Consider the following 57,476-nt stretch of genomic DNA (forward strand, 5'->3'; position numbering starts at 1 on the left):
CCACCACTCCCGCCGACGACAGCGCCGAGACGTCGTCGTCGCTCAGATGGGTGCAGTGGTCGGCGGAGGCCGCGCCCACCTCGGCGGCGATCCGCGCCCCCGGGCCCGCGCCCAGCTGGTTGGCGTGGATCCTCGGCAGCAGCCCCGCCTTCATCCCGGCGAGGAGGATCTCCCTGCTCTGGTCGGCGTCGAAGGCGCCGCGCTCGCAGAACACGTCGACCCACCGGGCGTGCGGCGCGCAGGCCTCCAGCATCTCCCCGGTGACCGTGCGGACGTACTCGTCGGCCGAGGAGGCGTCGGGGGGCACCACGTGCGCGCCCAGGTAGGTGGTCTCCTCGGTGAACCCCCGCGCGATCTCCAGAGACCTGCGCTCGTCCTCGACGGTGAGGCCGTAACCACTCTTGATCTCCACCGTGGTCGTCCCCTGGGCGAGCATCTCCGAGACCAGGGCGGCGGTGAGCGTCACGAGTTCGACGTCGGAGGCGGCGCGGGTGGCCGACACCGTGGTGCGGATGCCACCGGCCGTGTAGGGCAGGCCCGCCATCCGGGCGGCGAACTCGGCCGTGCGGTCGCCCGCGAAGACGAGATGGGCGTGGCTGTCGACGAACCCGGGGATCACGCAGCGTCCGTCGACGTCCACCCGCTCGTCGGCGCAGGGAGCCGCACCGGCGGGCCCCGCCCACACCACCTCGCCGTCCTGCACCACCAGCGCCGCGTCCTCGATCTCCTCCCGCGCCGGATCACCCGTGTAGAGCAGTCCGATGCGATCGAAAAGGGTGCTCCTCACCTGCCGGCCCTCGCTCGTCATACCGACCTCCCCGCTCGTGCCTCGATGATCGCCTCGGTGAGCATGCCGCCCACGTCACCGAGTACGTGCCTGCCCTCGGTGATCACGCGGCGGCCCCCCGACACCACGGAGTGCACGTCGGCGGCCGTGGCGGCGAACACGACGGTCTCGGCCAGGTGCGCCGGGGAGGCGCCCGCCGTACGGACCGAGTCCAGGCGCACCGACACCAGGTCGGCCCACGCGCCGGGGACGAGCATGCCCGCGCAGGCGAAGCCGAGCGAGTCGTGTCCCGCCGCCGTGGCGGCGTGCAGGAGCTCGGCGGCCGACCAGTGACCGCGCCGCTCGGTGGCCAGCCGCTCGTCCAGTTCGACCGCGCGGGCCTCCTCGAACAGGTCGACGACCGCGTGACTGTCCGAGCCGAGCGTGACGGGCGCCCCCGCGTCGAACAGCGCCCTGGCCGGTCCGATGCCGTCGGCGAGGTCGCGCTCGGTCGTGGGGCACATGCACACGCGCGTACCGGAGCCGCCGAGCAGCGCGATGTCCACGTCCGACAGGTGCGTGGCGTGCACGGCGGTCGAGCGGGGGCCGAGCGCGCCGTGCGCCTCCAGCAGCTGGACCGGGCTCGCGCAGTACGCCTCCACGCAGGCGGCGTTCTCCGCCCGCTGCTCGGAGACATGGGCGTGCAGCGGGACCGCGTGGTGGCGGGAGAACTCGGCGACCACCGGGATCTGCTCGGGCCTGACCGCACGGACCGAGTGCACGGCCACACCGATCTCCACGTCCGGATCGTCCCGGTAGTGGGTCGTGAGCGCCTCCGCCCGTGCCGCCCACCCGTCGGCGTCGCCGTCACCGAACCGCAGCTGGACACCACTCAGCGGGGTGCCGACGCCGCCGGTCAGGTAACAGGCGTCCAGCAGCGCGATGCGCAGCCCCGCCTCGCGCGCCGCCTGGACGAGCGCGTGGCCCATGGCGTTCGGGTCGTCGTAGCGCCTGCCGCCCGGACTGTGGTGCAGGTAGTGAAACTCCCCGACGCAGGTGATGCCGGCCAGCGCCATCTCGGCGAACGCGGCCCTGGCGAGTCTGAGATAGGAGTCGGGGTCGAGGGTCCCCGCCACCTCGTACATCTGCTCGCGCCAGGTCCAGAAACTGCCCTTCTCCCGTTGCGTCGCCCCGCGCAGGGCGCGGTGGAAGGCGTGGGAGTGCGCGTTGGCCAGGCCCGGGATGGTCAGCCCGGCCAGCCGGACGGCTCCGCCGGGCGGGGTCGCCACACCGGTGACGATCTCGGAGATCACCGTGTCGTGGACTTTGACGAGCACTCCCGCGACGGCCTCGCCCGGCGGCAGCCAGGCCAGCTCGCACCAGTAGTTCAGCTCGCGCACAGGTCCTCCAAAACCGCGGCGAGGACGGCGACCCCCGCGTGGCAGTCGGCCGTCTCCGCGTGTTCGTCCGGAGAGTGAGAGATGCCCGTCGGATTGCGGACGAACACCATCGCGCTGGGCACACCCGCGGACGCGAGAATGCCCGCGTCGTGTCCGGCCCCGGTCGGCAGGACGGGTGCGCCCCCGGCGGCGGCGGCGACCCGCTCGCGCAGGACCGCGTCGAAGTCGACGACCGGGGTCCACGACTCGACGGTGACCTCGGCACCGGAGAACTCGGTCAGCTCGGCGACCAGCGCCCTGACCGCGTCCTCGTCGCCGCCCCTGGCATCCAGCCAGGCGCTGACCAGTCCGGGGACGGCGTTGGCGTTGTTGGGCGACACGCGCGTCCTGCCGAAGGTGGCGACCACGCCGCCGCGCTCGGCGGCCTGGCGGGCGTGGAGCACGGTACGGGCGAAGGGCAGCATCGGGTCGTCGCGGTCGGCCAGCCTGGTGGTGCCGGCGTGGTTGGCCTGGCCGTGGAAGTCGAACCGCCAGCGGCCGTGCGGCCAGATGGCCGAGGCGACGCCGACCGGCGCGTCCCGGTGGACCAGGTCCTTGCCCTGCTCGACATGGAGCTCGACGAAGACCCCGACATGCCGCAGGGTCTCCTCGTCCCGGCCCAGGGCGCCCGGATCGCGTCCCGCCCCGCGCAGTACCTCGGCCAGCGAGTCGCCCTCGTCGTCGGTCAGCGCGCGCGCCCTGTCCGGGTCCAGGATTCCGGTCAGCAGCCGGGAGCCGACGCACGGGACGCCGAACCTGGCGCCCTCCTCGTCGCTGAAGCAGGCGATCCCCAGGGGGCGCGCGGGCCTGAGGTCCCTGGCCCGCAGCAGGTCGAGGGCGGCGAAGGCCGACACGACTCCCAGGGGGCCGTCGAAGGCGCCGCCCTGCCGTACCGAGTCGAGGTGGCTGCCGGTGACCACGCCCGGCCGCACCGACGGGTCACCCCACCAGGCCCACAGGTTGCCGTTGCGGTCCTCCCTCAGGTCGAGGCCGCGCCTGGCCGCCTCCTGTCCGAACCAGCGCCGAAGCTCCAGATCCGCCGGCGACCACGCGTCTCGCAGGTAGCCCCGGGTCCGGCCATCACGTCCGAGGTGCTCGATGGCACCCCACATCTCGTCGAACACCCTCCCATTATGTGAATGATCCCATTCATTGGCGAGTCCGCCGCACCTTCGCCCGATTCCCCCTGCCCCGCGGAGCCGCTCCGCCTCGCCGGGCGGGAAACCGTACGGCCCACGACCGCGCCCTCAGTTCGGCGGGCCCGCGGCGGGACGGACGGTGATCTCGGTGACGTGGGCGTCGGGTGACGCGGTCAGGGCCGCCTGCACCACCCTGGCCACCGAGTCCACGTTCAGGTACTTCTCCGGCCGGTAGGAGCTGCCCTCCCGGACCCGCACCTCACGCTGCATCTCGGTGTCGACCCGTCCGGGGTAGATCGTCGTCACGCGGAGTTCCGGCTCTTCCAGGCGGAGCGCGTCGGCGAAGGCGCGCAGCGCGAACTTGCTCGCCGCGTAGGAGCCCCAGCCGGCACTGGCCCGCTGCCCGGAGCCGGAGTTGATCAGCACCACGTGACCGCGCCCCGCGCGCAGGGCGGGCAGCAGCAGCCGGGTCAGCTCGACCACCGCGATCACGTTGACCTCCATGGTGTGCCGCCACACCTCGGCCGGGGTCTCCTCCACCCGCCCCAGGTGCAGCACGCCCGCACTGTGCACCAGCACGTCGAGCCGGTCGATGGCGGCGACGTCGGCCTCCGTGACGGTGGTGAGCTCCACCGGCCAGGGCCGCGCGCCGGGCAGGGCGGAGGCCGTCTCGGCCAGCGCCTCGGAGTCGCGGCCGCCGAGCAGCAGGTCGTGGGTGGGGGCCAGGGCGCGGGCGATCGCGGCGCCGACCCCTCGTGAGGCACCGGTGACCAGTGCGGTCGGACGTACAGACATGTCGGTCACCCTATCCGGATCAGCAGAACCGTTCGGTGAAGACCCCCGCCTGGTCGGTCATCCGTTCGTACTCCTCCAGCCGGGCCTGCGTGCGCAGCGGCGCCGCGTCCGCCATGGCCTCCACCAGCACCATGGCCAGGGCCAGTGGCGCCGTGTGCGAGTCGAAGACCAGCCGTTCCCCGACGGGGGCGGCCAGGACCACGTCGGCCTCGAAGGGCACGTCCCGCCGGTCGGTGATCACCGCCGTACGCAGGCCCAGGTCCCGGGCGCCGCGCAGCGCCTGCACCGCCTCGGCCGGGTAGCGGGGCAGGATCACCGCGACCAGCCAGCTCGCCCCCGCGCGGCGCGCGGCGTACAGGCCGTCGGCCAGTTCGGAACCGCCGTGGGTCAGCAGCCGGACGTCCGGGTGGATCCGGCGCGCGAAGTAGGCGAACGTGGTGGCCAGCCCGCTCGACACCCGCAGGCCCACCACCGGCAGAGGCTCGCATCCCGCCAGCTTGGCACCCAGCTCCGAGATGTCGGAGGGGTCGGCCAGCGCGTCGCGTACGCTCCGCAGGTTGTCGATCTCCACGTCTATGGCCGCCTGCAGGTCGTTGGCCCGCGACGGCCTCCGGCCGCCCACGACGAGGGGCCGCAGCGCCTGTCTGAGCTCGGGATACCCCGCGAAACCGAGCACCATCGCGAACCTCGTCACCGACGGCTGGCTGACCCCCGCCCGCTCGGCCAGTTCCACGCTGGACAGGAAGATGGCCTCGGACAGGTGGTCGCCCAGGTAACGCGCGATCCGCCGCTGCACCGGCGACAGCCGCCGCCCCTCCAGAAGCTGATCGAGTCCGTCCCCCACGCCCCCTCCAACCGCTCGACACTCCACGAGCATTCCCCACCCCGCCCCGCTGTAGTTCATACACCCGGACGGGGCGGGAGTGAGCGGTGCCGGCAGGATTCACCCCCCGGGGCCGGGACACGGTACCCGGATCGGTGCGCGCACCTCCCGATCAGGGCCGGCGCGCCCCGGCCGGAGCCCGAGCGCCCGGCCGGGACCCGCGCCTCCGGTCAGGATTCGCGCATCGGGATGCGGACGTCCCGCTCCTCGGCCACGGCGACGGCCTCGTCGTAGCCCGCGTCGACGTGACGGATGACCCCCGTGCCCGGGTCGTTGGTGAGTACCCGGTTGAGCTTCTCGGCACCGAGCCTGGTGCCGTCGGCGACGGTGACCTGGCCGGCGTGGATGGAGCGGCCGATGCCGACGCCGCCGCCGTGGTGGATGGAGACCCACGCGGCACCGGAGGCGACGTTGAGCATGGCGTTCAGCAGCGGCCAGTCGGCGATCGCGTCGGAGCCGTCGGCCATGCCCTCGGTCTCCCGGTACGGGCTCGCCACGCTGCCGCAGTCGAGGTGGTCGCGGCCGATCACCAGCGGAGCCTCGATCTCCCCCGAGGCCACCATGTCGTTGAACCGCTCTCCGGCCAGGTGGCGCTCCCCGTATCCGAGCCAGCAGATACGGGCCGGCAGGCCCTGGAAGTGGACCTTCTCCCCGGCCATCCGGATCCACCTGGCGAGCGGCTCGTTGTCGGGGAAGAGCTCCAGGATCGCGCGGTCGGTCTTGGCTATGTCGGCGGGGGAACCGGAGAGCGCGGCCCACCGGAACGGGCCCTTGCCCTCGCAGAACAGCGGCCGGATGTAGGCGGGCACGAAGCCGGGGAAGTCGAACGCGCGACCGTAACCCGCCAGCCGGGCCTCGCCCCGGATCGAGTTGCCGTAGTCGAAGACCTCGGCTCCGGCGTCCTGGAAGCCGACCATGGCCTCCACGTGCCTGGCCATGGCCTCGCGGGCCCTGCGGGTGAAGCCCGCCGGGTCCTTCTCCCGTTCGTCGGCCATGTCCTCGAAGGCCACGCCGATCGGCAGGTACATCAGCGGGTCGTGGGCGGAGGTCTGGTCGGTGACGACGTCGATCTCGGCGCCTCTGCGGAGCAGTTCGGGCACGATCTCGGCCGCGTTGCCCTCGACCCCGATGCTCAACGGCCTGCGCTGGTCACGGGCCTCGTACGCCAGGCGCAGCGCCTCGTCGAGGTCGGCGGCGCGGACGTCCAGGTAGCGGTGCTCGATCCGCCGGTCGATCGACCTGGGGTCGCAGTCGACGCAGATCACCACGCCGCCGTTCATGGTCACGGCCAGCGGCTGCGCGCCGCCCATGCCGCCGAGCCCGGCGGTCAGCGTGATCGTTCCCGCGAGGCTCCCGCCGAACCGCTTGGCGGCCACGGCGCCGAAGGTCTCGTAGGTGCCCTGCAGGATGCCCTGGGTGCCGATGTAGATCCAGGAGCCCGCCGTCATCTGCCCGTACATGGTCAATCCGGCGGCCTCCAGGCGCCGGAACTCCTCCCAGTCGGCCCAGTCGGGCACCAGGTTGGAGTTGGCGATGAGCACCCGCGGGGCCCACTCGTGGGTGCGGAACACGCCGACGGGGCGGCCGGACTGCACCAGCAGTGTCTCGTCGCCCTCCAGGGTGGTCAGGGTGCGGGTGATCGCGTCGAAGGAACGCCAGTCACGGGCGGCCTTGCCCGAGCCGCCGTAGACGACGAGCTGTTCCGGATGCTCGGCCACCTCGGGATCCAGATTGTTCTGGATCATGCGAAGCGCCGCCTCCTGCGGCCATCCCTTGGCGGTGAGCGTGGTACCGCGCGGCGCGCGCACAACCCGGCTGCCGGTCATGCCCGGACCTCCCCATCAAGAATGAATGAATACATTCATATTTGTCACCTGGAGGCTACAGGTCAACCCGGGAAGGCGGATCACGGCAAGGGGTGCCGCGAGCGGCACGCCCGCGACACCCCCCGGTGGTGGCCGTAACGATCGTCGCGCCCCGATCTTCGTCCCGCACGGACGGGATCGGGAGATCGAATGCGGCGCGCGCCCGATGGGGCACCCCGGTGCGAAGGAGAGGCTTCGCACAGGCGGGGATGCCCGGTTCGCCGGACAGCGAACCAGGCCATCGGCCCGGTGTCCGAATTATTCCTTTGTGAACGATATGAATTTACACAACCACGCCAGTACCACCGCGCGGCCTTCACCATGCGGACAGCCGCCGGGCGGCGGGACTAGCCGGGCAGCAGGAGCTGGGTGGCGGCCAGCTCACGGTAGAGGGCGTCGTCGGCGAGCAGCTCGCCGTGGGTGCCCACGGCCCGCACCCGGCCCGCCTCCATCACCACGATCCGGTCGGCCCCGGTCACCGTGGAGAGGCGGTGTGCGATCACCAGCACCGTCGTCTCCGCCGCCACCTCCGCGATCACCTCGCGGAGCCGCAGCTCGTTGACCGCGTCGAGCTGGGAGGTGGCCTCGTCGAGCAGCAGGAGCCGGGGCCTGCGCAGCAGGGCGCGGGCGATGGCGACCCGCTGGCGCTCACCGCCGGAGAGCAGGATCCCCCGATGGCCGACCCTGGTGTCCAGCCCCTCGGGGAGCCTGGAGACCAGGTCCTCCAGGCGGGTGCGGGCGAGCACCCGCCTGATGTCGTCCTCCCGCACGCCCGGCGCGGCGAAGACGAGGTTCTCCCTGAGCGTGCCGTCCAGCACCGGCGCGTCCTGCTCGACGTAGCCGAGACAGGCGCGCAGCTCGGCCAGCGGCCAGTTCTCGATGTCGCGGCCGTCGACCCTGATCGTCCCCGACTGCTGCTCGTAGAACCGCTCAAGCAGGGCGAAGACCGTGGACTTGCCCGCACCGGACGGCCCCACCAGGGCGGTCAGCCCGCCCGCAGGCACCTCGAAGGAGACCTCGTCGTGAATGACCGGCCTGTCGTCGCCGTAGCGGAAGGACACCCTCTCGAAGGAGACCCCGACCGGGGCGCTGCCGGCCTCGTGGACCGTGCCGCCCGTCTTCTCCACGGGAAGCGCCTCGATCTCACGGATCCGCCACACCGCGGCCAGCCCGTTCTGCAACTGCGTGGCGCCCTGGACCAGCTGGCCGATAGGGGCGACCAGGTAGAACAGGTAGAGCAGAAAGGCGATCAGCGAGGAGACCTCCAGCGCGCCCGAGGAGACGCGCGCGCCGCCCACCCCGAGCACAGCCACGAAGGCCAGCTGCGCGGCGACCCACGCCGAGATACCGGCGATCGAGGTCAGCCAGGCGACCGCGATCCCCCGGTCACGCGCCTCGCGGGCCGCCTCGCTCACCGCGGCGATCTCCCGTTCCTCGGCACCGCTGGCCTTGACCGTGCGGAACGCCTGGAGCACCCGGTCCAGGACCGCGCCCATCTCGCCGACCGCGACCTGGGCCTGCGCCGAGGCGCGCTGGATCCGGGGCAGGATCAGGCCGACGATCCCGCCGACCAGGACCAGCACCCCCAGCGTGATGAGCAGCAGCACCCAGTCCATGATCGCCATCATGACCACGGCGCCGACGAGCATGAACAGCGAGCTGACCATCTCGACCACGCTGTTGGCGAACACCGCGCGCAGCAGCGTGGTGTCGGAGGTCACCCGGGACATCAGGTCACCGGGCTTGAGCCGGTCGACCTCGGAGGCGCGCAGCCGCAGCATCCGGTCGACCAGGCCGCGGCGGGCGGAGAAGACGATGCTCTCCCCCATCCGCTCCAGCACGTAGCTGCCCAGCGCGCCGAGGCCGGCGCCCACGAGCACGGCGGCGGTCAGCCCCAGCACGGGGCCGAGCAGGGAGCGCTGCTCGCCGAAGGCGTCGACGACCGTCTTGGCCAGGAGCGGCATCGCCAATCCGGCCAGCGAGCCGACGAGGCTGAGCACCCCACCCAGCAGCAGGGTTTTTCGGTAGGGCCTTATATAGGCGACCAACAACCGCCAGGACGCGGTCTCGGACAATGCGACCCCCTTTGAAGCGACGCGATCGATCTACGGTCGCTTCTCTTGTCTACCTGGCATGCGTCCACCCCGAGCGTCTTCGCCGTATTTCGCAACGAAAGTCGATTACGCCACTAATTTAGTCAACTAAAGTTGACATCAGGGAGTTGGTAAGGCCCCGCCGGTTCGGCGCCGTTTCACGGCGGGCCGGCGGGGCCTTACGGAATGTCAGGAATCCGGGGAGGGGGTGAGGACCAGGCAGGCGTTGCTGCCCCCGAAGCCGAAGGAGTTGGACAGAACGGGGGCGGCGGCCACGGACCGGGGCTCGCCACAGACGATGTCGATGAGGTCGGCCTCGGGGCCGCCCGCGAAGTTGGCGGTCGGGGGGATCAGGCCCTCTCGGGCCGACAGCAGGGCGATGACCGCCTCCAGCGCGCCCGCGCCGCCGACGAGGTGGCCGGTCACACCCTTGGTCGAGGTCACCGGGGGCGTACGGCCGCCGAAGCACGCGTGCAGGGCGACGGCCTCGGCGCTGTCGTTGTGCGGGGTGGAGGTCCCGTGGGCGTTGACGTGCCCGATGTCGCCGGCGTCGAGTCCGGCGTCGAGCAGGGCGGCGCGCATGCACTCGGCCGCCACCGAGCCGTCCCTGAGCGGTGCCACGATGTGGTTGGCGTCGCAGTTGGCCGCGTAGCCGCTGACCTCGCCGTAGACACGGGCCCCCCGCGCCTCGGCGAGGTCGGCGCGCTCCAGGACGAGAAAGGCCGCGCCCTCCCCCATGACGAAGCCGTCACGGTCGGCGTCGAACGGGCGGGACGCCTCCGAGGGAGCGTGCGTCCGCTCCGACAGGGCGCCGACCCGGGCGAAGGCCTCCATCGCGAGCGGGGAGAGCAGCGCGTCCAGGCCCCCGGCGACGGCGGAACCGACCACGCCCGAGCGGATCGCGCGCAGTGCCTCACCGATCGCGGTGGCCCCGCTGGCGCAGGCCGTGTTGAAGGTGAGGCATGGCCCCCTGAAGCCGTACCTGATGGCGACGCGCGAGGCGGTCGAGCTGGACATCAGTGTCGGGACCGCGTGGACGGGCACCTTCTCCCTGCCGAGGGTATGCCCCACGATCAGGTTCTCCAGGGTGGCGAACCCGCCGCCGCCGGTGCCCACGTACACCCCGCAGCCCTCGGCGGGCAGGCCGTCCGCGTCGGCGACGGCGTCGATCGCCGCGGCGAGGCCGATCTGGGAGGTCCGGTCGAGGGTCCGGAGCTCGCGCCCGCCGAAGTAGTCATCCGGCTCGAACGGTGCCAGCGGGCACCCGATCGAGACCGGCACCCGGGCGTCGGCCAGTTCGGGGATGGCGGTCGCGAGCGACTTGCCCGCGAGCACCGTGGCGAAGACGTCCCGCGCCGTGTTGCCAGCCGGGCTCTTGACCCCCAGACCAGTGACGACGACGCGCGTCACCGGGCCGCCAGCGCGGCGTGCAGTACGCCCGCCATGTCGGCGACGGTCTGCGCCCCGGCGAAGTCGCTGGGGTCGAGCTGGATGCCCAGCTTCTCCTCGATGATGACGGAGATCTCCACCCATTCCAGGCTGTCGATCTGGTGGTCGGCGATGGTGGCCCCCGGCTTCACCTGATCGCTCGGTACGCTCAGCACCTCGGCGATCGCCGACCGGACCACGGATGTCGCTGAATCGAGGCTTGTCATTCGCCCACCTTTAAAAGGATTGGTCCACTCGCGCCCCTGCAATGCCTTCGGACTATAGCGAAACAGACATATGTTCTGTCTATGTACGACCAGGCGGAATTCTTGAAATTTCTACTCATTAAGTGATGAGCGGCGCGGTGAAAACCACCCCTCCCGGAGCCGGGCCGAGAACCGGCCGCCGCGTACCGGCGCCCCGCCGATCCGGAGCCGGCTCGGCGAGGAGCCCATCGGCGGGACACCGGCGAGCGGGGTCAGCGGCGGCGGACGCCGTACTCCCTGCGCATCTCCGCGACGGTGTCCAGGATCTCGTCCTGGGTCTTCAGCAGCTTCGCCTCGGCCTCCTCGGTTCTGGCCTCGGCCACCAGCCGGCGGTCGCCCGTCCGGCCGGCCAGCCTCCGCTTGGCCCTGGCCTTCATCTCGCGCAGATTGAGCTTCTCCAGCAGACCCATGATCAGCATCCCTTCGGCAGAGAGGGCCGTCATCTGCCCGGCGGGCGGCCGGATATGCACGGGTTCCAAAGCCCACCGCGACCGTGCCGCCGCTTTCCCGCGCCACCTCAGTCGGGGGCGGGGACGTCGTCGTGGTCGATGTCGCCCTCCTCCGCACGGCGCAGCCCGATGTCCTCCACCCAGGCGCCGGCGAACCGGCGGATCTCCCGGAGCCGCTCGCCCGCCACGCCGTGGGCCTCGAAGTCCTCGTCGGCGATCAGTGCGACGAACTCCAGCCTCATCACCAGTTCGGCGAGTGAGAACCCCTCGTCGTGCAGGCGGGCGAGGTGTTCGAGTTCGCGGAAGCCGTACGGCTCGGAGACCGAGGCGACGTCGATGACGTCGCGGGCGAGACCGCGCTCGTGCAGTGCCCACACTCGCGGGCCGACCTCGGCTTCCGGCCCGCCCGGCGGGAGCGACGGCGAGGGCGTCGGCGAGGACATCGGCGGCTCAGCGGCGGGAGCGGCGGCGAGTGGAGGGGAGGTCATGACGGCCGGAGACGAACTCCTGGAAGGCGATCTTGCCGCGGATCACCGGGCGGCGCCAGCGCTCCTCGCGGCGCTCGGCCCTGGCCATCTTGCGGAGCCGCGGGTGCCGGGCGCCCGGGGCGAAGAACCAGTGCGCCCAGGGCGATCCCGGGCGGGCCAGCCGCACGGCCCCCGGCACCAGGAGGACCGGCACGAACAGTCCGACCAGGCCCGTCCAGATCTTGCCCTTGAGCAGCGTGACCACGGCGAGCCCGAGGTTGATCACGATGAGGCCGCCGGTTATCCAGGTCCCCTCGGGGGTGCCGTCGGAGTTCTCCCAGCCGAGGGGGCGCAGGCCGAGCAGGAGCAGGCCGGTGATCGCGACGGCGATGAACACCGCGTCGACGGAGGCCCGCCCCTCCTCCTCCCAGTAGACGTCGCGCAGGTGCAGGATCAGCGCGAACTCGTCGAGGACGAGGGCGGCGCCGACACCGAAGATCGCCGCCGTCACCGCGTACCAGCCCTCGGAGACCCCGGAGACGATCAGGCCGGACACCCCGCCGAGCAGGGTCAGCACCACGCCGAACACCACGTGGTGTATGTGCATCTCGCCGACGTTGACGTCACGGAACCAGCCGATCTTGGCCCGGATGAGCCGGACGTTGATCCTGGTGAACACGAAGGCGACGATCAGCGCGACAAAGAAACAGAACAGCGGCAGCCGTCCTGTTTCCATGATCCGATCTCGGAACAAATCTCCCACCGTTTCCTCAGGCTATGCGAGGAAACCCCGCAGCAGCGCGGCGGTGCCCTCGAGGTGCTCGGCCACGGCCCGGCGCGCCCCCTCGGGGTCGCCGGCCAGGATCGCCGTCACGATCGCCTCGTGCTGGATCGCGGCGTGCTCGATGTTGCGCCGGAGCACCGGGATGGCGTTGAGCAGGTCGGTGACCCGCAGCCGGGCGTCGGCGCAGGCCGCGGCGAGCAGCGGGGAGCCGGTCAGCTCGGCGATGGCCAGGTGGAAGGCCGTGTCGAGACGGCGGTAGTCGTCGGGCCCCGACGAGTTGACCTCGCGCAGCCGCTCCCGCAGGGTGTCGCGCCGCTCCTCGGTGAGCGCGGTGGTGGCGAGCACCTGGGCGGCGCCGCACTCCACGGCCATCCTGAAGGTGAGCGCGTCGCCCAGGTCGTCGGTGCCCATGTCGACGACCGCCCTGCGCAGGTCGTCGCGGTGCGGGCGCGGCGGGGTGTAGGTGAGAAAGGCGCCGCCGTACCTGCCACGGCGCACGGTGAGGTAGCCCGCCTCCGCCAGGGCGCGGATGGCCTCGCGCAGGGTGACCCTGCTGATCCCGAGCTGGGCGGCGAGTTCCCGCTCGGGCGGCAGCTTCTCGGTCACCAGCCCCAGCTTGATGACCTGGAGCAGGCGTTCCACGGTCTCCTCGAACGCGTTGCCCGCGCGCACCGGCCGCAGCACGGTCGCCAGTCGCGACACCTCGTCCAATTGATCTCCTCCGACCCTTGACAATGCTCCCCCCGCTACACGTCAATGGTCTGACACTAGCCCAATAAGACTCCGGCGAGGAGGGCGTGTGGACGTCCGCGAACTTCACGACGAGGTGCGGGCAGGACGGATCGACACCGTGCTGCTGGCGATCGTCGACATGCAGGGCCGCCTGCAGGGGAAACGCCTGTCGGCACGTTACTTCCTGCAGGAGGTGCTGGGACACGCCGCCGAGGGATGCAACTACCTGCTCGCGGTCGACGTCGACATGAACACGGTCGACGGCTACGCGATGTCCTCCTGGGAGCGGGGATACGGCGACTTCGTCATGAAACCCGACCTGTCCACCCTGCGCCGGGTGCCGTGGCAGGAGGGGACCGCCCTGGTGATGGCCGACCTGCTCTGGGAGGACGGCTCCGACGTGACCGCCTCGCCGCGGCAGATCCTGCGCCGGCAACTCGCCCGGCTGGCCGAACGGGGCTGGGGGGCGTTCGTCGGGACCGAGCTGGAGTTCGTGATCTTCAACGACAGCTACGAGGACGCCTGGCGCGGCGGCTACCGCGACCTGACGCCCGCCAACCTCTACAACGTCGACTACTCCCTCCTCGGCACCGCCAGGGTCGAGCCGCTGCTGCGCAGGATCAGGCTCGGCATGGAGGGCGCGGGCATGTACGTCGAGTCGGCCAAGGGCGAGTGCAACCTCGGCCAGCACGAGATCGCCTTCCGCTTCGGCGAGGCCCTGTCCAGCTGCGACGACCACGCCGTCTACAAGAACGGCGCCAAGGAGATCGCCGCCCAGGAGGGCATGTCGATCACCTTCATGGCCAAGCCGAACCAGCGCGAGGGCAACTCCTGCCACATCCACATCTCGCTCAGGGACGCCGCCGGAGAGCCGGTCATGGCGGGTTCCGAGGCGCACGGGCTGTCCGCGACGGGACGGCACTTCATCGCCGGCCAGCTCGCCCTCATGCGCGAGCTGACCCTGCTGTACGCGCCGAACGTCAACTCCTACAAGCGGTACGTGCCGGGCAGCTTCGCGCCCACCGCCGTCAAGTGGGGCGTGGACAACAGGACGTGCGCGCTGCGCCTGGTCGGCCACGGCCCCTCGCTGCGGATCGAGAACCGGGTGCCCGGCGGCGACGTCAACCCCTACCTGGCGGTCTCGGCACTGGTCGCCGCCGGGCTGCACGGCATCGAGAACGAGCTGCCGCTTGAGGAGGCGGTCACGGGGAACGCCTACACCTCGGGCGCGGAGACCGTCCCGCACACCCTGCGGGACGCGCTGGAGCTCTGGGAGGGCTCCGCGTTCGCGGCCGCCGTCTTCGGCGAGGACGTCGTGGCGCACTACGCGAACAACGCCCGGACCGAGCTGGCCGCCTTCGACGCGGCGGTGACCGACTGGGAGCTGTTCCGAGGATTCGAACGGATGTGACGGTGAAGATCATAAATCCGGCGACAGAAGAGGTGATCGCCGAGGTCGAGATGGCGGACGCCGCCGAGGTCGACAGGGCGGTGGAGCGCGCCAGAAGGGCCTTCGCCGGCTGGCGGAGGGTCGGTCCTTCCGACCGGGCCCGGCTGCTGCGCCGGTTCGCCTCGCTGGTGCGCGAGCACGCCGAGGAACTGGCCCTGCTGGAGGTCGCGGGCGCCGGGCACACGATCGGCAACGCCCGCTGGGAGGCGGGCAACGTCGCCGACGTGCTCGACTTCTACGCCGGGGCGCCCGAGCGCGACCACGGTCTGCAGATCCCGGTGCCCGGCGGCCTGGACGTCACCTTCAGGGAACCGCTGGGCGTCGTCGGAGTGATCGTGCCGTGGAACTTCCCGATGGTCATCATGACCTGGGGGATGGCCCCGGCACTGGCCGCGGGCAACACCGTGATCGTCAAGCCCGCCGAGTGGACACCGCTGACCGCCCTGCGGGTGGCCGAGCTGGCCCTGGCCGCCGGGCTGCCCGAGGGGGTGTTCCAGGTCCTGCCCGGTGCCGGAGAGGTCGCGGGCGCCCGGCTGGTCGAGCACCCCGGCGTGGCGAAGATCGTGTTCACCGGTTCCACCGAGGTGGGCAAGGAGATCGCCGCCGTCTGCGCCGGGCAGGTCAAGCGGCTCACCCTGGAGTTGGGCGGCAAGAGCGCCAACGTGGTCTTCGCCGACGCCGACCTGGCACGGGCGGCGGCGACCGCGCCGTACGCGGTCTTCGACAACGCGGGCCAGGACTGCTGCGCGCGCTCCCGGATCCTGGTCGAGCGCTCGGTGTACGACGAGTTCCTGGCCCGGTTCGGCGAGGCCGTGCTGAACGTCCGAGTCGGCGACCCCCGCGACGAGAGCACCGAGATGGGCCCGCTGATCAGCGCCGAACACCGGGAGCGGGTGGCCTCCTACGTCACCGAACCGCCCCACCTGCGGGGCACGTGCCCGCCGGGGCCGGGGTTCTGGTTCCCGGCGACGGTCCTGACCCCGGGCTCCGCCGGCGACCGGGCGTTCACCGAGGAGATCTTCGGACCGGTGGTGTCGGTGCTGCCGTTCGACGACGAGGCGGACGCCGTACGGATCGCCAACGACACCCCGTACGGCCTGAGCGGGTCCATCTGGACCCGTGACGTCGGCCGGGCGCTCCGGGTGGCCAGGGCCGTCGAGGCGGGCAACCTGAGCGTCAACTCGCATTCGAGCGTCCGCTACTGGACCCCGTTCGGCGGTTTCAAGCAGTCGGGTCTCGGCCGTGAGCTGGGACCGGACGCCCTGTCCGCGTTCACCGAGACCAAGAACGTCTTCATTTCCGAGGAGTAGAAGCGATGCTGCGTTTGCAGGACCGGGTGGCCGTCATCACCGGCGCCGGCAGCGGGATCGGCCTGGCCACCGCGCGCCGGTTCGCCGAGGAGGGCGCCCGCGTCGTGTGCGTGGACCTGGACGAGACGACCGGCGCCGCGGCCGCGGCCGAGGTCGGCGGCCTGTTCGTGAAGGCCGACGTGACCAGCGAGGACGACGTCGCCCGGATGTTCCAGACCGCGTTCGACAGCTACGGCGGCGTGGACATCGCGTTCAACAACGCGGGCATCTCACCGCCGGAGGACGACTCGATCCTGGAGACCGGCATCGACGCCTGGCGCCGGGTCCAGGAGGTCAACCTCACCTCCGTCTACCTGTGCTGCAAACACGCCATCCCGTACATGCGGCGGCGGGGCAAGGGGTCGATCATCAACACCGCGTCGTTCGTGGCCGTGATGGGCTCGGCGACCAGCCAGATCTCCTACACCGCCTCCAAGGGCGGGGTGCTGGCGATGTCGCGCGAGCTGGGCGTGCAGTTCGCCCGCGAGGGCATCCGGGTCAACGCGCTCTGCCCCGGCCCGGTCAACACCCCGCTGCTGCAGGAGCTGTTCGCCAAGGACCCCGAGCGGGCACAGCGCCGCCTGGTGCACATCCCGATCGGCCGCTTCGCCGAGGCGACCGAGATCGCCGCCGCGGTGGCGTTCCTCGCCTCGGACGACGCGAGCTTCATCACCGGCTCGGAGTTCCTGGTGGACGGCGGCATCTCGGGCGCCTACGTCACGCCACTCTGACCGCTCCCCGCCGTCTCCGCTCCCGCCGCCTTCGCGACCCGCGGCGGCGGGATTTGCCCAGGCCATACCCTGGCCCCGATAACGTGCGAGGACGTGGGCGGAGGTCCCATGTCCCCGGCGTCCGTGTGAGAAAGAGATCATGTCCCGTCCCGTCATCGGCATCACCTGCTACGTCGAGCCCGCGAGGTTCACCGTCTGGGAGACGACCACCGCGCTGCTGCCGTACGACTACGTCGACCACGTGGCCCGCGCGGGCGGGCAGCCGGTGATCCTGCCGCCCGCGGGCGACCCCGCGACGCTGGTGGATCGCCTGGACGGGCTGATCCTGGCCGGCGGCGGGGACGTCGGCCCGGAACGGTACGGGCAGGAACCGCACGAGCGGACCGGCTACGTCCGGCCGTTCCGCGACGACGCCGAGCTGGGGCTGGTCCGGGCGGCGCTGGAGCGGGACCTGCCCTTCCTCGGCGTCTGCAGAGGCATGCAGATCCTGAACGTCGCCCTCGGCGGCGGCCTCCACCAGCACCTGCCCGACGTGGTGGGCCACCAGGGGCACGCCCCGGCCCCCGGCGACTACGGCAGGATGCCGGTGCGGCTCGCGCCGGGCAGCCTGACCTCGAAGGTCTTCGGGACCGAGACCGTGGACGTGGCCCACTACCACCACCAGGCCGTCGACCTGCTCGCCGAGGGCCTGACCGTGACCGCCCACGCCGAGGACGGCACGGTGGAGGCCGTGGAGGTGGAGGATCATCCGTTCGCCCTCGCCGTCCAGTGGCATCCCGAGACCGACGACGAGTCGGCCCTGTTCGAGGCACTGGTCCGGCACGCCCGCCGCTGAACGGCCCGCTCGGCCCAGGCCCGCTCGCCGTGGGGCGGGGCACCGGAGCCGGGCTCACTCCCGGGTGAGGATCAGGGCCGGCGGGAACCGCTGCACCAGCAGGGCGGGAACGGCGGAGGCCATGGCCGCGAGCGTGACGGCCACCACCGCCGCGACCGCCGCTCCCGCGACCACCGCACCCGGCAGGTCGCCCGCCAGCGCGAACGCGGCCGTCATCCCGCCCAGGACCCCGGCGAGGGCGCCGAGCAGGCCGATACCGGTCCCCTCCAGGACGATCAGCCGGGCCAGCGAGCCCCCCGACCAGCCCGAGGCGCGCAGCGCGGCCAGTTCGGTGTCGCGCTCCCGTATCCCCAGGTAGAGCACGTCGGCCACGGCCAGCACCGCCAGCCCGAACATCACCGCGACAGCCGCGTAGTCGGCCGGGCGGGCCTGCACCACTATGGCGTCGCCGAGCAGCGAGCCCACCACCCGGCCGCGGAAGCCGTAGGTGACGCCGAGCAGCACCGTCAGCCCGAAGACCGCGGCCGCGAGCGTCGCCGCGCCCAGCAGGGTCCGCCCCGGGGACCTGGTCAACCCGCTCACCGCGAGCCCGGCCACCCCGCGCGGCGAGCGCGCCCGGCGCGGCAGCCGCACGGCCGGCCGCACCGCCTCCGCGGGCGGCACCCGCGAGGCCCGCCAGGCCGGGGTCAGTCCCGCCAGCAGCGACAGCGTCACCGCCGCCGGGACCGCCAGCCACGCCCGCTGCCCCGGCGGCGCGACCCCCGACCACAGGGCGACAGGCCAGGCCAGCGCGACGGACAGCAGGCCTGCCAGCAGGCCGATGGCGCCGACCTCGCAGAGCACGGTCCCGAACAGTTTCGGCCGCGACCAGCCCAGGCAGGCCAGCACGCCGAGCTCGGACCTCCTGGCCCGCACGGCCGCCGCCGCACCGTTGAGCACGAACAACCCGCAGACGGCCAGGACCAGTACGAACAACACGAGCGACTTGCGGTCGGCGGCGTTCAGGATCCGGTAGGCGACGTTCTTGTTCACCCAGTCCTCCCGGAGGGTCAGCGCGGGACGCCCGAAGGACCCGGCGGGCAGGTCCACCGTCATCGGCGACGGCGACGAGCCGACCGTGATGTCCACCTTCAGTCCGGTGGCCGCCACGATGTCCCTGGCCACCTGACTGATCCGCTCCCGGCTGACCGGGTCGGGCCCGGTGACACCGCCGACCCGCACCCGTATGACGCTCAGCGGCGCCCGCGCCGCGGGCCGCCCCTCGGTCCTCTCAGCGATCTCCTCCAGCCACTGCAGGCTGGTGAGGAGCAGGGGCGGCGTCTGGAGGTATCCGGCGACGTTGTCGTTGGGCAGCAGAGCCCGGCCGCCGAGGAGCGCGGCGGTCCGGCCGTCGCCCGGCGTGGCGACCGGCGGGTTGTAGGTCTCCATGGGGAGCCGGGTCAGCTCGCTGAAACCGGGCAGCCTGGCCGGGTCGAACCGTCCGACGACGCGGGACTTGAGATCCCCGGTGTGGCGTCTGGAGACCGCCCTGCGGTTCAGCGTGCGGAACTGGGTGTCGGATGCCCCGACCGTCGCGCCCGGGGAGTCCTTGGCCACGCCCGCCACCCCCGAGAACCACGGATCCTTCCAGACACCGGACCCGTTCCGCACCGGGAGCGCGTCGAGCTCACGCGCTCCCCGTTGCCGGTACTCGACGGGCCCGGATGCCCAGTACCTCGTCAACGGCACGTAGTGCCCGTCCGACAGGTCCGACCACCGGTCGAGCATCGACTCGTAGACCTGTCCGGCGTCGAGGGTGAGGCGCCTGACCTCCTCGCCCCGGTTCGCGGCGAGATAGGACAGGAGCCTCTTGGCCGGCACGCCCTCGGTGACCTTCTCGGCCGCCTCGGCGGGCAGCCGCCGGATCACGACCTCGTCCCGCTGGTCCGCGTAGGGCACCGAGGCCGCGATCAGCGGGATCTCGTTGGGATCGTCCCCGGCCGCCTTCGCCGTGAGGTAGCGTCCCTCGACCATCGCCCCCTGCAGCCCGGCCAGCCGGGCCTCGGCATCCGGGTCGACGGCCGCGAGCACGAACGGGAACTCCTGGTAGAGCGGCACGCCCGCCTGGCCGGGCTTCAATCCGTCCCAGAAGTATCCGCCGATGTCGCCCAGACCGGTCCGCGTGGACCAGTAGCCGCGGTCGGGCAGCGTCCGCTCGGAGGGGAACGGGCTGGTCCTCGCCGGGTCCTGCGACCAGCCGAGCGAGGTCGCCAACCGGACCCGCCGGCCACCGGGCAGCTCCTCCTCGGCCGCCTCGACGTACTCGCCCCCGTCCGCGACATCTGTGAAGTCGAGCGTGACGGGGCGGCGGGTGACGTACTCGTACCGGGGCTGCAGGAACGGGATCCGGGTGAGACCCCGGTCGGTGACCCGGGTGCGCTCCACGCGCAGCATCGTGCGGTCGCCCTCGTGCAGCAGGTCCGTCACGTCGACCCGGACAGCTGCCGTGTGCACGACATGACCGATCATGCCGATCGGGGCGGCGACCTCGACGCCGTTGACCCGCTTGATCCGCTCGTACTGGTCGAAGGTGATCCCCCCGAAGATGCCCGACAGGTAGTTGGCGCGGACCAGTCCCTGCGACCGCTCGATGGCGGTGGCCGAGTTCTCCGGGCGGACCAGGATGTCGTACTGCGCCCGGAAGTTCTCCCCGACGGTGCCGATGATCTCCAGACGCTGGGTCTCGGCGGTGCCGGTCAGCACGGTGAACCCGGTCGCCGCGACCACGATGCCGAGCAGGAGCACCAGTGTCCGGGCAAGCCGGTGGCGAAGCTGGGCCCAGACCAGGCGGGTCATCCGAGCCGCCCGATCCGGCCGAGCACGTCCTGGGCGGGCGTCACCCGGTCGTCGCCGGTGATCCGGCCGTCACGCATCCGGACCACCCGGTCGCACGCCGCCGCCACCTCGGGGTTGTGGGTGGCGACCAGCATGGTCATGCCGTACTCCTCCCGCAGGGAGAACAGCAGGTCCACGATCTCCTGGCCGGTGACACTGTCGAGGTTGCCGGTGGGCTCGTCCGCCAGGAGCAGAGGCGGGTGGGCGATCAGCGCCCGGGCGATCGCCACCCGCTGCTGCTGCCCGCCGGAGAGCTCGCCGGGCAGCGCCCGTTCCCGGTCGGCCAGCCCGACCGCGGCCAGCAGTTCCCTGGCGCGGGCGCGGCGGTCGAAGCCCACCCTGCGCGGCAGCACGGGGGCGAGCACGTTGTCCAGCAGGCTCAGCGCCGGGAGCAGGTGGAAACGCTGGAAGACGAAGCCCACGGCGCGCCGGTGCCGGTCGAGACCCCGGCGCCCGAGATCGTCGACGCGCCTCCCTCCGACGTGGATCTCACCCCCGTCGGGGAGATCCATCGCACCGACGAGATGGAGGAGCGTGGACTTGCCCGCTCCCGAGGGCCCGGTGAACGCGACCGCCTGACCGGCCTCGACCTCCAGGCCGACCTCGTCGAGTGCCCTGGTGGAGCCGTGTACACGGCTGACGCCTCGCAAGCTGACTTCAACGCTCATGACCGATACATTGTCACAATGTACGAGGGTCCGTGAAGTTCCTGTCTTGTGACAATGTAGGAATCATGCCACTTAGCCATGCCGTGCTCACCCTGCTGGCCGACGGGCCCAGCCACGGCTACGAACTCAAGGCCCGGTTCGAGACGGCGGTCGGCCCCCAGTGGGGCGGCCTCAACATCGGGCACCTGTACCAGATCCTGGACCGGCTGGTCAGGGACGGCCACGTGACCCGCAGCCACGTGACCCAGAGCGACCGCCCGGACAAGACGCTGTACCGGCTGACCGAGAGCGGCGCCGGTGAGCTGCGGGAGTGGGCGGGCGCTCCCTGGGTCCGCTCTTCGGGGTTCCGGGACGAACTGTTCCTCAAGCTGCTCGCGGCCACCCGGCTGGGCACGGACGCGCTCGGCTCGTTCGTGTCCGCGCAGCGCCAGGCCTACCTCTCGGACCTGGCGGCGCTGACCCGCCTGCGCCGCGAACAGGACGACCCCCTGGTGTCCCTGCTCATCGACGCGGCCATCGCGCACACCAGAGCCGACCTGCAGATCGTCGACGGCGCCGAGGATCGCCTGGCGGCGATGGCCACCACCGGCGCGGACGTGCACACCGTAAGGCCCGAGGACGATGGTCTCCGGGCACTGGGCGAGGGGGCCTGATCCCGGCCGGCGGGCCCGAGGGGATTTCGCTCGGCCGGTGCGGGCGGTTAGGCTGGCCGCGACACCGATGAACCCCGCGCGGGAGAGTGTCCTGACATCCAGGCCAGGACCCCTGAAGGAGCAAGCCCTCCCCGCGAACCTCTCAAGGCAAAGGACCGTGCGGGTAGGTGCCTCTGGAAAGCAGGTCCCACGACCTCGCCGAAGGTGAAAGTCCGGCAAAACCCGGATGAAACTCTCAGGCACCAATGACAGAGGGGGAGGATGATCTCATCTGTCCCTTGTCTGAGGTGCGAACATGTCCCGACCTACGCCGCTGCGCGGCGTGCACGAGTCCCTCGGCGCGACGCTGACCGACTTCGCGGGCTGGCTGATGCCGCTCCGCTACGGCAGCGAGTCCGCCGAGCACAACGCGGTCCGCCAGGCGGCCGGCCTGTTCGACCTCTCCCACATGGGGGAGATCTTCGTGACCGGCCCGCAGGCCGCCGAGGCCCTCGACTACGCGCTGGTCGGCCACCTCTCCGCGCTGGCACCCGGCCGCGCCCGCTACACGATGATCGTCGACGCCGGCGGCGGCGTGCTGGACGACCTGATCGTCTACCGGCTGGCCCCCGAGGAGTTCATGGTCGTCGCCAACGCCTCCAACTACCCCCGGGTGGCCGCCGAGCTGACCGAGCGCGCCAAGGACTTCGACGCCGCGGTGCGGGACCGCTCCGAGGAGTACGCGCTGGTCGCGATCCAGGGGCCGCGCTCGGTGGAGATCCTGAGCACTCTCACCGACGCCGACCTGGACGGGCTCGGGTACTACGCGGGCCTGCCCGCCGTGGTGGCCGGCCACGAGGCCCTCGTCGCCCGCACCGGATACACCGGCGAGGACGGCTTCGAGCTGTTCGTCGCGGCCTCGGCGGCGGAACCCCTCTGGGCCGCCCTCACCGAGGCGGGCGCACCGCACGGGCTGGTCCCCGCCGGCCTGTCCGCGCGCGACACCCTCCGCCTGGAGGCCGGCATGCCGCTCTACGGCAACGAACTCTCCGCGGACCGCACTCCGTTCGACGCCGGGCTCGGCCGTGTGGTGAGGTTTGACAAGCCGGGCGACTTCGTCGGCCGGGCCGCCCTCGAACCGCTCAGGGACGTCCCGCCGGCCCGTCGTCTGGTCGGCCTGGTCGGAGGCGGCCGCAGGGTGCCCCGGCACGGGTATCCGGTGGTGGTCGCCGACGACGGCACGGTCGCCGGGGAGGTCACCAGCGGGGCGCCCTCCCAGACACTGGGCAGGCCCATCGCCATGGCCTACGTGGACAGCGGCCTGTCGTCGGGACTGGCCGTCGACATCCGGGGCAGCCGCGAGCCGGTCGAGGTCGTCGAACTGCCTTTCTACAGGAGGAAAAAATGAGCAGCATTCCCGAGGACCTGCACTACACCAAGGAACACGAGTGGATCGGCGGCGTCGACGACGGCCTGACCCTCACCGTGGGCATCACCGCCTACGCCGCCGAGGCGCTCGGTGACGTGGTCTACGTGCAGGTACCCGAGGTCGGCGCGTCGATCGCCACCGGTGACGCCGTCGGCGAGGTCGAGTCGACCAAGTCGGTGAGCGACATCTTCGCACCGGTCACCGGCGAGGTCGTGGAGGTCAACCAGGCGGTCGTGGACGACCCCTCGCTGGTCAACAGCGACTCCTACGGTGACGGCTGGCTGTTCCGCGTACGTCTTGAGGGCTCCGCCGACGACCTGCTGTCGCCGGAGGAGTACACCGCGCTCACCTCGGGTGAGTCATAAGTTCGACGCCCCGCGTCACGGTCACGCGCGTCCTCGGGCGCGCGTGACCGTCCGCGCTGGAAGGATTCAGATGACGATCAGTGTCTTCGATCTCTTCAAGATCGGAATCGGCCCGTCCAGCTCGCACACCGGCGGCCCGATGGCCGCCGCCCACAAGTTCGCCCGGGGCCTGCACCGGGACGGGCTGCTGGAGAAGACCGCGCGGGTGAGCGCCGTCCTGTACGGCTCGCTCGGGCTGACCGGCAAGGGCCACGGCAGCGACAAGGCGGTGCTGCTCGGCCTGTCGGGTGAGAAACCCGAGCTGGTCGACGTCGACACGGTCGACGAGCGGCTGGCCGCCATGCGCGCCTCGGGCACCGTCCGCCTGTACGGCTCCCACGAGATCCCCTTCGTCATCGGCGAGGACCTCGTCTTCGAACGCAGGATCTCGCTCCCCCACCACCCCAACGGCATGCGCTTCACCGCCCTGTCGGAGTCCGGCGAGACGCTGCGCGAGAAGGTCTACTACTCGGTGGGCGGCGGTTTCGTCGTCGACGAGAACGCCACCGGCGCCGACCGGATCAAACCCGACGACACGGTCCTGCCGCACCCCTTCACCACGGCCGCGGAACTGCTCGCCCAGTGCGCGGAGACCGGGCTGTCGATCTCCGGGCTGATGCTGGAGAACGAGCGGGCGTTCGGCCGCACCGAGGCCGAGATCCGCGCCCAGCTGCTCGTCCTGTGGCAGGTGATGAGCGAGTGCGTGCGACGGGGCATCGGCAAGGAGGGCGTGCTGCCCGGCGGCCTGAAGGTCCGCCGCCGCGCCCACCAGCTCCACCGGCAGCTGCGGAGCGAGTCTGGGGAGAAGGACTCGCTGCAGACGATGGACTGGGTCTCGCTGTTCGCCCTCGCGGTCAACGAGGAGAACGCCGCCGGCGGCCGGATCGTCACCGCGCCCACCAACGGCGCCGCGGGCATCATCCCCGCCGTGCTCACCTACTACGACCGCTTCGTCCGCGAATCCGATGACGAGGGAGTGATCCGCTTCCTGCTGACCGCAGGGGCGATCGGCGTGCTGTTCAAGGAGAACGCCTCCATCTCCGGGGCCGAGGTGGGCTGCCAGGGCGAGGTCGGCTCCGCCTGCTCGATGGCCGCCGCCGGGCTCACCGAGGTGATGGGCGGCACCCCCGAGCAGGTCGAGAACGCCGCCGAGATCGGCATCGAGCACAACCTGGGACTGACCTGCGACCCGATCGGCGGCCTGGTGCAGATCCCGTGCATCGAGCGCAACGCCGTCGCCTCGATCAAGGCCATCGCCGCGGCCAGGATCGCGCTGCGCGGCGACGGCCGCCACTTCGTCTCGCTGGACAAGGCCATCAAGACGATGCGCGACACCGGCCGCGACATGCTCGACAAGTACAAGGAGACCAGCCGCGGCGGGCTCGCGGTGAACGTCATCGAGTGCTGAACGCCTGGAACGCCACAAAGAACTCGATCACCACCAAATTTCGCATCACGTATAGGCCCCTCCCATCTCGCGCCTATGCTGGGTGGCCATGTCCGCGGGACTCGGGAGGTCGTGGTGGTAACGGGAACGCACCCGGCGAACCGCGCCTCGCGGGTGCTCCGTTTCCTCGGGGCACACTGGCTCTTCATCGCCGCCCTGCTGGCCGGCGGCGGCCTGCGCGCCCTGGCGGTGCTCGGCTACCGGCCCGCCCTGTGGTTCTGGGCCGACTCCTTCGTCTACCTGAGCGCCGGGCTCGACCCCCGTCCCCTGGAGTCCCGTCCCGCGGGCTACTCGCTGTTCCTGTGGATCCTCAAGCCGCTGGCCAGCGTCCAGGCCGTGGTCGTCGTCCAGCACCTGCTCGGGCTGGCCGTGGCGCTCTGCGTCTACCTGCTGCTGCGCAGGCTGGGCCGCCTGCCGGGATGGGGCGCGACGCTCGCCGCGCTGCCGGTGTTGCTGGACGCCCACCAGATCCAGCTCGAACACCTCGTCATGGCGGACCTGCTCTTCCAGTTCCTGGCGGTGCTGGCGGTCACCCTGCTGCTGTGGCGGCGACGCCCGGCCACCTGGGTCGCCGCGCTGGCCGGCCTGCTGCTGGCCGCCGCGACGGTCACCCGGACCATCGGACTGCCGCTGATCGCCGTGGCGCTGGTCTGCCTGGTGATCCGCCGGGCCGGGTGGCGGGCCGTCGTCTCCGCGACCCTGGCCGCCGCCATCGGCCTGGGCGGGTACGCCGCCTGGTTCGAATCCGAGCACGGCGGCTACGCGCTGACCCGGGGCAACACCTTCCTGTGGGCGCGGACGATGACCTTCGCCGACTGCGCCAGGATCCAGCCGACCGGCCCCGAGGCGGCACTGTGCCCCACGGAACCGGTGGGGCGGCGCGCGGCGCCGCCGGTCTACATCTGGGACGGCGCCTCACCGCTGAACAAGGTCAAGGGCAGCTGGGCCGAACGCGACGCGCTCGCCGGCGCCTTCGCCACCCAGGCCATCAAGGCCCAGCCCCTGGACTTCCTGCGGGCGGGCCTGGACGACGCGGTCCACATCTTCGACTGGACCCGGCGCGTCTACCCGACCCCCGGGCCGCAGAGCGCCTACGTCTTCCCCGACACGCCGCGCCCCTTTTCCACCGGGGCCGCCTCGCAGGGGAAGACCGCCGAGCAGCTGACCGTGGCCTACCAGGGCTCCTCGGGCGCGCCGACGATGGCCGAGCCGTACGCGGGCTGGCTGCGCGGCTACCAGGAGCACGGCTTCGTGCGCGGCCCGTTCCTCGCGGTGATCTGCCTGGTCGGCCTGGTCGGCGTGCTGATGCGGTTGCGGCGGCTCGGCGGCGCGGTGCTGCTGCCCTGGGCCGCGGGGACCATGCTGCTGATCCTGCCGCCCTTCATCGCGGCCTTCGACCACCGCTACGTGGTGCCCGCTCTCCCGCTGCTCTGCCTGGCCGCCGGACTGGCCTTCGGCGTCCGGCACCGGGAGAGCGCCCCCGAGGAGGCGGAGGACGCGGAACCGGATGAGGAACCGGCCTACGGCAGGACCGCCGAGCGGCCGGTGTACGCGAGCCCCGTCGAGGAGCCGGTGTACGGCAGGTCAGCGCCGGCGGACGTGCAGCCGAACCATCGTGCCGAGTTCTACCTCCCCGAGAGCCCGTCTGACCTTCCCCACCGCGTCCTTGTTCAGCCGCGCCACGAGCCTGCCGACATCGGTCCCCGGCGCGCAGCCCACACTGATCCGCAACCGCTCGTGCCTTACGTACCTGACCCGAATCCGGACGAGCCCTTCGACTTCTTTAAGGGCAACAGCGAGCATGGCGGTCCCCGTTCCGGTCCGCCTGCCCCACCGTCTCCAGCCCAGGGCGTGTAGCAGCCACCGCACCGCCAGCAGCGCGAGCACCACCAGCAGCAGCGCGACCAGCCAGCCCAGCCACGGATGCGCGGCCAGCCACCCGGGAAACCCCCCGCGCACGAGCCTGGCCCCCGGCGGCTGGCCGGGCAGGTCACCACGTCCCCGCAGGAAGGCGTAGAGACCGGCGCAGGCCAGCACCGCGCCGGTGACGGCCAGGCCGATCCGGTTGCCGAGGTACGGTCTCATCTGACCCTCCGCCTGCGCAGCCGCACCACGACGTCGCCCGCGCACATCGCGCCCAGGCCCGCCATCCGGTCACCCACCGCCGCGCCCACCCCGCGCAGCACCGGCCCGGTCCGCTCGGCCTCGGTGAACACGGTGACCTCGACGATCCTTGAGGCGAGCCGGACCCGTGCCCCGTTCACCTCCTCCACCGACGCCGCCGCCTCCCCCAGCGTGCGGCAGAGTCCGGACCTGGTGATCCCGATCACCAGGTGCGGATCCCCCGACTCCAGCGGCACCAGTCTGGGCCGTCCCGGCAGGGCCGCGAGCCCGAGCATCAGCAGGCCCGCCGCCATGGCGAGCACCGCCATGGCGAACACGACGGGGTCCGACCAGCTCCACGAGCCGACCCCGTTGACGAGCCGCCGGTAGGGCGTTCGCGCGAGGGGCGACTCCATCAGCAGGCCCACGGTCACCGCGGCCGAGACCGACAGCACGACGGACGCCACCAGTGCCGCCGACACGCCCGCCGGGGCCCTCCCCGGCCGAAGCAGCCGCACCGACCTGCGGCGGACGTCCTGAAACTGCTCGGCCGCCCTGCCTCCCGCGCTCCCGGTGCCCGCCGAGCCCGCCAGGACGTCCTGGAGAGTAGTCGTCATTCGGTCAGGTGTACGCGTTCCGGCGGGGGCGAGGCCGGGATCAACCACCCTCTTGCGCGATCTTGGGGCCCTCCTTGCGGGAGCATTGAGCACCCTCCATCAATATGAACACTGCTCATATTCTCCCTGGTCGGGTTATCCTGCGGACATGGACGACCTCCAGCGCTACAACCGGGCCACCGCACACCTGGACCCCCCCTTCGCCGTCCTCGACCTGCCCGCCCTGCGCGCCAACGCCGAGGGAATGCTCCATCGGGCTCACGGCAAGCCGATCAGGGTCGCCAGCAAGTCCGTCAGGTCCCGGGCCGTACTCGAACGGATCCTCGCCATGGACGGTTTCACCGGGATCATGGCCTTCACCCTCCCCGAGGCCCTCTGGCTGGTCTCCACCGGAATGCGGAACGTGCTCGTCGCCTACCCCACGGTGGACCGCGCCGCGCTCGCCGAGCTGGCCGCCGAACCACTCGCCGCGCGGGAGATCACCGTCATGGTGGACCAGATCGACCACCTCGACCTCGTCGACTCCGCCGTCGCCGGCGTCCGCGACCGCCAGGAGATCCGGGTCTGCCTCGACATCGACGCGGGCTACCTCGCCTTTGGCGGCCGGTTCCGGGCGGGCGTCCGCCGCTCCCCCGTCCGCGAGAGCGACCAGGCCGCCGACCTGGCCACCCAGATCGCCAAACGCCCCGGATTCCGCCTCGTGGGCGTGATGGCGTACGAGGCGCAGATCGCCGGGGTCGGCGACGACCCTCCCGGCAAGCCCGCCCTCACCCGGGCCATCCGCCTGATGCAGACCCGCTCCCAGCGCGAGCTGATCACACGCAGGGGCCGGATCGTCCAGGCCGTCCGCCAGATCACCGACCTGGAGTTCGTCAACGGCGGCGGCACCGGCAGCATCGAGAAGACCGCCAGGGAGAGGGCCGTCACCGAGATCGCCGCCGGCTCCGGCTTCTTCCACCCCCGCCTCTTCGACTTCTACCGGGGCTTCGGCGGCCACCCCGCCGCCCTCTTCGCCCTGCCCGTCGTGCGCCGCCCCGCACCCGGCGTCGTCACGGTCCTCGGCGGCGGCTACCCGGCCTCCGGCGCCCCCGGCGCCGACCGCCTGCCCCAGCCCTACCTGCCGTGCGGGCTGCGGTACGCCCCCGACGAGGGAGCCGGCGAGGTCCAGACCCCCCTGGTCGGACAGGCCGCCGAGGACCTGCGCACCGGCGACCGGGTCTGGTTCAGGCACGCCAAGGCCGGCGAGCTCTGCGAGCGCTTCGCCAGTCTGCACCTGATCGACGGGGACAGGGTGGTGGACGAGGTCCCCACCTACCGGGGCGAGGGCCGCACCTTCCTCTGACCCACCACCCGTGCACGCGGAGCGGACACCTCGCCCATCGGCGGGTGCCCGCTCGCGTCTCATCCCCACCCTCCGGCCCCGGAGGCCCGCGCCGCCCCCGCGCCCGGAGAGACCCCCGTGTCAGGGCTCGGCGGAAACCTCTAGAAGCCCAGGTCGAGCTCGTACCACCTGCTGCACTTGTAGGTGGACCAACCCCGGTAGCTGATCTGGCAGGTCCTCACCCGCACCTCGCTGACGTCGTGCGCCTTGACGCGGAAGTACTTGGTGTCGTCATAACCGCACTGCTTCACGCGCTTGACGGCATTCCAGTCCTCGTCATCGGACGAGGCGGCCTGCACCTCGAAGTAGGCACACCGCCCGCCCCGGGCCAGCGAACGCCTGTCACCGTCGTACAACCCGCCCCGCAGCGCGAACGTGTTCTCGTCCTCGTCGTCGCCCTCGACCGAGTACTCGGCCTCGACCGTGGCCAGACCGTTCCTGGACTCCTGGTCGAAGCTGTCGTCGAAGTCGCGCGCGGCCGACGCCGGCGCCGCCGCCGCGAAGGCGGCCGGAGCCACCGTCAGCATGAGACCGGTGGTCGCCGCCACCACGACCGCAGCGCGAATGATGCTTTTCACGGATTTACCCTCCTTTTTCCTTGCTCGCAATGTTCCGCGAGCAAGGAAAAAGGCGCATGAGTAAACCCCTACTCAACTCGGGACCTCCGACCACCGGTGTCCCCACAGTGGTCAGGATCGGCGCCGGATCCGTACGGCCGGAGGCATCGAAGCACACCCACCGCCGCGCGACGGTGCCGTCCACCGGTCACGGCCGGCGGCGCCGCCACAACATGATCACCGCACTGACCGCCAGCAACGCGCCCACACCGATCAGAATCGGTGCCAGATCCGGCCGGTCGTCCGCCCACAGATCCTCGGGCTCCCCATCCAGCCTGACCGGCTTCGGCCCCGCCGCACCGGTCACCAGGTCACCGACCTGGGCGACGAAATGCTCGGCGTTCGCCCTGACCTTCGCCACACCACGCTCCGCGACCCGCTTGGGGCTCACCCGGTCCGCGATGGCGTCCACCGTCTGAGCCAACTCCGCGCGCGTGCGCTCGATCTGCCGCTCCAACTCCGCGGGATCGGTGTCCGCCATGGCTCTCCTCCCCTACTCCTTGACATCGATCAGTCTGTCAGGTCCGGACCACCCACGGCACTTCGGACAGGCCGGTAAGTTGACCCGGGAACCATTCCTCGGAGGGACACCATGAAACTCGAGCCGGGCGACGCCGCCCCGGACTTCACGCTTCCGGCCGCCGACGGCACCACCGTGTCGCTTGAGCAGTACCGCGGCAGGCGCGTCATCCTCTACTTCTACCCCGCCGCGATGACCCCCGGCTGCACCAAACAGGCCTGCGACTTCCGCGACAGCCTGGCCTCGCTCACCTCGGCCGGCCTCGCCGTGCTCGGCGTCTCGAAGGACACCCCCGCCAAGCTCGCCAAGTTCGTCGAGCGCGACGCGCTGACCTTCCCGCTGCTGTCGGACCCGGAGCTGGAGGTCCACAGGGCCTACGACGCCTACGGGGAGAAGACGATGTACGGCAAGACGACGGTCGGGGTCATCCGCTCCACCTTCGTCATCGACGCCGACGGCAAGGTCGAGAAAGCTCTCTACAACGTGAAGGCGACCGGCCACGTGGCCCGGCTCCGCCGCGAACTCGGCGTCGAGTAAATCCCTTTTTTAGCCATTTATCATGACGTTGGCACGCGTCGAGAATTGTCGTATCCGCTGCCTAGGCTTGACGCGTGCCCGTCAAATACAAATACACCCCCGAAATGCTGGCGGAGGCCGCGGCCAACTCCCTCAGCATCACCGACGTCCTCCGCCGCCTCGGCATCACCGTCGCGGGCGGCAACCACGCCCACATCAGCCGCCAGCTGAAGCGCTTCGGAATCGACACGTCGCACTTTCGCAGGGTCTCCCCCAACAGAGGGAAGCCCTCACCACGACGCAGTCGCCCGGAACAGGTTCTCGCCATACGATCGGAGGGCAGCCCTCGCCCAGACCCCGGGCAGCTCAGGCGCAGCTTGATCGAGATCGGGATGCCATACCGCTGCGCGGGCTGTAAGATCGAGGGCGTCTGGCAGGGCCAGGCATTGACGCTTCACGTTGACCATATCAATGGCAACTGGCTGGACAACAGAAAAGAAGACCTGCGTTTCCTCTGCCCGAACTGCCATTCACAGACAGAGAATTTCGCAGGGAGAAACAGGGGTCGTAGCCCAACGGTAGAGGCAACGGTTTTAGGTACCGTCCAGAGCGGGTTCGAATCCCGTCGACCCCACAAAACAATTCAAAGCCAACCGGTCGACACGAAGTCGATAGACACCAGCATAACAATATCGGCCCAGGATTCATTCTTCATAGAATATTGCCGGACCGAAAGACGGTTCGCGTCGAGATCAGCGGTCATACGCAGGGCCGTTCAACTACTGCGCGAATCCGTCCTCGCGGAGGACCGTGCCGCCGCGTCCGGTGTGGCGGGTGAGGCCGGAGACGTAGGTTCGGGTCGCTTCGCCGTGGGGGACGGCTTCGGTGAGTCACCCGCGTGAGCTCCGGTCGACCGTTCGTGGGGCCGGCGTCGCCCGGAACGGCACGATGTCCATCGCCGGACGGGAGAAATCCTGTGGGTCCGCGCGGGTAAGCGGGTGGTTCGGAGGAGATCACCGAAGCGTCCGAGCGGGCGCGGAGCGGTATCCGGTGTGGCAGGGGGAACGGGAAAACGTCAGGTCGCGCGGCGTGGTCTAAATGCCGCGCGACCCGGCGTCGTTGTGATTGATCATCACAAACTGTCTCCCTTTACTCACCCCGGAGGGTGCTCCCATAAACCATGGTGCCGCAGGGGCCGTAAAGGCTCTGTAAGTCGTGCCGGACGTGCGACCTGGGTCGTACAGCGGGCTCCGTCTTCAGGGGGAAGGGCGGTGATCCGCGCATACGTATCGTGGTGGTGTGTTCGGCAGATTACGCGCCTGGAGCAGGCGCCATCCCGGGATTACGGACGCGCTGTGGCTGAGCCCGTTCCTGCTGGTCTCGGTGCTCAATGTCCGGGCCGTCGGGACGGGTGACCTGGCGGCGTTGGGGGCGGCGAGGCTGGGGTTGTGGGGGTTCGCGGGGCTGGGGTTGTTGCTGTTCGCGCCGCTGCTCTGGCTGCGGCGGCGTCCCGTCGCGGTCTTCGCGATCATCTCGCTGACCTGTTTCCTGCAGTGGCTTCTCGGTGTCCAGCCGTTGTTCTTCAATGTCTCGGTGCTCGTCGCCATGTACGGTGTGGCGTCGCGGCGCCCGCTGCGCTGGGCGGTCGGCGCGGGTCTGGTGGTGGAGCTGGGGCTGGCTCTGGCGTTCGTCCGGTGGGCGCCGGAAGTCGACGTGAGTGCCTTCGCCACGGCCTCGGCGTTCACGGTGGCGATCTGGATCGCGGGGATCTACGCGAACACCCGTCGCCGCTATCTGGAGGGGTTGGAGGAGCGGGCCGAGCGGGCCGAGCGGGAGCGTGATCAGCAGGCCCGGTTGGCGGCGGCGGCGGAGCGGGCTCGGATCGCTCGTGAGCTGCACGATGTGGTCGCGCACAATGTGAGCGTGATGATCGTTCAGGCGGACGGGGCGGGTTACGCGATCGAGCATGATCCGGAGCAGGCGCGTCAGGCGATGCGGGCGGTCTCGGCGACGGGGCGCGGGGCGCTGGCGGAGATGCGGCGGATGGTGGGTGTGTTGCGGGCCGATGGTGTGCAGGAGGAGTACGCTCCGCAGCCGAGTCTGTCGCAGCTGGACGATCTGGTGGCGCGGGTGCGTGCGTCCGGGCTGCCGGTGGAGTTCCGGGTGCTCGGGGCGCCGCGGAGGCTTCCTGAGGGGGAGCAGTTGACCGTCTATCGGATCGTGCAGGAGGCGCTCACCAATACTCTCAAGCACGGCGGTCCGGAGAGCAGGGCCGTGGTGGAGATGGAGTACGGCGTGCGGGAGCTGCTGTTGCGGGTGACCGATGACGGTCGTGGTGCCGCGGCGCCGCGGCGAGAGGGCGGGCACGGCCTGGTCGGCATGCGGGAGCGGGTCGCGCTGTTCGGTGGGAGTGTGGAGGCGAGGCCGGGTTCCGGTGGTGGTTTCCGGGTGGTGGCGCGGCTGCCGATCGGCGAGGCCGGGCCGGGTCGGGCGGCTTGAGAGTGGGTGTCCGGGTCGGGCGTGGTGGCGATCGGACGCGTTCCGTGGAGAGCAGGACGGGTGTGGAGCGGTGAACGACCGGGTGATTCGGGTGATGCTGGTCGACGATCAGGAGTTGTTGCGTACCGGGTTCCGGATGGTGCTCGGCGCCCATCCGGGTATCGAGGTCGTCGCGGAGGCGGGTAACGGGGCCGCCGCGGTGGAGGCGGTGCGGGCGGTCGAGATCGATGTGGTGCTGATGGATGTGCGGATGCCGGTGATGGACGGGGTGGAGGCGACGCGCTTGATCCGTTCGGTGGCCGGGGGGCCTCGGGTGCTGATCCTGACCACGTTCGATCTGGACGAGTACGCGTTCGCGGCGTTGAAGGCGGGTGCGTCGGGGTTCCTGCTGAAGGACGTGCCGCCCGCCGATCTGGTGAGTGCGATCCATTCGGTGCACAGTGGCGACGCGGTGGTGGCGCCGAGTACGACGCGGCGACTGCTGGAGCGGTTCGCGGTGCATCTTCCCTCGGCGGGGGTGGCCGAGCCGGCCGCGCTGTCGGGGTTGACGGCGCGGGAGCGTGAGGTGCTGGTGCTGGTGGCGAGGGGGTTGTCGAACACGGAGATCGCCGGTCGGCTGGAGTTGGCGGAGGCGACGGTCAAGACGCATCTGGGCCGGGTGCTGGCCAAGCTGGGCCTGCGGGACCGGGCGCAGGTGGTCGTGTACGCCTACGAGTCCGGCCTGGTCACCCCGTTTTCGGCAGAGTAGTCCCACTTTCCGTACGTGCCGCGTCGTCGCGGGTCGACAGCGACTGCTTCATGGGTGATCGGCCCAGGTCGATCGGGGTGACGTGCGGAAGACAGGGTTGGCTTGCTGTCCGGCACCGAGGACGGTCGTCACGTCAATGTCGGGCTGTTCGAGCCGTCTCAGTTGTTCGCATCCTTTTGTCCTGGTCGGCCCTGCTGGGCGCCATCGGCCGAATGGCCGAGGTGGTACTGCGACGTAGGTGGTGTCTTCCCTCCCGGGTAGGCCCTGCGTAGGGCCGCAGGTCAGCCCTAATTCATGATGGATCCCGCTTTTCTCGCCAATAGCGTTTTGTACGTCATAACGCCATACGTTGTTGAGGAGAACTGCCGTGACCATCACCGGAGAGGTCGGCGCGTGGGGCGCGCGCGGAAAGGGCGCGGAGCCGGCCGTGACGGCCAGGGGTCTCACGAAGGTGTACGGCCGGGGGGACGCCGCCGTGCACGCGCTGCGCGGCGTGGACGTCTCGTTCTCGTCCGGCGCCTTCACCGCGATCATGGGGCCCTCGGGGTCGGGCAAGTCCACGCTGATGCACTGCCTGGCCGGGCTGGACACGGTGAGCGGCGGGCAGGTGCGCATCGGGGACGTGGAGCTCACCGGTCTCAACGACAGGCAGCTCACCCTGCTCCGCCGCGAGCGGATCGGTTTCGTCTTCCAGGCGTTCAACCTGCTGCCGACGCTGACCGCCGAGCAGAACATCCGGCTCCCGCTGGAGATCGCCGGGCGGCTGGCCGACCCGGAGCTGTTCGACCTGGTCGTGGGGACCGTGGGGCTGCGTGACCGGCTGGGGCACAAACCCTCCGAGCTGTCCGGCGGCCAGCAGCAGCGGGTCGCGGTCGCCCGTGCCCTGATCAGCGGGCCGCAGGTCATCTTCGCCGACGAGCCCACCGGCAACCTGGACTCGCGGAGCGGTGCCGAGGTGCTGTCGTTCCTGCGTACGTCGGTGCGCGAGCTGGACCAGACGATCGTGATGGTCACCCATGACCCGGTGGCGGCCTCCTACGCCGACCGGGTGGTCTTCCTCCGTGACGGCCTGCTGGTCAGCGAGCTGGTGGGGCCGACGCCGCAGTCGGTGCTGGACACGCTGATGAAGCTGGAGGCGTGAGGTGCTGAGGACGACGCTGGCCGGGTTGCGCGCGCACCGGTTGCGCCTGCTGCTGACGTCGCTGGCGATCGCGCTGGGTGTGGGCTTCATCGCGGGGACGTTCGTACTGACCGACACCATCGAGGCGGGTTTCACCCAGAAGTTCGCGGCGGCGGCCGACCGGATCGACGTCGCGGTGCTCCCGCTGCCGGACAGCGGCGGCGAGGCTCCGGTCCTCTCCGACGCGACCCTGGAGAAGATCCGCGCCACGGAAGGCGTCGCCGACGCCCAGGGGCTGGTGCGGGGCACGTCCGCCCTGATCGGCAAGGACGGCAAGGCGGCCGGTGACTACCCCACGGTGGGGATCTCGCTGCCCGAGGGCGCGCTGAACCGTACCTCGATCGTCAGCGGTACGGCGCCGAGGACCGCGAAGGAGGCGGTGCTCGACGAGGGTACGGCCAGGACTCGCGGTTTCAGGGTCGGTGACACCATCGCGGTGCTCGACTCGGAGAACGTCAGGCACGAGTTCACCCTGGTGGGCCTGTTCGACATCGGCCTGGACCAGGAGATCGGGTACAGCGGCGCGGTCGGCTACACCACCGGCACGGCCAGGGAGATGACCGGGCAGCGGGGGTTCAGGGAGGTCGACGTCACCGCCGCCGAGGGGGTCTCCCAGGAGACGCTGCGCGCCTCGGTCGCGGCTGCCGTGGGGGCGGGTCACCAGGTCAAGACCGGTGAGCGGTACGCGGCAGACCTGGCCAAGGCCAACGGCGCCAGCAGCGAGTTCCTCACCCTGGGCCTGCTGCTGTTCGGCGTGGTGGCGATGTTCGTGGCCGCGCTGGTCATCTACAACACCTTCAACATCCTGGTGGCCCAGCGGACCCGTGAGATGGCGCTGCTGCGCTGTATCGGGGCGACGCGCGGGCAGGTCTTCGGCTCGATCGTGCTGGAGTCGGCGGTGGTCGGCCTGCTGTCGTCGGTGCTGGGCCTGCTGCTCGGCTACGGGATGGGGGCGGGAGCGCTGGCCGTGCTGACCGCGGTCGGCGCGCCGCTGCCGTCGGTCGCGGCCTCTCTGACGCCCCGTACGATCGTGCTGGGCCTGGTCATCGGCCTGACCGTCACGGTCTGCGCGGCGCTGCCGCCCGCCAGGTCGGCGACGCGGGTGGCGGCGATCGCGGCGCTGCGCTCGCAGGCCGAGGAGCAGACCTTCAGGGCCGGCCTGGTACGGATGATCTTCGCGGCGCTCTTCCTGGTCTCGGGCACGGGGATCACCGTGGCGGGAATGTTCATGGCGCCCGGGGAGTCCGCGCTCGTCGTGGTCATGGCCGGTTGCTCGCTCATCTTCCTGGCGGTGCTGACCCTCGGCCCGGTGATCGTGAAGCCGCTGTCCGCCTTCGCGGGCTGGGTTCCGGCCAGGCTCTTCGGGGTGCCGGGCAGGCTGGCCGTGGACAACTCCCGGCGTAACCCGAAGCGGTCGGCGACCACCACGGTGGCGCTCACCGTGGGCGTGACGCTGATGACCGTCATCTCCGTCCTCACCGGCACCATCCGGGTGACGTACGCCCATCAGCTCGACGAGCAGTTCCCGATCGACTACCTGGTGCAGAGCCAGGATCGCAGTTCGGAACTGCCCCGGGCGATCGCCGAGGAGCTGCGGACCAGGCCCGAGCTGACCGCGGTCGTCGCGTTCCGGTCGAGCACCGCCAGGCTCGCGACCGGGGACGAGAAATACGAGGTGGGGACGTTCACCCCGGCTCCGGGTTTCGCCCCGAAACTGGACGCGGGCTCGGTCGACCGGCTCGTGCCGGGCACGGCGCTGGTCGCGGACCATGTCGCCGAGCGGCTCAAGGCCGGGGTCGGTGACCGGATCACCGTGCGGACGGCGAAGGCGGGTGCGGTCGAGCTGTCGATCGTGGGCGTCTCCGACCAGGAGTCGGGCCTTTCCGGTGTGACGGTGCCGGAGCGGGAGTTCGACCGCTACTTCGGCGAGGTGGGTGACAGCCGGGTGATCGTCAACCGCTCCGACGGCGTGGATCCCGACCGGGCGCTGCTGGCCGTCGAGGCGGCGGCGCGGCCGTACCCGACGGCGAAGGTCGCCAGCTCGACGGAGGTGCGGGGCGAGTTCGACGAGGCGCTCGACATGATACTGATGATCATCACGGGGCTGCTCGGCCTGGCGGTGCTCATCTCCCTGCTGGGCATCGCCAACACGCTCTCGCTGTCGGTCCACGAGCGCACCCGCGAGTCGGCGCTGCTGCGGGCGCTCGGCCTGACCAGGCCCCAGCTGCGGCGGATGCTCTCGGTCGAGGCGCTGGTCCTGGGGCTCATCGGCGCGCTGGTCGGCGTGGTGCTGGGCATCGGGTTCGGCTGGGCCGCCGCGCGGACGATGACCGAGAACGTCATCCTCCAGTTGCCGGTGCCGCAGATCCTGTCCTTCGTGGCGCTGTCCGGCCTGGCCGGGGTGCTCGCCGCGGTCCTGCCCGCCCGGCGCGCGGCCCGCGCCTCGGTGGTGGGCTCGCTCGCGAGCGGCTGAGCGCCGCCGGGCCGTGAGTTCGCGAGCGGGCCCGAGCGTGAGGTGAGGCCCGGCGGAACCGGGCAGGTTGGGCATGGTGGCCGGGACGTCTCCGTTATCGGGGGCGGCGTCCCGGCCACTGCTCCGCCACCGTCTCGGGGTTGAGCAGCGGCCGGATGACGATCTCGCCGGTGGCCCTGTCGATGACCACGCACCCGGAGCCGACGGTGTCGGGCAGCACGCTGGGATCGTCGGAGTCGGGCTCATTCGACCAGGCGACATAGCCCTCTTGAAAGGCATAAATCCTGATTTCGACGGCGGCGCCCGCGCTGCGGACACCATTGAAGTACTCCTCCGCCACCGCCCTGGCCTGGTCCGGGTTCACAGCCGCCGCCCCTCCCTGTCGATCACGACGCAGAACACGCCGGTCACCGACTCGTACGGCGGCTCCACCGCCATGTGTCCCCGCTGCCCGTCGATCCAGATCACCTCGCCGTCGAAGTTCACCGCGTTCCACGCGTGGCTGCCCCCGGCCGGCCAGCGGTTGATGACCACGGCCGAGGAGCCGTGCCCCCCGGCCAGCAGCGCCTGCGCGATCGGCAGGTAGGCGTGGCGCCCCTGCCCCACGTACTGGAAGCGCTGTCCCAGCCACCGCTCCGCCCTGGCCACTCCCCCGGCCTCGCCGCTGAGCAGCGGCCTGCCGACCCGGTCGTACTCGGGCCGCCGGGGCGCGGCCACCGCCGGGGCCCCGTACCAGGTGGAGAGCACCGACAGCGCGCAGTCGATCGCGTTGGTGGCCCGGAACGGGTCGTCGGCCGGCCCGGTCCCGTTGATCAGCCTGATCCACATGCCGCGCGGGTCGGGGAAGCGGCGCGGAGTGCCCTGCTCGGTGACCGGGACGGCCCGCAGCATGTCCTCCTCGGTCTGCGGATCGGGCCTGGCCAGCCCGCCCGCCACCCCGTACGGCCGGCACTGGTCCAACCGGGCCGGCCCCCAGCGCATCCGCTCCCGCTCCCGGGGCACCGCCGCCGGCGCCTGGAACTCCAGCTCAAAGTCCCGCCACCGCTGCCCGTCCACGGTCACCACGGGGTTGTAGACCCCCGAGGCCAAACTCCACCCACTCACCGCTCCCCCGTCCCCCGACCTCTGGGAGCCAGATAGTAGAGCGGCTCCCGGCGCGGCACGGCGGAGTTGACCATTTACGGGGGCGGTGACCAGGGTCTTGCCGTTCCCTGGGGGATTTGGCACGCCGACAGCGTGCCAAATCCCCCAGATCATGGAAACCACTGCTTTTGGCCCTCCGCCTCGCACAACGCGACACCAACGAACGGCCCCCGACCTCACCACCTCGCCGCGCTCTTCAATCGCGACCGGCTCCCCCAGCGCCGCGTTTCGCGATCGAACGGGTCGGCCCACGGGACCGGCCCGGTAGATCGATAGGTTGGTTTTGCCAGATTTTGCCCAAACAGGAGCCGCGAAGCAGGAATGACCCTCGGTGACCAGATCAGCGCCCTCGTCCTCCAGGCGGCTCGCCGGCTGAGCGACGCCTGCGACTCGGGCGAGGTGCCCGGAGCCGCGCTCGCCGTCGCGGCCGGGGGGACGACGGTGCTCGAAGCCGCGTTCGGGCTGGCCTCGGTCGGGGACGGCGTCGCCACCACGGTCGACACGCCCTTCAGCCTGGCCTCCGTCACCAAGCCCATGGTCGGCACGGCACTGGCCGTCCTGGCCGAACGTGGCGCGCTCGATCTGGACGCCCCGGTGTCGCGTTACCGGCCGCTGCCCGGCCACGAGGCGGTCCCCACCCTCCGGCAGGTCGCCAACCACACCGGTGGTCTCCCGACGTTCCTCAGGTTCTTCTACGGCGACGAGATCGATCGGGCGCCGAGCAGGAACGACCTGCTGCGGACCTACGCCCGTGTCGTGTTCCCGCCGGGGGTCCGGCAGACCTACTCCAACGTCGGCTACGAGCTGCTCGGCGCGGTCATCGAGGAGGTCACCGGCTCCCCGTTGGCGGACGCGCTCTCCGAGCTGGTCTTCGAACCGCTGGGGATGCGGTCGGCCCGGTTCGGTGAGCCGGACGGCGGCCTCGGCGCCGCGCGGCGCCACACCTCGTCGGGCTCGGCGTACCCGCCCTACGTCACCGGGCACGGCGCGGCGGCGGAGGCCTGGTGCAGCGTCCGGGACCTGCTCCGTTTCGGGCTCGCGCACGCGGGCGGCACGAGCCCCCTGCCCGCCGAGGCGCTCGCCGCGAGCCGCCGTCCCACCGCGCCGTGGCCCGGGGCCGACGGCTACGGGATCGGCTGGGGCGTGCGGCGCCACGGCGACCTGTCCGTCGCCTTCCACGGCGGCAGCATGGGCGGCGTGGCCGCCTACCTGGTCGCGGTCCCCACGGCGGGGATCGTGATCGCGGCCCTGGCCAACGTGCAGAGCGGCAGGGATCTGCTGATCTCGGTGGCCAACGACATCCTGTCCGCCCTGCTGCCGGGTTTCACGCCGCTGGCACGCGCAGGCGGTTCACCCGACGACGACCTGTCCTCCGTACCGGCCACCGAGGTCGGCGGCGCGTGGTCGGGAAGCCTCGACCTGCCCTCGGGGGCGGTGCCGCTCTCCCTGTCGATCGCCCCGGACGCCTCCGGCACCGCCAGGTGGAACTCCGCCGAACATGCGATCACCGGGCTGCGCGTCACCGGATCCTCCGTCACCGTGGAGCTCGACGGCCTGGTCGACGCCCCGGACCTGGCCGCGCGGCCGCACGCCCCGGCCCTCTGGCTGCACCGTACGGCGGCGGGGCTCGCGGGCGGTCTCGCGGCCGTCGGCGTCCAGAACGCCGACCATCCCCTGCAACCCGACATCGTCGTCCGGCCCGCCTCGATCCGGCGGGCCTGATCCGCCCGGCGTTCCCTTCCTGTCCACCTGCGAGCGGAGGTACCCGTCGAACCCCGCTTCGAAGCGATCGATCATCTGGTTACCCTGCTCCGTGGTGAGAGCCGAGGGGATCGGGCCCTCTCTCTCCTTTTGGATGCCGTAGGAACGCCAAGCAGCCGGTGCGGTGCCCGGCACCTTCTCAGCGCCATTCAGGTTCGGCCGGTTCGAGCAGGGCCTCGGCCAGTATCCGGGCCAGCCAGTCCTGGAAGTCGCCCACGCTCCAGCCGCAGATCTCGGTGAACCGTTCAAACAGCTCGAACGAGGTCAAGGCGTAAATCTGATCGGCGGCCCGCTCGACGGTCAGTCCGGTGCGCAGCGCGCCGATCGCGGCCAGATCCTCGGCCGGGCCCCGGCTGCCTACCAGTCGCTGCTGTTCGGTGCTCGCCAACAGGTCACTCAATCCGGCATCGGCGGCTGCCGCGGCGCGCAGCACGCGATGCACCGGGCCGACGCGTTGAAGGATCGTCACAGCCATCGCCGCGAACATGGACAGTTTCCGTACCGGATCGGGCTCGGCGATGATCGCCTGCACCTGTGGCCGGGCGCTCTGCGGGACGGGTTGCGCGTCGCCGGCCAGAGTGACGTCGTAGACGACCTTCGCCAGGCCGGGCTTGCCGCCGGGGCAGGCCGAATACAGGGTCTGCACGACGACCCCTGCGGTCTGAGCCACGTCGGCCATCGTCGTAGCGGCATAGCCACGCTCCAGCATGAGCGTCCGGGCGGCCTCGGCGATCCGCAGCCGGGTCGCCTCGGCATTCTGACGCCGCAGGTCGCTGACGTATCGCCGCTTGGGTTTCTCGCTCATCGGGAACCATCGTGCCAGAGTATTGACTAGAACATATTCAAATGAAATGGTGCTGATCTAGCCAATTCGTAAGGCTCAGTGCCGGAGGTGGACGAGCATGCGCCCCTTGCTGCTGGAGATCGTTCGAACGACGGCGACGTCACTCCTCGGCCTGTTCGCCGGCGGTGTCCTCTTCACCGTGCTCGCTCCGTCGCTGCGCGGGCTCCCCGGACCCGCCTACGTGCGGTACTGGCAGGCGCTCAACACCGACTACGGCCGTGCCATGCCGGTGCTCCTGCTCACCTGCCTCGCATTACTCCTGGCGACGTGCGTACTGTCGTACCAGCGTGGTTGGCTCGTCTTCGGACTCGGCATCGCCGCCCTGCTGCTGGTGACGGGCACGATCGTGCTCACGGTGACCCAGCTGGAGCCGCTCAATCAGCTCGCGAGCTCCTGGAATGCCGATCAGCCGCCGACCGGCTGGGCGGATGCCCGCGAACGCTGGTGGAACCTGCACACGGCACGCACTGTGATGGCGGTGCTGGCCTTCGCCGGACTCCTGATCGCCCAGACGGTCGACCGGGGCAGCAGCAGAACCGTCGATACCGCAGATCCGGCCGTACAGTCCGCGCGGGTCTCCAGTCGATCCTGATGGCCACAGCGACCGTTTCGAATCGCGATCGTCCCTGCGATCATTCAGCAGGTAGAGCGAACAACCGGGGTAATGCGCTCATTGAAGAGCAGGGCACCAATTCAAGGGGCCGACACGCCGTCGCGTCCAAAGCCGACCAGGCCCTACCAAGGGACGGAGGACTGGTACGAGCTGCGACGCGATGGTCTACGACGTATGGCGCATCGGTACGCCTCCTCGGAGAAAAGTATTGGTTCGCGAACCTTCGAGATGGTTGCTGGAGATAAGCGAAGGGACCGACAGGTCATATGCCTGCGGTCCCCTCGGGTAAGATCCACTGCACTGGTCTCACCGTGCGTTTCCACCGCCCGCCCGTGTTACCAGACCAAGCTAACGGTTGGCGACACGTCCGAGCATGATGCGCCAGGCGCCAAGGCTTACACTATGCCCTGCGGCCACCGCATGATCTTTAGTTGTCTTCACAAACTCCGGATGACCGCGCGGTAGCGCTGCGGCGCTGGTGCATCATCAGTCACTCCACGCCCAATGCCTTCCTGACGCGAAGTGCCACTTCGTCGATGCTTCCGATTCCCCGCCACGCACCTTCCAGCTCTTCATGGCCCCCTACAAGTTTCGAGCCGCTATCGAAAATCACTCCTTGAGGGTCAGCCGTCGCCAGAATGGCTCCGTCCGGTAGGCCGTTCCTCGCTCCTTCGATCCGGGGAGCTTGTCTTTGGTCCGGGAAAAGGAAGAGCATCACCTTCGTGTCGGCGGGTATAGCTTTCCGGAAGTCATCGAGAGATGTGCGAGGTATTCCGCTGCGGTAGAGACCGCCTTGATCCAGGTCCAGGTAAACGCGGCCGTCACTGACAAGCCCCCTGTCTTTTATTGTCGAGTCGACACGGACGCGCATGACGACACGCTTGTCCGGGTATGGATCTTCTGGAATATCGTATATGTCTCTCCCTTGCTCGAACCCTTCGACGCTGCCAATGATTATGCTTTCGTGGTCCCGAGATTTTACCAGCTCTTCGGGCGTATCCATGTGGGGGTAGTCGAATTTACCTGATCGAAGTGGCGATGTATCTATTTTGCTTTGCGTCCCGATCGCTTGCGTACTTCTTTCTGCTGAAGGTCGTGATACGCCTTCGCTTCCGCAACCCAAGGTTGCGAAGATGGGTAGCATCAGAGCGATCGCGAGACGAGGTTTCAATGATTTCAAGTGACACTCCCCGGGCGGTGTTATTTGCTAGAACCAGGCGTCGACATGAGCGATGTGATGATAATTATAAGTTCGAGTCCACAGCTCTCCGTCTGCCCACAGGCCGTCCCGCATGCAGTCAGCACCCTCCGGGGGCACGACCATCTCGCTGTAATGTGCCAGGCCGACGGTGTGTCCGATCTCATGGCAGGCGGTCTTGGTGTATTGGTTTTCTGCGCGCAGATAGGCCGCGCCGTCGATTCTGTTCTTGTCGACTACCGCACGGAATCTGTCGCACCGCTCCTCGTAAGGAGGGTCCCAATAGATGTCGCAGTCGGTGCCTCCAAACTTGACACCGCCCAACCCGTAATTCATCCATACTACATCGGTCTGTCCGGCCCCACTGAGGTTGCATGTCGTGTGTAGCTGAGTTACGGCGTCGGTGTACCCATTGAGATAAGATATAGCTGATTCCATATTATCTCTGAGGTTGCTCGGAACGGTTCCGGCGTAGCAGTAGATGTGATTTCCCCCGTCTGGATGGTTCCCATCGAATGGCCACGTGTCCGCGTTTGCGCTGGGAGCCAGTACTGCAAGGCCGGATATGAAGATTAGTAATGCTGCAAGGATTCTGGTTAGTTTGCCGATGGAATTTCTTGCCACTCTTTCCAAGGTAACGCCTTTCCGGAGAGGGGGTGTCCTGCGAATGCGCTATAAGATCATGTCTATCAGAACTAATTGTCGACCTCAAGATCGAACCTCGTTGCGAGATGATCACTGACGGTAATATTTTGGCGGCCCGTAGATGGATTTATCAAAATTTACCAACAAGATCAATGCTGATTTATTTTAAATTCCTTCCTTTGTGGTGATCGTCAAGTTACGGCAGTTACTTTTTTATGTCTTTACAGTAAGGAGGATTGGGGATTATTGAGGCTGAACTGGTGGTGCCGTAGCTGCCGATATGCCTCAACCGCTGGAGTGGGTTGACATCACGAGGCATGTATGGGGTGGTGAGTTGCCCGCAAGACGAAGAACTTTCCATGCAGAACCTCAGAGCTTGTCGGAGCCGAGCTGCTCGATCGCCTTGGTGTAGCGGTCGGTCACATGGCCCTGCGCCGCTGCTTGAAGCTCGCCCCTCAGGAGCCGACCGACGCGCAGCGGGAGCTGTTCAGCGCGCCCACATCGGAGCACGCCTCGACCGAAGACGCCCGAGGAGCGATCCGGTCCGGTTGCTCGCGCCGAAGGACGACGTCCTCATTGGTCATGGGCTCAGATCACCTGCCGGTTCCGAGTCGGTGCCGGAAGCCGCCGTCGAGGCGCTGGAGGGCGGGAGGGTCGGCTGTTCCTGGGACTGGCGTTCCAGGGCCTGCAGCCTCCTGGCCTGCCTGAGCAAAATCCGCCGCTGCTTGTCGGGCATGCGCTTGATCTGCATGACCTCCCGCAGTGCGTACGCGGCTTCGGACATGTGGCCTTTGTTGATCAGCCAGACGATGAGCTGCGGGCCGCCCCACCACTGCCCGCTGCGCCAGTAGGCCTCAGCGCGTCGCCGATGTCGGTCGTCATCCGGGGTTCGGTCGCCGGGATGGCAGGCGGGGCAGAGGGCGGGAGGTTTGCCGCCCGGTGAGGTTCGGCGGGCGAAACAGCTGGCGGCGGGCCGGGATGCCGGTGCCCGTCTTGAAACGCTCCCAAAAATCCCATGTATGCCCACGCCATCGGGTACCGAGACTTCTGCCATCCCACCGGACGGTACGAAGCCCCGCCCGGGGTGGCTAGTGCTCCGTTCCTCAAAGCAGGTCGCGAACGCGTGGCCGAAACCCCGATGTCGAGGTGGCCTTTCCGGCGTCCTGAGTCAACGTGGATCTGTGCGTCCGATGAGGAACGTCGCGCTAGGCGGCTTGACGCTGGAGTTCGGGGAAGCAAGCGATCCAGAGAGCGCGGACGGGCGGTGGCAGCATCAACTCCGGCCACAGTCTGCGCAGCATCGCGGCGTTCGTCACCTGGTCTCCTTCGGGTGGGACTTGACGGCCGACGTCCTCGGATCGAAGAGCCTCCTCATGGCCGTGCCAGGGTGAGAAGGCCGCAGCCGTAGGCTTTCGCCCGGCCGATGCCCGTGGTGAAGGCCGCCCAGAAGGCATCGGGGTCGGTGATCGCGAGGCGGCCTTCGAAGCGCACCGGCGTCACGGTCACCTGCCCCTTGGCCCGGCGCCCGCTCCCCCGAGGCAAGGTGTTGACCCGGATGTCTGCCCTGCCCGAACCGCTCTTCTCGATCAGGAAGCCGTGCCGCTCACCCTGCTGGTCGAGCCACTGGAGCTGCCCCTCGGGGTCACCGATGGGAACGCGCTTGCCGCGCGGTCTGTCCGTTGCGGAAATCCGCTCGCTCGGGATGCTCCGGGTCGCGCTGGCGACCAGCCGGAACGAGAATCGACGGCCCGCATGCAGGATGTCCCGTATCTCGCTGAGGTCCCGGGTCCTGGCCTGCTCCGCGAGGTAACCGGCGGGCAGTCTGGACCAGTCTGGCGGGGTCTCCGACTGCACGTAGAGCACGGGAGGTCGCCCGGGATCCGCGTCCCAGCGCCAGAGGACGCCATGGGCCAGACGGCCGGGGCCTTCGGCATCACCGAAGCCCTCCATGACGCGTCGATGGACCTGCTGGAGGTCGGCCAGGTCGCGCAGGACATCGGGAGAGATCAGGTTGGGGGCGAGGCGGCTCAGGTGCATGCCTGTTCCTTGAGACTGGGCAGCAGGTCGAGGGTGAGGGGCACGAAGTCCGTACGGACGTAGCGGGGGGCGAACTGCCGGTTGCCCCAGGCGAAGGAGACCGGATGGTCGTGCCGCAGGTGGGCGCTCGGGCTCGGCTCGCTGTCGCAGCTGATCCGGAGCATCTGTGGCTTCCCCGATTCGGCGTCGTGACGCGCTTTCCTGACGGCCTGCGCTCGCCGTTCGAGCCACGGGTGTTTCCTGATCGCCTCCGTGGCGGGCAGGTCCGTCAGCCCGAGGAACAGATCCGGTGGAGCCGCGAATGCCTTCCGGCCGAGGAAGAGCGGGAACACCGGCTTGGCGAGACCTTCCGCCGCCTGCTCGATGTGCTCGGCCGAGCCTTCCAACGCCACGAGAAAGCAGGCGTCTGCGAGGTAGTGCCGCTCGGAGACGATGGTCCGGGACGATTTGCCGTCGGTGGTGGGGACGTTCTGGGTGGTGTGATAGTCACGCTCCACCTGCCCCTCTCGATCGCAGCGGACGGCCATGCCGAAGGCGGCCAGGTGCCTGATGTCACCGTCGCGAGGCACTCCGAGCGCGGCGGCCAGCAGGCCGACGATGCCTGACTTGCTGGGCTCGGTGCCGGTGTCACGGCGCTCGAAACGAGACTGCACTCCCCAGGACTGGAGTGGCGCGTCGAGGCCGAGCAGGAGCGTCGCGGTGTTCATGCCAGTGCCCGGGTGATGTCGTCGACCAGCTCGGTCACCGTGCGGACCTGCGTCAACTCGGTGTCCACCTTGGCGTCGATGGAGAGAAGCCGGGTGGCGACGATGTTCTCGTCCCCGTACGCGGTGGCGATCCGGTCGAACTGGCTCAGGAACGCGTCGGCGGACGCCTGGATGATGCCCTTCTGGAAGGTGCCCTTGACCGGGTCAGCGAACGCGTTCGCCAGGTTCCAGACACCGTGCCGGCGGACGACGGCCAGGATCAGCGAGGGCGGGTTGTGCGCGGCCATGGAGTTCTGCTTGCCGCTGGGGATCGCGTGAATGAACGCCTGGAGCCAGGCGCGAGCCGCATGGTGGACGAGGTCGGGGTCTTCCGGCAGGTTCTTGCTGAACTGCACCAGGTCCAGGTTGGCGTAGCGGTAGTAGCAGGCCGCGTTGAACTCGACGGTCCCGATCATGTCCGCGCCGCTGTCGCCGTCTCGCTGCAGATCGTCGACGGCGGTGAAGTAGTCGTACTCGCCCGCGACCGCGTGAGTGGAGATGGCGTGGGCGACCTGGCTGGCCGCGTTCACGCTGAAGTCCTTGTTGTTCGCGATCATGCGTCCGAACAGGGCGATGTCGACGGCCTTGGAGGCGTCGATCAGGTCGTACAGTCCGGCGATCTCGGTCTTCTTCTTGCTCTTGGCCTTGGCGGCGCCGGCCTTCGTCTCCTTTGCCTCCTTCGCCTTCTGCGGGACGAGGGCGAGTAGCGCGTCGTAGTTGCTGTCGCACACCTCCGCGAGGAGTTCCACCGCATTGGAGCGGAGGAAGAGCGAGTATTTGCTGTTGTTGTCCTTGTCGGTCGGCAGACCCAGCTCTTCCAGGGCCGTACCGGCCACGGTGCGCGCCTCGGCGAGGTCGTGTCCCCGATCCGCGAGAAGCTCCGCGGCCTTGTCCGCGAAGTCCTTGCTCCGCTTGCCGGTGGTGATGCCGTAGTCCGGCAGGAGGAGGCGGGCCGATCTCTTGAGGCACTGGCTGGAGACCCGGGCCCGGCGCACGTCACCGAAGACGGCCGACTTGGGCGCGCCGCTGTCGTCCCTGTTCAGGTTTGACGGGGCGAAGGACTGGAGGATGTGCAGTTCAATGATCATGATGTCTCCTCGTCGCCGGAGAGGCTGACGGATCGGGCGTATGCCGTGTGTGCCATGCGGTCGTAGTCGCGAAGCCAGCGCAGACGGACGCTCTCCCCGTAGGTGAGCCCGTCATGGCGAAACTGGGTGTTCTCCCAGTTGAGGACGTCACGGAGAAGCTGCGCGTAGTTGATCGAGATACCGTCGAGCAACGTGACGGCCTGGCGGAGATGATGGTCGAGACCCGTCCGAGGGGACCCGAGCAGGACCTTGAGACGGGTATCTGTGGGACAGGAGTCGACGTCGCCGTGCTTCTGGGCTCTGTACACGCCGAGAGAGGCCCCGAGGCTGCGGTGCGCGGAGGAGTGTTCGCGGTGGTCGGCGAAAAGCCCGGCAGTAAGGAAAACATCGGCCATCTGCTTCTCAGTGACCCAGTCCGGCAGTACGGCCAGGAGAGGCGAAACGGCTCCGACCGAGGGAAGCTGACCCGTCTTGTAACGGCGTAGCTCGGCCAGCGCTCCCAGGTCCCCCTTACCTCCTCTCGCCTGCACGAGTGCTTTGAGAGCACTGGCGAAACGCTCCGCCCACCGGTCGGACTGAGAATCGTCGCTGGTCATGCGGTCACTCCAGGGGCGGCATCGAGTGTGGCGAGGGCTCTGCGGAGCCGGAAGGTGACGGTGTTGGCCACCTTCGCGCGGATGGCGAGATTCCGCGTGCTGGTGGTGCCGGTGGCCAGCATCCGGTTGAGCGCGCTGGTCGCGGCGGCCTCCACCGCACGCCTCCACGACCGCTTCGCCTCCTCGTACTCTCCCTCGGCCAGCAGGTGAGCCAGACGGTCGTACTCGGGAGTGAGGGCGGCCCAGTAACTGGCGAGCTGGACCGGCCGCCAGTCTCTTTTCTTCTCCTCCTGGAGCTCGATGCGGGTCTTGAACTCGCCGCGCAGCCGCCGCGCCTGCTCGAAGAGCAGGCTTCCCACCTCCTCGGCGGTACGGAGGGCGAACTCCAGGACGGTAGCGGCCTCCGTCTCGGCGGGGTCGAGCAGACGTGCGGGGAGCACGATGTCCTCCGCGGCCCAGGTGATGAGCTTGGACTGCTTGTTGACCAGGCCGTAGGCGGTGACCGGGATGAGCTGCGGCAGCTTCAGTCCCGCGGCCTTCTGCGTCTCCCTCAGCCACGCGAACGTCCTCGGCGGAACTCCGCCCCGGGGTTCGAGAGCGCCCGAGCGCGCGACCAGCGCGTTGGCACTCCGCCAGAGCGCCCGTTCCCGGTCGATCCGGAGCGGCGTCACCTTGTCGCTGTAGAACGCCATGTGCTGATCGACATGGCTGAGCTGGAACTCCTTGTGCAGGGAATCGCCGGGGCAGATGACGACCTCGCCGATCGCGACGCTTCCGTCCTCGTTCTGGGTACGGCGAAGCCAGACACGGCGCGACTGCCAGGTGAGCAGGGCGGTCCAGCCTTTTGGCACGACCGCCTTGCGGGGCATGGCCGAAAGCTGCGGGCGTTCCCACACGGGGGCATCGCCGGCCAAGGTGTTCATCGGCCGCCGCCCTGGCTCGTACGCGGGAAGGTTGAGCATGAGGGTCTCGAAGACCGTCATCCCTCTCACCAGAAAGACCGCTCCGCGAGCGCAGGGGGCAGCGGTCGATGACTTGTCCTGCGTCGCCCCCGGAGTCTTGGTCCCGCCCAGGTCGAATGCCTGCACAGTGACCAGCCAGCGAGCGGCTTCGGCGGGGGTGAGCGTCACGCGGGTGTCCGACGTCGTGTGGTCGAACAGTGTGACGTTGTTTCCGGATGATTTGTAGGGCACCAACAGCGCCGCCGATTTGGGCTGGGCCGTCGCGAGCTCGCGGCACTGGTAGAACGGCTCGTCCCCGAACAGGTCGAACCGATGCTTCAGCGGCCCCAGGTAGTCGAGGATCTGCTCGATGGGAAACTCTCTGGCCTGCCAGATCTGCTTCCAGACGGCGCCGTCAATCGGCTTGAGAGCTCGGTGGAGCATAGCGATGGCCAGCCGGTAGAGAGCCGCTGTCATCGTGGGAGACTCTCCCCCGATCCCCGGCAGCTTGTCCGCCTGCCTGAACAGATCGATCAGGGAGACGTCGTCGGCTTGACCGAGGATGGGAATCCACCGCTGGTCGACCAGGTTGAATGACTCCATGCTCCTGTTTCCAACGAGTCTTGGATAGGCAAAGAAAGATCTACGTGAGCAGGTTAGAGATACCTGGCACGAAGAACCTTTGAGAATGCCGAACCGCTCTGCCCGCTTGACCTGTCGATCCCACCGCGGTATAGATCGGCCCCAACCCCACCAGGGGTGTGGACCAGAGTCGTGGATCGCACACGCACCCGAATCCGAACACGCCCCGCAGCGCGGGGGTCATGAAGGAGTCTCAGCTCCTTACGTCAGCTTGCTCGCCTGGAGGCCGAGGATCTCGTCATAGGTGACCTCGTAGTTCCCGATCTGGGCTCGACCGCCTTTCAGGACGAGATCTCTGTGATCGCGGAGCCAGGGTGTCCACCGCCAGGCCGAGCAGGGTTCGCGGCCAAGCAGTTCCCTGGCGAACGCGATCGGCATGGACACCGACAGCGACGACTGGATGAGTGCTTGCTCCATCCTGCGGTTGGGGCTCTTCTTCAGCGAGAAGGCATCGCCGCCCGTGACCGGGCGGACCATGCCTTCGCTCACCTCCTCCAGCAGGACGATGTTCACGGACGGCAGGCCCAGGCGGGTCACCTGCGAGTCCTTCTCCTCGTTCTCGGCGAGTTCGGTCATCAGGTGCAGCCTGTCCCCCTCGGGACCGGGGACGCACCGGTTGCCGGCCAGCAGTTCCTCGGCCTCGCGCTTGTTCGTTTCCTCCTCGACCGCCGCCGCATAGGCATCGATGTCCGCCGGACCGAGGTTCGATGGCTTGTCCTCGCCGTAGACCTCCTCGGTCAACGTACGGATGTCGCCAGGCAGGTTAATCTCCGCTCGCCCCTTCTCCCGGAGGTTCTTCAACGCGTACCAGGACGCGATGAGCAGACGGGCGCCGTAAACAATCTTGCTCTCCTCCGGGAAGTCGACCGGATCGACACCCGTCACGCCGGTGACGACGAGCGTGGGGGCGACGAAGCCGCGTCTGGCCTCCGGTGCACGCTCGTGGCGGTGCAGGCGACCGGCCCGCTGGAGAAGGAGGTCGATGGGCGCGTGGTCGGTGACCATGAGATCGAAGTCGATGTCGAGGCTCTGCTCGACCACCTGGGTGGCGATGACGATCTTCCTCTTGGGCCGCCTTCCCTTCTTCCCGAACAGCCGCAGCACCTGCCGCTCCAGCTCGTGCCGCCGGGCGTGGGGGAAGCGCGCGTGAAAGAGGATCAGATCTCTCTTCGGGATGCGCGCCTTGCGTAACGCCCGGTAAAGCGACTGGGACCGGCCCACCGTGTTACGGATCACCGCCACACACCCGCCGTCGGCGGTCACCGTGGCCAGCCACCGGGCCAACTCCTCGTCACTGTCGTGCACGTGGCTGAAGTCCAGGCTGACCGGGCTGTCCTGCGGCGGATCCGGCTGACGGGGCCTCAGGGCGGTGGCCGTACCCCAGCTCACCAGCGGGTACGGCGCCTTGTCGGCTCCTGTGGGCTCAGCGGCCGGAAGGTTCCCCCTACCGGCACCTCGCTGCCAGGCCCGTATCAACTCCAGCCGTCGGCGAGACGGAAGCGTGGCGGACAGCAGCACCACCGGGACACCCTGACGACCCAGCCACTCAAGGACCCGGTCGAGAATCGTGGACATGTAGAGGTCGTAGGCATGCACCTCATCAATCACGACCACCTTGCCCGCCAGGCCAAAGTGCAGCACGGCGTTGTGCCGGATCCGCAACCCGGCCCGGAGGATCTGGTCCACGGTGCCCACCCCGCAAGGAGCGAGAAGCCCTCTCCACCGGGCCGTGAACCACCGGGAGGCCGACACATCCACCCCGGCGTCGCCGGTCGCCTTCCGGCCGTCCTGAGCGTGGATGCCGGAGGGGGTGATCTGTGCGCGAACACGGGGGTCGTCCTGCGCGAGAAGCTTGAGGAACTCGTCGTTGAGCCCGGCCGCACCGTGTACCAGGTGAAGGAGTGCGTCCGAGGCCGAGTGCAGGCCGAGGAAGGTCTGCAGCCGGTCGAGCATCTGGTTGCTGGTCGCCTGGGTGGGGAGAGCGAAGAAGAAACCGCTCAGCCCGAGCCGCCGGGTCCACTCGGCCACGGCGTACTGCGCGATCTCGGTCTTCCCACCGCCCATCGCATCCTCGACGATCACGATGCCCGGCTCGTCGAACATGCCCTCGCCGGCCATCTCCATGACCGTCCACTGGGCAGCGCGAGGCTCCGCGTTCTTCGGCAGGAGGTCCGGAAGCGCCCGCTGAGCGGGTCGCCACCGCGCCCACCCCAGCGCGTCGATCGCCTCCTCGGCCTGCTTCCTGCTGGTCTTCACGTAGTCGTCGAGATCGACCTCCGCCCCGACGTACGGAAACAGGTGCTCGTCCGAGGCGATCCAGTCGCTCACGGCCGTCAGCCCGGTGAGAAGCACCGCACCGGGGACATCCGGCTCCCAGCCGGACAGCGACGTGTCATCGATCCCCAGGCGCTCCGCAAGCTCGCCGAGCAACTGGTCACGGAGCTGTGCCCAGTTGGCCCCGCCCAGCACCATCCCATCACCGCTGGCATTCTTCAACAGGTCACGACGCCCCGGGTTGAAGAACTCGCCGTGGTGGCCACCGGCCGCGACAGCAAGCAGATCCGCCGTGGCAGGGGCAAGCCCGAACTGCCGAACGAGCCAGTCACGCAGATGAACATCGGTCATCAACCCATGCGGGACCTTCCCTCCCAGGGATTCCCAGAGCACCTGCGGAATCCGCGACGGCGCCTCTATGGGAAGCAGGTCATCACGCTTCATCTGCCAGCACGAGCACTTGCCGATGTCATGCGCACCGGCGACGAACGCGATCGCCAGCCGTACGGCGGGCTCCTCAACGCCCCTACCGAGCCTGCCACCAAAAGACCCCGGCAGCCCCACCTCAAGCAACCGGAGCGCGACATGCGCCGTATCGATCATGTGACAGATCAACGGATGCGGGATGTCCCCCTTCCCCGCCTTCCCCCAGACCCAGCGCATCGCCCCTCCCACGGGTAGCCGGTCCATGACCGTGTGCGAGAGACCGTATTGCCCAGCACCGACATTTCCAGGACCGGAGCAACTCGTACGCCCAAAAGAGGCCACAATGATCGACACAGCCCCCAGAATCAGCAGATCACCTGGCCCCGCCCATCCCCGACAACTACGATCAAAATCAGCGACTCCTGCCGCATGCACTTGATAAAAAATCAGTCCTCACACCCACAAAGCCGCAGCTCACGAAGGGTTGGCCCCGCATGCGCGGGGGTGATCCGCCGTACTGGCCGCTGATCCTCACCATCCAAGCGTCGGCCCCGCACGCGCGGGGATGATCCGTCGCCCTTGTTCGCCTCAGGGCCAATGATCAGGTCGGCCCCGCACGCGCGGGGGTGATCCCTTTTCCCGACCCTTGTCGTACAGTGCGTTAGCGTCGGCCCCGCACGCGCGGGGGTGATCCCGACTGCAACCTGTACGCCGCCTCGCTGGGCACGTCAGCCCCGCGCACGCGGGGGTGATCCTATTCCGACCCGCCCATGGATCCAGCGATCACGTCGGTCCCGCACACGCGGGGGTGATCCAGTGCCGTACGCGAGCCCGGACAAGCCGGAGTGGTCGGCCCCGCACGCGCGGGGGTAATCCCACATTACGGGCGATCGTGTCCGCTGTTTTGCCAACGGCCCGCACACGCGGGAGTGCTCCTCGGCTGACGGTGTCCTGGTCGGCGGCGTAGGCATCGGCCCCGCACACGCGGGGGTGCCCCCTCTCTGGCGCCTTCCAAGGCTGTAGGCAACGGACTGGGTCAGGTGACCTCTACCCGGATCGTGTGCCAGCCGGTGGCGCCGTCCGGGGCCACCGGGACCCGGTCGGCGGTCTGGGTGTAGCCGGTGGCGTCGGTGGCGCGGACCTCGATGGTGTGGCTGCCCGGGGTGGCGTCCCAGTCGTCGAGGACCCACTGGCGCCAGGTGTCGGCGGTGGGGGCCTCGGCGAGGCGGGCCTGGCGCCACGGACCCCGGTCGACGCGGACCTCGACCGCGTCCACGCCCTTGTGCTGGGCCCAGGCGACGCCCGCGATGGGGGTGCGTCCGGCGGAAAGGGTCGCGCCGTCCCTGGGCAGGTCGATGCGGGACTCGGTCTTGATCGGCCCCTTCGCGGACCAGCCCCTGGGCGTCCAGTAGGCCTCGTCCTCGTCGAAGCGGGTGACCCTGATCTCGGTGACCCACTTGGTGGCCGAGACGTAGCCGTAAAGGCCGGGGACGACCTGGCGGACCGGGAAGCCGTGGTCGACGGGGAGCGCCTCGCCGTTCATGCCGAAGGCCAGCAGGGCGTCGCGGCCGTCGAGGACGACGTCGACCGGGGTTCCGGCGGTCCAGCCGTCGGCGGAGGTGCTGAGCAGCATGTCGGCGCCTCTGTGGACGCCCGCGTCGCGCAGCACGTCGGCCAGGCTGACGCCCAGCCAGCGGGCGTTGCCGATGTAGGGGCCGCCGACCTCGTTGGAGACGCAGCAGAGCGTGACGTCGGCCTCGACCACGGTGCGCTTCATCAGGTCGGCGAAGGTGAGCTCGACCGGGCGGTCCACCATGCCGTGGATCTTGAGGGTCCAGCTGCCCGGGTCCACCTGGGGGACGACCAGGGCGGTGTCGACCCGGTAGAAGTCGCCGTTCGGGGTGACGAACGGCGCCAGGCCCTTGAGCTTGAGGTCGACCCCGGCGGGCAGCGGGGCGAGGGGTTTCGCGGGACGGGGCAGCGTGATGCCGCTACGGGCCACGCTCACCTCGGCCCGCCCGGACAGCATCCGCCCGGCGATCCCGGCCACCCCGGCGGCGGCGACGCCGCCGAGCACGCCGGTCAGCAGGCCCCGGCGGTCGAACGCGCGCAGGTCGTTCCCGGCCCGCATGACCGGCGGCACGGACGCCTCGGGCCGCTCCTCGGATTCCGGCGATGAATCCGGCGCGATCTCCCACGGTCCGGTGCCGTGCGCGGCCCCCGCCGCGCCCACGGCGCCACTGGGCGTCGGGTGCCCTCGGTCGCCGTACGGACCGGGCTCTTCGACGGGCACGAGGGAGCGGCGAATGATCCTGCTCAGCGCGAACATGCCCGCGCCGACGCCCAGCACGGTCGGCAGGACGTCCGCGAGCCCGGAGTCCGGGCGGGTCAGCACGGCGACGACGCCGACGAGGCCGAAGGCGGCCAGGCCCGCCAGGCCGTACCGGACGTCGCGGGCGGCGGCGATGCCCAGGAGCGCGGCGATGACCGCCATGACCACGAGGATCCCGCCGAGCAGCACCACCTTGTCGTTCTCGCCGAAGGAGCGGATCGCCCACTCCTTGAGCGCGGCCGGGGTGAGGTCGACCGCCGAGTCGCCCACCGCGACGACCGGGAAGGCGGACGGGTTCACCAGGCCCGCGACGAGCAGGGAGACCCCGACCGCCACCGCGCCGGACACCAGGCCGATCAGCGCCGCGGCCCACGAGGGCATGCGCCTGTTGCTCTGCATACCTCCGACGTTACGCCCATCCGCGAACGGAGGATCTTACGCCCCGATTACAGGCCGACTCGAACGGTCGCCCCTGGTCATCACGTGCTCCCCGGACGGGCTCCGCCGAGGAGCACGAGGCCGCCGGCACCCATCCCCGCCGCTCGTTCCCCACGCGGGCCGCGCCGCGAACCACGAGATCGTCAGATCGTCGCCGCGGTTCTCCGCCCTACGAACTCCATCAAGGACCACGAGAGCCTCGCCGTGACCACGGCGGCTCTCTACCGGCCCTCGCGGCCTGATGGTGAAGGAGCGTCAGACGAGCACTTCGGCGAGGATGGGGGCCAGGGCGCGGAAGGCGCGGCCCCGGTGGCTGATGGCGTCCTTCTCCTCGGCGGACAGCTCGGCGGTGGTCCGGCTCTCGCCCTCGGGGACGAGGATCGGGTCGTAGCCGAAGCCGTTGACACCGCGCGGGGTGTCGATGATCACGCCATGCAGCGCGCCCTCGGTCACCCGCTCCTCTCCGGAGGGGAGCGCCAGCGCGGCGGCGCAGGCGAAGTGCGCGCCCCGGTGCTCGGCGGGCACGTCGGAGACCTGGGCGAGCAGCAGGTTGAGGTTGGCCGGGTCGTCGCCGTGCCTGCCGGACCAGCGGGCGGAGAAGATGCCCGGCATGCCGTTCAGCGCGTCGACGCAGAGGCCGGAGTCGTCGGCGATCGCCGGCAGGCCGGACTGCCGGGCCACCGCGTGCGCCTTGAGCAGGGCGTTCTCCGCGAAGGTCAGGCCGGTCTCGGCGACGTCGCCGATCTCGGGGAACTCCTCAAGCCCGACGATCTCCACCGGGACCTCGGCGTCGGCCAGGATCCGGCGCAGCTCGGCGATCTTCCCCGCGTTCCGGGTGGCGAGGACCACTCTGGGGCTGCCGCTCTCGTGCACCTCGGACTCGCTCACACTGGCTCCTTCGCTCCAAACCCAGTCATATCCCGCTCGAACAGGCCAGGCCGTGTCGCACCTGACCTGACAACGCCGAAGCGGGCCACACCCTACCCGCCCGGGTGGAAAACGCTTATGCCAGGGCCTCTCGCTGCAGGCGGGTGAGCTCCGCGCAGCCGGCCGCGCCGAGGTCGAGCAGCTCGTCGAGGGCGGCGCGGTTGAACGGCTTGCCCTCCGCGGTGCCCTGGACCTCGACGAACTCGCCGGAGCCGGTCATCACCACGTTCATGTCCGTCTCGGCGGCGACGTCCTCGGTGTAGCAGAGGTCGAGCAGCGGCGTCGAGCCGACGACGCCGACGGAGACCGCCGCGACCGAGTCGACCAGCGGGTCTCCGGCGCACATCTTCCGCTTGCGCATCCAGGTGATCGCGTCGACCAGCGCCACGTACGCGCCGGTGATGGCGGCGGTGCGGGTGCCGCCGTCCGCCTGGAGCACGTCACAGTCGATGACGATCGAGTTCTCGCCGAGGACCTTGTAGTCGACGCAGGCGCGCAGCGAGCGGCCGATCAGGCGGGAGATCTCGTGCGTACGGCCGCCGATCTTGCCGCGTACCGACTCGCGGTCGTTGCGGGTGTTCGTGGCGCGCGGCAGCATGGCGTACTCGGCGGTGATCCAGCCCTGGCCGCTGCCTCGGCGCCAGCGCGGCACGCTGTCCTGCACGGAGGCGGCGCAGAGCACCCTGGTGCCGCCGAACTCGACGAGCACCGAACCCTCGGCGTGGGTGATCCAGTCGCGGGTGATGGTGACGGGGCGGAGCTGATCGGGAGAACGTCCATCTGCACGAGCCATGCAGCTCACCCTAGGTCATACCGGACCCCGCTTCGTGCCAGTTCCATCCGCCCGCCGAACCCGCCGCCGTGGGCCTCCCCCAGGACGCGGTCGCTGTCGTTCCAGGGCACCAGGTGGGTCAGCACCAGGGTCTCCACGTCCGCCCTGGCCGCGTGCTCGGCCGCCTGGCGGCCGCTCAGGTGCAGGCCGGTGGGGAGTCCCGGCCGGTCGAGGTGTGACGCCTCGCACAGGAAGACGTCGGCTCCCGAGGCGAGCTTGACCAGCTCGGCGCTCTCGCCGGTGTCGCCGGAGTAGGCCACCGAGCGCCCGCCGTAGGAGACCCTGAACCCGTAGGTCTCCACCGGGTGGTTCATCAGCGCGGCCGTCACCTCGAACGGGCCGGCCTCGAACGTTCCCGGCGTCAGCCCCACGAAGTCGAAGGCCGACTCCAGCAGCGGCTCGTCCGGCATCGCG

52 protein-coding genes, 1 tRNA gene and 2 riboswitches (2 of these 55 only partly in view) are annotated in these 57,476 nt (G+C 69.9%); of the genes, 18 read left to right on the forward strand and 35 right to left on the reverse strand.

Features of this window, described 5'->3' with window-relative positions; translation table 11 throughout:
- The 13 genes from hutI to AB0J58_RS03670 all read right to left on the reverse strand — a co-directional run.
- A protein-coding gene (hutI, locus tag AB0J58_RS03610; RefSeq protein ID WP_364209694.1) for an imidazolonepropionase crosses the window boundary here: on the reverse strand, positions 1–808 show its 5' portion. It extends 365 nt beyond the left edge of the window; 808 of the gene's 1,173 nt are visible here — the first part of the coding sequence; its start codon is at positions 806–808; its stop codon lies beyond the left edge, outside the window.
- Entirely contained in the window at positions 805–2,166 is a 1,362-nt protein-coding gene (locus tag AB0J58_RS03615; RefSeq protein ID WP_364209697.1) for a formimidoylglutamate deiminase, read from the reverse strand. The genes hutI and AB0J58_RS03615 overlap by 4 nt, the downstream gene beginning before the upstream one ends.
- A complete protein-coding gene (locus AB0J58_RS03620; RefSeq protein ID WP_364209831.1) occupies positions 2,154–3,317 on the reverse strand; it encodes an allantoate amidohydrolase in 1,164 nt (387 codons plus the stop codon). Before AB0J58_RS03620 ends, AB0J58_RS03615 begins: the two co-directional genes overlap by 13 nt.
- 135 nt (positions 3,318–3,452) lie before the next feature.
- Positions 3,453–4,139 carry an SDR family oxidoreductase gene (locus tag AB0J58_RS03625; RefSeq protein WP_364209700.1) on the reverse strand — a complete coding sequence of 229 codons (687 nt, stop codon included), beginning with the start codon at positions 4,137–4,139 and terminating at the stop codon, positions 3,453–3,455.
- 19 nt (positions 4,140–4,158) lie between these two features.
- On the reverse strand, positions 4,159–4,983 hold the full coding sequence (locus AB0J58_RS03630) for a MurR/RpiR family transcriptional regulator (RefSeq protein WP_343972026.1): 825 nt from the start codon (positions 4,981–4,983) through the stop codon (positions 4,159–4,161).
- 209 nt (positions 4,984–5,192) lie between these two features.
- Positions 5,193–6,848 (reverse strand): urocanate hydratase, encoded by a 1,656-nt coding sequence (gene hutU, locus AB0J58_RS03635; protein WP_364209703.1) that lies wholly within the window; start codon positions 6,846–6,848, stop codon positions 5,193–5,195.
- Positions 6,849–7,234: 386 nt separating this feature from the next.
- The gene (locus tag AB0J58_RS03640) at positions 7,235–8,962 is read right to left on the reverse strand and encodes an ABC transporter ATP-binding protein (protein ID WP_364209705.1); all 1,728 of its coding nucleotides are present in this window, start codon (positions 8,960–8,962) and stop codon (positions 7,235–7,237) included.
- A 207-nt stretch (positions 8,963–9,169) separates the two neighbouring features.
- Positions 9,170–10,390, reverse strand: a complete 1,221-nt coding sequence (locus tag AB0J58_RS03645) for a beta-ketoacyl-[acyl-carrier-protein] synthase family protein (protein ID WP_364209708.1) — start codon at positions 10,388–10,390, stop codon at positions 9,170–9,172.
- Positions 10,387–10,635 (reverse strand): acyl carrier protein, encoded by a 249-nt coding sequence (locus tag AB0J58_RS03650; protein ID WP_084195145.1) that lies wholly within the window; start codon positions 10,633–10,635, stop codon positions 10,387–10,389. Before AB0J58_RS03650 ends, AB0J58_RS03645 begins: the two co-directional genes overlap by 4 nt.
- Positions 10,636–10,886: 251 nt before the next feature.
- A complete protein-coding gene (locus AB0J58_RS03655; RefSeq protein ID WP_364209711.1) occupies positions 10,887–11,084 on the reverse strand; it encodes a hypothetical protein in 198 nt (65 codons plus the stop codon).
- A gap of 107 nt (positions 11,085–11,191) precedes the next feature.
- Positions 11,192–11,611, reverse strand: coding sequence for a hypothetical protein (locus AB0J58_RS03660; RefSeq protein WP_364209837.1), 420 nt, complete (start codon positions 11,609–11,611; stop codon positions 11,192–11,194).
- Positions 11,574–12,326, reverse strand: a complete 753-nt coding sequence (locus AB0J58_RS03665) for a hypothetical protein (RefSeq protein WP_364209714.1) — start codon at positions 12,324–12,326, stop codon at positions 11,574–11,576. Before AB0J58_RS03665 ends, AB0J58_RS03660 begins: the two co-directional genes overlap by 38 nt.
- Positions 12,327–12,365: 39 nt before the next feature.
- Complete coding sequence (locus AB0J58_RS03670) at positions 12,366–13,085, reverse strand: FCD domain-containing protein (protein ID WP_343972048.1); 720 nt, start codon at positions 13,083–13,085, stop codon at positions 12,366–12,368.
- An 88-nt stretch (positions 13,086–13,173) separates the two neighbouring features.
- Here AB0J58_RS03670 and AB0J58_RS03675 point away from each other — a divergent pair, with 88 nt between their 5' ends.
- From AB0J58_RS03675 to AB0J58_RS03690, 4 genes are all read left to right on the forward strand, one after another.
- A complete protein-coding gene (locus AB0J58_RS03675) occupies positions 13,174–14,517 on the forward strand; it encodes a glutamine synthetase family protein (RefSeq protein WP_364151891.1) in 1,344 nt (447 codons plus the stop codon).
- Positions 14,514–15,866 (forward strand): aldehyde dehydrogenase family protein, encoded by a 1,353-nt coding sequence (locus AB0J58_RS03680; protein WP_364209717.1) that lies wholly within the window; start codon positions 14,514–14,516, stop codon positions 15,864–15,866. Before AB0J58_RS03675 ends, AB0J58_RS03680 begins: the two co-directional genes overlap by 4 nt.
- A 5-nt stretch (positions 15,867–15,871) precedes the next feature.
- Positions 15,872–16,636, forward strand: coding sequence for a 3-oxoacyl-ACP reductase (locus AB0J58_RS03685; RefSeq protein WP_364209720.1), 765 nt, complete (start codon positions 15,872–15,874; stop codon positions 16,634–16,636).
- Positions 16,637–16,775: 139 nt separating this feature from the next.
- Positions 16,776–17,471 carry a gamma-glutamyl-gamma-aminobutyrate hydrolase family protein gene (locus AB0J58_RS03690; protein ID WP_364209722.1) on the forward strand — a complete coding sequence of 232 codons (696 nt, stop codon included), beginning with the start codon at positions 16,776–16,778 and terminating at the stop codon, positions 17,469–17,471.
- Between the two features lie 54 nt (positions 17,472–17,525).
- Here AB0J58_RS03690 and AB0J58_RS03695 read toward each other — a convergent pair whose 3' ends face one another.
- Both AB0J58_RS03695 and AB0J58_RS03700 read right to left on the reverse strand, forming a co-directional pair.
- Positions 17,526–20,306, reverse strand: a complete 2,781-nt coding sequence (locus tag AB0J58_RS03695; RefSeq protein ID WP_364209724.1) for an FtsX-like permease family protein — start codon at positions 20,304–20,306, stop codon at positions 17,526–17,528.
- Positions 20,303–21,013 (reverse strand): ABC transporter ATP-binding protein, encoded by a 711-nt coding sequence (locus tag AB0J58_RS03700; protein ID WP_364209727.1) that lies wholly within the window; start codon positions 21,011–21,013, stop codon positions 20,303–20,305. Before AB0J58_RS03700 ends, AB0J58_RS03695 begins: the two co-directional genes overlap by 4 nt.
- A gap of 65 nt (positions 21,014–21,078) precedes the next feature.
- Here AB0J58_RS03700 and AB0J58_RS03705 point away from each other — a divergent pair, with 65 nt between their 5' ends.
- The 5 genes from AB0J58_RS03705 to AB0J58_RS03725 all read left to right on the forward strand — a co-directional run bounded on the left by AB0J58_RS03705 (position 21,079) and on the right by AB0J58_RS03725 (position 26,782).
- Complete coding sequence (locus AB0J58_RS03705; protein WP_364209730.1) at positions 21,079–21,666, forward strand: PadR family transcriptional regulator; 588 nt, start codon at positions 21,079–21,081, stop codon at positions 21,664–21,666.
- A gap of 69 nt (positions 21,667–21,735) precedes the next feature.
- Positions 21,736–21,834, forward strand: a riboswitch (glycine riboswitch).
- 2 nt (positions 21,835–21,836) lie between these two features.
- A riboswitch (glycine riboswitch) is annotated at positions 21,837–21,921 on the forward strand.
- 40 nt (positions 21,922–21,961) lie between these two features.
- Positions 21,962–23,053 carry a glycine cleavage system aminomethyltransferase GcvT gene (gene gcvT, locus AB0J58_RS03710; RefSeq protein ID WP_343975424.1) on the forward strand — a complete coding sequence of 364 codons (1,092 nt, stop codon included), beginning with the start codon at positions 21,962–21,964 and terminating at the stop codon, positions 23,051–23,053.
- Positions 23,050–23,439: a glycine cleavage system protein GcvH gene (gene gcvH / locus AB0J58_RS03715; protein ID WP_030906360.1), complete on the forward strand. Its 390-nt coding sequence runs from the start codon at positions 23,050–23,052 to the stop codon at positions 23,437–23,439. The genes gcvT and gcvH overlap by 4 nt, the downstream gene beginning before the upstream one ends.
- 70 nt (positions 23,440–23,509) lie before the next feature.
- Positions 23,510–24,886, forward strand: a complete 1,377-nt coding sequence (locus AB0J58_RS03720; protein ID WP_364209733.1) for an L-serine ammonia-lyase — start codon at positions 23,510–23,512, stop codon at positions 24,884–24,886.
- Positions 24,887–25,000: 114 nt separating this feature from the next.
- Complete coding sequence (locus AB0J58_RS03725) at positions 25,001–26,782, forward strand: hypothetical protein (protein ID WP_364209736.1); 1,782 nt, start codon at positions 25,001–25,003, stop codon at positions 26,780–26,782.
- Positions 26,783–27,006: 224 nt separating this feature from the next.
- Here the strand turns inward: AB0J58_RS03725 and AB0J58_RS03730 are convergent, their stop codons facing one another.
- Complete coding sequence (locus AB0J58_RS03730; protein WP_364209739.1) at positions 27,007–27,645, reverse strand: DUF6286 domain-containing protein; 639 nt, start codon at positions 27,643–27,645, stop codon at positions 27,007–27,009.
- Positions 27,646–27,793: 148 nt separating this feature from the next.
- On the opposite strand from AB0J58_RS03730, the gene AB0J58_RS03735 reads away from it, so the two are divergent.
- Positions 27,794–28,987 (forward strand): amino acid deaminase/aldolase, encoded by a 1,194-nt coding sequence (locus tag AB0J58_RS03735; protein WP_364209742.1) that lies wholly within the window; start codon positions 27,794–27,796, stop codon positions 28,985–28,987.
- Between the two features lie 140 nt (positions 28,988–29,127).
- Here AB0J58_RS03735 and AB0J58_RS03740 read toward each other — a convergent pair whose 3' ends face one another.
- Both AB0J58_RS03740 and AB0J58_RS03745 read right to left on the reverse strand, forming a co-directional pair.
- On the reverse strand, positions 29,128–29,604 hold the full coding sequence (locus tag AB0J58_RS03740; RefSeq protein ID WP_364209745.1) for a hypothetical protein: 477 nt from the start codon (positions 29,602–29,604) through the stop codon (positions 29,128–29,130).
- A 187-nt stretch (positions 29,605–29,791) separates the two neighbouring features.
- A complete protein-coding gene (locus tag AB0J58_RS03745; protein WP_343975446.1) occupies positions 29,792–30,124 on the reverse strand; it encodes a DUF3618 domain-containing protein in 333 nt (110 codons plus the stop codon).
- A 111-nt stretch (positions 30,125–30,235) separates the two neighbouring features.
- On the opposite strand from AB0J58_RS03745, the gene bcp reads away from it, so the two are divergent.
- From bcp to AB0J58_RS03775, 6 genes are all read left to right on the forward strand, one after another.
- Positions 30,236–30,700, forward strand: coding sequence for a thioredoxin-dependent thiol peroxidase (gene bcp, locus AB0J58_RS03750; RefSeq protein WP_364209748.1), 465 nt, complete (start codon positions 30,236–30,238; stop codon positions 30,698–30,700).
- A gap of 540 nt (positions 30,701–31,240) precedes the next feature.
- Positions 31,241–31,313 (forward strand) — tRNA-Leu (locus tag AB0J58_RS03755).
- A 665-nt stretch (positions 31,314–31,978) separates the two neighbouring features.
- The gene (locus AB0J58_RS03760; protein WP_364209751.1) at positions 31,979–33,178 is read left to right on the forward strand and encodes a histidine kinase; all 1,200 of its coding nucleotides are present in this window, start codon (positions 31,979–31,981) and stop codon (positions 33,176–33,178) included.
- A gap of 82 nt (positions 33,179–33,260) precedes the next feature.
- Complete coding sequence (locus AB0J58_RS03765) at positions 33,261–33,926, forward strand: response regulator transcription factor (protein ID WP_364209834.1); 666 nt, start codon at positions 33,261–33,263, stop codon at positions 33,924–33,926.
- A 367-nt stretch (positions 33,927–34,293) separates the two neighbouring features.
- Complete coding sequence (locus AB0J58_RS03770) at positions 34,294–35,067, forward strand: ABC transporter ATP-binding protein (protein WP_364209754.1); 774 nt, start codon at positions 34,294–34,296, stop codon at positions 35,065–35,067.
- Between the two features lies 1 nt (position 35,068).
- On the forward strand, positions 35,069–37,579 hold the full coding sequence (locus tag AB0J58_RS03775) for an FtsX-like permease family protein (RefSeq protein WP_364209757.1): 2,511 nt from the start codon (positions 35,069–35,071) through the stop codon (positions 37,577–37,579).
- Between the two features lie 94 nt (positions 37,580–37,673).
- Here AB0J58_RS03775 and AB0J58_RS03780 read toward each other — a convergent pair whose 3' ends face one another.
- Entirely contained in the window at positions 37,674–37,943 is a 270-nt protein-coding gene (locus tag AB0J58_RS03780; RefSeq protein WP_364209760.1) for a hypothetical protein, read from the reverse strand.
- Positions 37,940–38,683 (reverse strand): toxin glutamine deamidase domain-containing protein, encoded by a 744-nt coding sequence (locus AB0J58_RS03785; protein ID WP_364209763.1) that lies wholly within the window; start codon positions 38,681–38,683, stop codon positions 37,940–37,942. Before AB0J58_RS03785 ends, AB0J58_RS03780 begins: the two co-directional genes overlap by 4 nt.
- Before the next feature lie 360 nt (positions 38,684–39,043).
- Between AB0J58_RS03785 and AB0J58_RS03790 the strand changes: the two genes are divergently transcribed.
- Positions 39,044–40,444, forward strand: a complete 1,401-nt coding sequence (locus tag AB0J58_RS03790; RefSeq protein WP_364209766.1) for a serine hydrolase domain-containing protein — start codon at positions 39,044–39,046, stop codon at positions 40,442–40,444.
- Positions 40,445–40,622: 178 nt separating this feature from the next.
- Here the strand turns inward: AB0J58_RS03790 and AB0J58_RS03795 are convergent, their stop codons facing one another.
- A complete protein-coding gene (locus AB0J58_RS03795; protein ID WP_364209769.1) occupies positions 40,623–41,288 on the reverse strand; it encodes a helix-turn-helix domain-containing protein in 666 nt (221 codons plus the stop codon).
- 97 nt (positions 41,289–41,385) lie between these two features.
- Between AB0J58_RS03795 and AB0J58_RS03800 the strand changes: the two genes are divergently transcribed.
- Entirely contained in the window at positions 41,386–41,919 is a 534-nt protein-coding gene (locus AB0J58_RS03800; RefSeq protein WP_364209772.1) for a DUF1772 domain-containing protein, read from the forward strand.
- A 511-nt stretch (positions 41,920–42,430) separates the two neighbouring features.
- Here AB0J58_RS03800 and AB0J58_RS03805 read toward each other — a convergent pair.
- The 14 genes from AB0J58_RS03805 to AB0J58_RS03870 form a co-directional block, all read right to left on the reverse strand.
- A complete protein-coding gene (locus tag AB0J58_RS03805) occupies positions 42,431–42,943 on the reverse strand; it encodes a hypothetical protein (RefSeq protein WP_364209775.1) in 513 nt (170 codons plus the stop codon).
- A 204-nt stretch (positions 42,944–43,147) separates the two neighbouring features.
- Positions 43,148–43,762, reverse strand: coding sequence for a hypothetical protein (locus AB0J58_RS03810; protein WP_364209778.1), 615 nt, complete (start codon positions 43,760–43,762; stop codon positions 43,148–43,150).
- Between the two features lie 390 nt (positions 43,763–44,152).
- Positions 44,153–44,293, reverse strand: a complete 141-nt coding sequence (locus AB0J58_RS03815; protein WP_355616471.1) for a hypothetical protein — start codon at positions 44,291–44,293, stop codon at positions 44,153–44,155.
- A 70-nt stretch (positions 44,294–44,363) separates the two neighbouring features.
- On the reverse strand, positions 44,364–44,567 hold the full coding sequence (locus AB0J58_RS03820) for a hypothetical protein (RefSeq protein ID WP_364209781.1): 204 nt from the start codon (positions 44,565–44,567) through the stop codon (positions 44,364–44,366).
- 587 nt (positions 44,568–45,154) lie between these two features.
- On the reverse strand, positions 45,155–45,820 hold the full coding sequence (cas6e, locus tag AB0J58_RS03825; RefSeq protein ID WP_364209784.1) for a type I-E CRISPR-associated protein Cas6/Cse3/CasE: 666 nt from the start codon (positions 45,818–45,820) through the stop codon (positions 45,155–45,157).
- Positions 45,811–46,527, reverse strand: a complete 717-nt coding sequence (gene cas5e / locus AB0J58_RS03830; protein ID WP_364209787.1) for a type I-E CRISPR-associated protein Cas5/CasD — start codon at positions 46,525–46,527, stop codon at positions 45,811–45,813. Before cas5e ends, cas6e begins: the two co-directional genes overlap by 10 nt.
- On the reverse strand, positions 46,524–47,654 hold the full coding sequence (cas7e, locus tag AB0J58_RS03835; protein ID WP_364209790.1) for a type I-E CRISPR-associated protein Cas7/Cse4/CasC: 1,131 nt from the start codon (positions 47,652–47,654) through the stop codon (positions 46,524–46,526). Before cas7e ends, cas5e begins: the two co-directional genes overlap by 4 nt.
- Positions 47,651–48,250 (reverse strand): type I-E CRISPR-associated protein Cse2/CasB, encoded by a 600-nt coding sequence (casB, locus tag AB0J58_RS03840; RefSeq protein WP_364209793.1) that lies wholly within the window; start codon positions 48,248–48,250, stop codon positions 47,651–47,653. The genes cas7e and casB overlap by 4 nt, the downstream gene beginning before the upstream one ends.
- Positions 48,247–49,794, reverse strand: coding sequence for a type I-E CRISPR-associated protein Cse1/CasA (casA, locus tag AB0J58_RS03845; RefSeq protein WP_364209796.1), 1,548 nt, complete (start codon positions 49,792–49,794; stop codon positions 48,247–48,249). Before casA ends, casB begins: the two co-directional genes overlap by 4 nt.
- A gap of 240 nt (positions 49,795–50,034) precedes the next feature.
- The gene (gene cas3 / locus AB0J58_RS03850) at positions 50,035–52,770 is read right to left on the reverse strand and encodes a CRISPR-associated helicase Cas3' (RefSeq protein WP_364209799.1); all 2,736 of its coding nucleotides are present in this window, start codon (positions 52,768–52,770) and stop codon (positions 50,035–50,037) included.
- Between the two features lie 799 nt (positions 52,771–53,569).
- Positions 53,570–55,264: a molybdopterin-dependent oxidoreductase gene (locus AB0J58_RS03855; protein ID WP_364209802.1), complete on the reverse strand. Its 1,695-nt coding sequence runs from the start codon at positions 55,262–55,264 to the stop codon at positions 53,570–53,572.
- A 294-nt stretch (positions 55,265–55,558) separates the two neighbouring features.
- Positions 55,559–56,191, reverse strand: coding sequence for an XTP/dITP diphosphatase (locus tag AB0J58_RS03860; protein ID WP_364209805.1), 633 nt, complete (start codon positions 56,189–56,191; stop codon positions 55,559–55,561).
- A 115-nt stretch (positions 56,192–56,306) separates the two neighbouring features.
- The gene (rph, locus tag AB0J58_RS03865; protein ID WP_364209808.1) at positions 56,307–57,023 is read right to left on the reverse strand and encodes a ribonuclease PH; all 717 of its coding nucleotides are present in this window, start codon (positions 57,021–57,023) and stop codon (positions 56,307–56,309) included.
- A 5-nt stretch (positions 57,024–57,028) separates the two neighbouring features.
- Positions 57,029–57,476: the 3' portion of an MBL fold metallo-hydrolase gene (locus AB0J58_RS03870; protein WP_364209811.1), read on the reverse strand. Its footprint extends 305 nt past the window's final position; only the last 448 of its 753 coding nucleotides appear in the window; the start codon falls outside the window, past its right edge; the stop codon is at positions 57,029–57,031.

Origin of the sequence: Streptosporangium sp. NPDC049644 (assembly GCF_040675205.1) — a bacterium.
Lineage (GTDB): Bacteria > Actinomycetota > Actinomycetes > Streptosporangiales > Streptosporangiaceae > Streptosporangium > Streptosporangium fukuiense.

Bases quoted from the DNA above. Each gene is read 5' to 3' on its own strand.
- AB0J58_RS03800 (WP_364209772.1), top strand. From the start codon at position 41,386: ATGCGCCCCTTGCTGCTGGAGATCGTTCGAACGACGGCGACGTCACTC.
- AB0J58_RS03665 (WP_364209714.1), bottom strand. From the start codon at position 12,326: ATGGAAACAGGACGGCTGCCGCTGTTCTGTTTCTTTGTCGCGCTGATC.
- cas3 (WP_364209799.1), bottom strand. From the start codon at position 52,770: ATGCGCTGGGTCTGGGGGAAGGCGGGGAAGGGGGACATCCCGCATCCG.
- hutU (WP_364209703.1), bottom strand. From the start codon at position 6,848: ATGACCGGCAGCCGGGTTGTGCGCGCGCCGCGCGGTACCACGCTCACC.
- cas6e (WP_364209784.1), bottom strand. From the start codon at position 45,820: ATGCACCTGAGCCGCCTCGCCCCCAACCTGATCTCTCCCGATGTCCTG.
- AB0J58_RS03820 (WP_364209781.1), bottom strand. From the start codon at position 44,567: ATGTCCGAAGCCGCGTACGCACTGCGGGAGGTCATGCAGATCAAGCGC.
- AB0J58_RS03735 (WP_364209742.1), top strand. From the start codon at position 27,794: ATGGACGACCTCCAGCGCTACAACCGGGCCACCGCACACCTGGACCCC.
- AB0J58_RS03655 (WP_364209711.1), bottom strand. From the start codon at position 11,084: ATGGGTCTGCTGGAGAAGCTCAATCTGCGCGAGATGAAGGCCAGGGCC.
- AB0J58_RS03650 (WP_084195145.1), bottom strand. From the start codon at position 10,635: ATGACAAGCCTCGATTCAGCGACATCCGTGGTCCGGTCGGCGATCGCC.
- AB0J58_RS03790 (WP_364209766.1), top strand. From the start codon at position 39,044: ATGACCCTCGGTGACCAGATCAGCGCCCTCGTCCTCCAGGCGGCTCGC.
- AB0J58_RS03620 (WP_364209831.1), bottom strand. From the start codon at position 3,317: ATGTGGGGTGCCATCGAGCACCTCGGACGTGATGGCCGGACCCGGGGC.
- bcp (WP_364209748.1), top strand. From the start codon at position 30,236: ATGAAACTCGAGCCGGGCGACGCCGCCCCGGACTTCACGCTTCCGGCC.
- AB0J58_RS03695 (WP_364209724.1), bottom strand. From the start codon at position 20,306: ATGACCCGCCTGGTCTGGGCCCAGCTTCGCCACCGGCTTGCCCGGACA.
- cas5e (WP_364209787.1), bottom strand. From the start codon at position 46,527: ATGAACACCGCGACGCTCCTGCTCGGCCTCGACGCGCCACTCCAGTCC.
- cas7e (WP_364209790.1), bottom strand. From the start codon at position 47,654: ATGATCATTGAACTGCACATCCTCCAGTCCTTCGCCCCGTCAAACCTG.
- AB0J58_RS03720 (WP_364209733.1), top strand. From the start codon at position 23,510: ATGACGATCAGTGTCTTCGATCTCTTCAAGATCGGAATCGGCCCGTCC.
- AB0J58_RS03705 (WP_364209730.1), top strand. From the start codon at position 21,079: ATGCCACTTAGCCATGCCGTGCTCACCCTGCTGGCCGACGGGCCCAGC.
- AB0J58_RS03805 (WP_364209775.1), bottom strand. From the start codon at position 42,943: ATGGATACGCCCGAAGAGCTGGTAAAATCTCGGGACCACGAAAGCATA.
- AB0J58_RS03700 (WP_364209727.1), bottom strand. From the start codon at position 21,013: ATGAGCGTTGAAGTCAGCTTGCGAGGCGTCAGCCGTGTACACGGCTCC.
- AB0J58_RS03690 (WP_364209722.1), top strand. From the start codon at position 16,776: ATGTCCCGTCCCGTCATCGGCATCACCTGCTACGTCGAGCCCGCGAGG.
- AB0J58_RS03625 (WP_364209700.1), bottom strand. From the start codon at position 4,139: ATGTCTGTACGTCCGACCGCACTGGTCACCGGTGCCTCACGAGGGGTC.
- gcvH (WP_030906360.1), top strand. From the start codon at position 23,050: ATGAGCAGCATTCCCGAGGACCTGCACTACACCAAGGAACACGAGTGG.
- casB (WP_364209793.1), bottom strand. From the start codon at position 48,250: ATGACCAGCGACGATTCTCAGTCCGACCGGTGGGCGGAGCGTTTCGCC.
- AB0J58_RS03660 (WP_364209837.1), bottom strand. From the start codon at position 11,611: ATGACCTCCCCTCCACTCGCCGCCGCTCCCGCCGCTGAGCCGCCGATG.
- AB0J58_RS03685 (WP_364209720.1), top strand. From the start codon at position 15,872: ATGCTGCGTTTGCAGGACCGGGTGGCCGTCATCACCGGCGCCGGCAGC.
- AB0J58_RS03855 (WP_364209802.1), bottom strand. From the start codon at position 55,264: ATGCAGAGCAACAGGCGCATGCCCTCGTGGGCCGCGGCGCTGATCGGC.
- AB0J58_RS03795 (WP_364209769.1), bottom strand. From the start codon at position 41,288: ATGAGCGAGAAACCCAAGCGGCGATACGTCAGCGACCTGCGGCGTCAG.
- rph (WP_364209808.1), bottom strand. From the start codon at position 57,023: ATGGCTCGTGCAGATGGACGTTCTCCCGATCAGCTCCGCCCCGTCACC.
- AB0J58_RS03730 (WP_364209739.1), bottom strand. From the start codon at position 27,645: ATGACGACTACTCTCCAGGACGTCCTGGCGGGCTCGGCGGGCACCGGG.
- gcvT (WP_343975424.1), top strand. From the start codon at position 21,962: ATGTCCCGACCTACGCCGCTGCGCGGCGTGCACGAGTCCCTCGGCGCG.
- AB0J58_RS03745 (WP_343975446.1), bottom strand. From the start codon at position 30,124: ATGGCGGACACCGATCCCGCGGAGTTGGAGCGGCAGATCGAGCGCACG.
- casA (WP_364209796.1), bottom strand. From the start codon at position 49,794: ATGGAGTCATTCAACCTGGTCGACCAGCGGTGGATTCCCATCCTCGGT.